Origin of the sequence: Kitasatospora sp. GAS1066B (genome assembly GCF_041262605.1) — a bacterium.
GTDB lineage: Bacteria > Actinomycetota > Actinomycetes > Streptomycetales > Streptomycetaceae > Kitasatospora.
The window spans coordinates 1-55,488 of the sequence record NZ_JBGCCO010000042.1; the positions used below are offsets into that span (position 1 = coordinate 1).

Sequence of the window (55,488 nt, forward strand, 5' to 3'; positions counted from 1 at the left end):
GTTACATTCCGAACCCGGAAGCTAAGCCTCATAGCGCCGATGGTACTGCAGGGGGGACCCTGTGGGAGAGTAGGACGCCGCCGAACAATTCTTCTGAAGAAGCCCCCACTGGGTTCCAGTGGGGGCTTCTTCGCGTTCCGGGGTGGGGCCGGGTAAAGTCGAGCCCGCACAGCTCATCATCAGGACAGGAGGCCCCCGGGTGGAGGTCCAGGAGACGCGCGTCCAGACCGACCGCGTCCTCACCATTCCCAACCTGCTCAGCATGGCGCGGCTGGTCGGGGTCCCGGTCTTCCTCTGGCTTATTCTCTGGCCGAAGTTCGACGGGCCGAACAACGACGGGTGGGCGTTGCTCATCCTGCTGCTCAGCGGGGTCAGCGACTACCTCGACGGGAAGCTGGCCCGCCGGTGGGGTCAGATCAGCCGGCTGGGGCAGATCCTGGATCCGCTGGCCGACCGGCTCTATGTGCTCTCCACCCTGCTCGGGCTGACGTGGCGTGAGATCTTGCCGTGGTGGGTGACCGCGATCTTGCTGGCGCGGGAGCTCTTCATCGCCTCGCTTCTACCGATTCTCAACCGGCACGGCTACGGTCCGCTGCAGGTCAGTTTTCTGGGCAAAGCGGCCACCTTCAATCTGATGTACGCCTTTCCGCTTCTGCTGCTGGGACTCGGCGATGGCTGGATCCACCGCACTGCCGAGGCTGTCAGCTGGGCCTTCATCTGGTGGGGCACCGTCCTGTACTGGTGGGCCGGCATCCTCTACGCCGTGCAGGCCCGGCGGATCGTGAAGGCCGAGGCCGCCGTCGCGGGCTGACAGGGCGTAATCGTGGCGCAGATGACTCGTCTGTCCGCGCGTCGGAACTTTTCTGCCGGGTAGAGGACTCCTGGAACGGTTTGATGGACGTGGAGTCCATTGCCGAGAAGGAGGACGCACCCGCAATGAAAGCCGTTGTGATGGCAGGAGGCGAGGGAACTCGTCTCCGCCCGATGACTTCAAGCATGCCGAAGCCGCTTCTGCCGGTGGCCAACCGCCCGATCATGGAGCACGTGCTGCGGCTGCTCAAGCGGCACGGCCTCACCGATACTGTGGTCACCGTGCAGTTCCTCGCCTCGCTGGTGAAGAACTACTTCGGTGATGGTGAAGAACTCGGTATGAACCTCACCTATGCGAACGAGGAGGTTCCGCTCGGCACCGCCGGCAGCGTCAAGAACGCCGAGGACGCGCTGCGTGACGACTCCTTTCTCGTTATTTCCGGAGATGCGCTCACCGATTTCGACCTGTCCGAGCTGATCGCCTTTCACCGGCGCAAGGGCGCGTTGGTGACGGTCTGTCTGACCCGGGTCCCGGACCCGCTGGAATTCGGTATCACGATCGTCGACGACGACGGCCGGGTGGAGCGGTTCCTGGAGAAGCCCACCTGGGGCCAGGTCTTCTCGGACACGGTGAACACCGGGATCTACGTGATGGAGCCCGAGGTCTTCGACTACGTCGCGGCCGGGCAGTCGGTCGACTGGTCGAGCGATGTGTTCCCGCAACTGCTCAAGGAGGGCAAGCCGGTCTTCGGTTACGTCGCCGAGGGCTACTGGGAGGACGTCGGCACCCACGAGAGCTACCAGAAGGCTCAGGCCGATGTCCTGGAGGGCAAGGTCGAAGTCGAGCTGGACGGCTTCGAGATCTCGCCGGGCGTCTGGGTCGCGGAGGGGGCGGAGGTCGACCCGGAGGCGATCCTGAGGGGTCCGCTCTACATCGGCGACTACGCCAAGGTGGAGGCGGGCGTGGAGCTGCGCGAGCACACGGTGCTCGGCAGCAACGTGGTCGTCAAGCGCGGCGCGTTCCTGCACAAGGCCGTGGTGCACGACAACGTCTACGTGGGGCCGCAGACCAACCTGCGCGGTTGCGTGGTCGGCAAGAACACCGACGTGATGCGCGCGGCCCGGATCGAGGACGGCGCGGTCATCGGTGACGAGTGCCTGATCGGCGAGGAGTCGATCATCGCCGGCGGGGTGCGGGTCTACCCGTTCAAGACGATCGAGGCCGGCGCTTTCGTCAACACCTCGGTGATCTGGGAGTCGCGCGGCCCGGAGCACCTGTTCGGCGCGCGCGGCGTCTCGGGGATCCTCAACGTCGAGATCACCCCGGAGCTGGCTGTGCGGCTGGCGGGGGCGTACGCGACGACGTTGAAGAAGGGCGCCACCGTCACCATCGCGCGTGACCACTCGCGTGGTGCCCGTGCGCTCAAACGGGCGATGATCTCGGCGCTGCAGACCAGCGCCATCGACGTGCGCGACCTGGAGAACGTGCCGCTGCCGGTGGCCCGTCAGCACACCGCGCGGGGCAGCGCGGGCGGCATCTTCCTGCGGACCACACCGGGCGTGCCGGACTCGCTGGACATCCTCTTCTTCGACGAGCGCGGTGCCGACCTCTCCCAGGCGGGCCAGCGCAAGCTGGACCGGGTCTACTCCCGCCAGGAATACCGCCGGGCGTTCCCGGGTGAGATCGGGGATCTGACCTTCCCGTCCAGCGTCTTCGACGCCTACGCGGGCAACCTGCTGCGGGCGATCGACACCACCGGGGTCCGGGAGGCCGGGCTCAAGGTGGTGGTGGACACCGCGCACGGCAGCGCCGGGTTGGTGCTGCCCAGCATCCTGGGCCGGCTCGGGGTGGAGGCACTGACCGTCAGCGGCGGTCTGGACGAGGCCAGGCCCACCGAGGACGTCGAGTCGCGGCGGGCCGGCCTGGCCCGGCTCGGGGCCCTGGTCGCCTCCTCGCGGGCGGCCTTCGGGGTGCGGTTCGACCCGGTCGGCGAGCGGGTCTCCTTCGTGGACGAGCTGGGCCGGGTGATCGAGGACGACCGGGCGTTGCTGGTGCTGCTGGACCTGGTGGCCGCCGAGCGCCGTAGCGGGCAGGTGGCACTGCCGGTGACCACCACCCGGATCGCCGAGCAGGTGGCGGCCTACCACGGCACCCAGGTCATCTGGACCTCCACCTCGCCGGACGACCTGGCCAAGGCGGCCGCCGCCGACGGCACCATCTTCGGCGGGGACGGCCGGGGCGGCTTCGTGGTCCCCGAGTTCAGCGGCGTGATGGACGGGGCGGCGGCCTTCGTCCGGCTGGTCGGCCTGGTGGCCCGCACTCAGCTGACGCTCAGCCAGATCGACGCGCGGATCCCGCAGGCCCACATGCAGCGTCGGGACATCGCCACCCCCTGGGCGGCCAAGGGCATGGTGATGCGCTCGGTGGTGGAGGCGGCCGGCAACCGGCGACTGGACACCACTGACGGCGTCAGGGTGGTAGAGCCGGACGGCCGGTGGACCCTGGTGCTGCCGGACCCGGCGGAGGCGGTGACCCACCTGTGGGCCGAGGGTCCGGACGATGCGGCCACCCAGGCGCTGCTGGACGAGTGGGCGGCCGTGGTGGACAGCGCCGGACGGTGACCAACCGCGCGGCGGGGACGCGCCGTTGAGCGTGCGGCCGCCGGCGGCCGGCCCCGGTTCGGGGGCTGGTCGTCGGCGGCCGCGGCGTCATGGGACGATGTCCCGCATGTCAGCGACGCGGCCACCGGTGCGAGGGAGCGGGCGGTTCGCCCGTCCCGATGCCTCGATGAGGCTGCTGACCACCGTGATGGACCAGAGCCTGGACGAGGGCTACGCCGCTGCCGCGCGGGCCCGCGGCGAGGTCGGCAAGCGTCGCCTGCCGACCACCACCCGGGGGCGGCTGCTGCTCGCCCTCGGGCTGGCGCTGGCGGCCGTGGTGGTGACGGTCAGTGGAGTCACCGCGCACGACGACGAGCCGGCGCTGGCGAGACAGCACGACGCGCTGGTGCAGAAGGTCACCGCTGGGACCGCAGCCGCCGACAAGCTGCAGCAGCAGGTCGAGGCCGCCCGCACCCAGGTCGACCAGGAGCAGCGGCGTGCCCTGAAGGAGAGCGGCGGCGACCTGGCGCTGACCGACCTGGCGGCCGCGGTGGGCACCGGTGCGGTGCACGGTCCCGGCCTCAAACTGGTGCTGGACGACGCGACCGGGACCGACTCCGGCGGCGGGATCGACCCGCGCACGGCGGACGACTTCAGCGGCGGACGCCTGCACGACCACGATCTCCAGCTGATCGTCAACGGGCTCTGGGAGTCCGGGGCCGAGGCGGTGGCGGTGAACGGGCAGCGGCTCACCTCGCTCTCCGCGATCCGGGCGGCCGGCGACGCGATCCTGGTCGACAACCGGCCGCTGGTGCCGCCGTACACGGTGCTGGCGGTCGGGGACGAGAAGCGGTTGCCCGGCGCCTTCCAGGACAGCAGCGGGGGTCAGTACCTGCGGATCCTGGAGGAGAGCTACGGGATCAAGTCGACCGCCACCGCGCAGCGCTCGCTGGACCTGCCGGCCGCGGTGGGCTTCACGCTGCGCCTCGCGACCCCGGACTCCGGGACGCCGAGCGCCGCCGGATCCACCATTGCACCTTCACCCTCCACGACAGGAGCAGCCAAGCAGTGATCGCCGTACTGGGCCTGGTAGCCGGGGTCGTCGTCGGGCTGTTCGTGCAGCCGTCGGTGCCGGCGAGCGTCGTGCCGTACCTGCCGATCGCCGTGGTGGCCGCGCTGGACGCCGTCTTCGGCGGCGTGCGGGCGATGCTCGACGGGATCTTCGACGACAAGGTCTTCGTGGTCTCCTTCCTCTCCAACGTGGTGGTGGCGGCGTTGATCGTCTTCCTCGGGGACCAGCTGGGCGTGGGCTCGCAGCTGTCCACCGGTGTGGTCGTGGTGCTGGGTATCCGGATCTTCTCCAACGCGGCCGCCATCCGGCGCCACGTGTTCCGGGCCTGAGACGGGTGCCTGGCGTGGCGACGGAAGCCGAGGACGAGGCGCGCGAGCCGGACGAGCCGCAGCAGCCCGACGTGCCCGACGTGCCCGACGAGCACGACGAGCACGACGTGCCCGACGAGCACGATGCGCCCGGCGAGGACGATGCGCCGACGGAACAGGAGCAGGAGCAGGCCGCCCCTGAGCCGTCGGCGGAGCCACAGCAGCCCCCGCAACCCCAGCAGCCCACAGCGCCGCTGGACGGCCGTGGACGGCTGCGCAAGGCGGTCTGGCCGCCCCGGCTGTCCCGCGGGCAGCTGGTGGTGGCGCTGCTGCTCTTCGCGCTCGGCCTGGGCCTGGCGATCCAGGTGCGCAGCACGAACGACCACAGCGCGCTCCGTGGCGCCCGCCAGGAGGACCTGGTGCGGATCCTCGACGAGCTGGACAGCCGCCAGCAGCGCCTGCAGCAGGAGAAGAGCCAACTCGACCAGTCGCTGACCCAGTTGGAGAACAGCTCGAACCAGGCAAAGGAGGCCCAGGAGCAGACTCAGCAGAAGGCGCTGGAGCTCGGCGTGCTGGCCGGCACGGTCAAGGCGAGCGGTCCCGGCATCGTGCTGACCGTCGATGACCCCCAAGGGCAGGTCAAGGCCGATATGCTGCTGGACACCCTGCAGGAACTCCGAGCGGCGGGGGCGGAGGCGATTCAGATCAACGATGTCCGAGTGGTGGCGCACACCTACTTCACCGACCTGTCCTCGGGCGGCGTGTCGATCGACGGGACGAAGGTCTCGCAGCCGTACCGCTTCACGGTGATCGGCGACCCGCAGGACCTGACGCCGGCCCTGAACATTCCGGGTGGCATCGTCCGTACCTTGGAGAAGGAGCAGGTGGGCACCAACATCTCGGAGCAGCAGAAGGTCACGGTGGACGCGCTGGTCGGACCCGGATCCGCGCAGTTCGCCAAGCCGGCGGCGCAGTGAGGCGCCGCCCGCCGCCCTGCCAGGGTTCTGCGCTGACGCTCCGTCGGCTCCACCACCCCTCACCTGCGCTTGTGAACGGCCCCCGGTGCAGACCACCGGAACACCGTCGGCCACACTGTTCGTTACCACTCTCGCAGCCCCGGTCCGATGCCGGGCTCGCAGCCTGTCCGAGGTTCTCACCCTGCCCCGCGGGCGGGTCTGTTTCACGCAAGGGGATTCGCCCGTGAGTCTGTTCTCGAAGTTGTTCGGCCGTTCCAACCGCCGTAGCGCCGCCGTGGAGATGCCCACCGCGCGTCACCGGCGCGAGGACGAGGAGCCGGGCCAGGTCCCCGGGATGCGGGGCGCCCCGCAGGACGGCTACCAGCCGGCCGGCGAGCGGCCGCTGTTCCGTGACGCGGGCTACGGCGCGTCGGTTGATTCCTCGGGCGCGCCGCGCATAGGTTTCCCGTCAGCACCCTCAACCTCTGGTGGAGGGTTTGCCCCGGATCCCTACGCCGGGCACGTCCCAGGGGGAGTGCCGCGCCAGGAGGCTGCGAACATGACCGGCCCGATCGTCTGCCCTCGGTGCGGCACCCAGAACCCGGCCACCGCCCGGTTCTGCAACAACTGCGGGAGCCCGCTGCGCGGCGGCGCGCCGGAGATGCCGGCCGAGACCACCTCGACCATCTCGATCTCCGGCCTGGAGTCCTACGACCCCACCGCCACCGGGACCGGCGCCACCCCGGCGCTGTCGGCCGAGGTACTGGCCGCGATCGACGCACTGCCGCCGGGCTCGGCCCTGCTGATCGTGCAGCGCGGTCCGAACTCGGGCAGCCGCTTCCTGCTGGACGCGGACATCACCACGGCCGGTCGGCACCCGCAGGGTGACATCTTCCTCGACGATGTCACCGTCTCGCGCCGGCACGTGGAGTTCCGCCGTCGCCCGGGCGGGTTCACCGTCGCGGACGTCGGCAGCTTGAACGGGACGTACGTCAACCGCGAGCGGATCGACGAGGTCGGTCTGAACAACGGTGACGAGGTGCAGATCGGCAAGTACCGACTGGTCTTCTTCGCCGGACCGCAGCGGTACTGACGACCGCGGCGGAGGACCGCGCCGGGCGGTGCCGGGGCACGGACAGGTGGGGGTTCGCAGCACGACGGCAGCAGGAGAGTGCGCATGACCTCGAATCAGACCGTGACAACCGTGACCAACCAGCGCCGCCACGGCGGCCCGGTGCCCCGGGCCGCCGAGCGGCGCGGGGGCGAGCTGCTGAGCATCGGCGCGGTGCTCGCCTTCCTGCGTGACGACTTCCCCGAAGTCACCATCTCCAAGATCCGCTTCCTGGAGGCGGAGGGGCTGATCGAGCCGCAGCGCACGCCCTCGGGCTACCGCAAGTTCGGTCCGGCCGACGTCGAGCGACTGGCCTACGTGCTGCGGATGCAGCGCGACCACTACCTGCCGCTGCGGGTGATCCGCGAGCACCTGGACGCCATCGAGCGCGGCGAGCAGCCGCCGGCCCTGCCCACCGCGGATGCCCGCCCCGGGCCGCTGGACGAGGCGGACCGGGAGCTGGGCGCCGCGGCCAACCAGGGGCCCACGGTGCGCCTGGGCCGGGCCGAGTTGCTGGCCGCCGCCGGTGCCGAGGAGCGGGACCTGACCGAGTGGGAGTCCTACGGGCTGGTCGTGCCGGGGCCGGACGGCGGCTACGACGCCGACACCCTGCAGATCGCCAGGCTGGTGGCCGAGCTTGGCCGGTTCGGCCTGGAACCCCGCCACCTGCGCCAGGTGAAGGCCGCCGCCGAGCGCGAGATCGCGCTGGTGGATCAGGTGGTCGCCCCGCTGCGCCGGCACCGCAACCCGCAGACCAGGGCGCACGCCGAGGCCACCGCCCGCGAGTTGGCGACCCTCTCCGTGCGGCTGCACGCGACCATGGTCCAGGCCGGCCTGCGTGGCCATTCGTAGCGCCCGGACCGGGCCGCGCTTTCATATCTCACGGAGGGGCCATAGGGTTGCCTTGTGAATGAGCTCGACGTCGTGGGTGTCCGGGTGGAGATGCCCTCCAACCAGCCGATCGTCCTGCTACGCGAAGTGGGGGGTGATCGGTACCTGCCGATTTGGATCGGCCCAGGCGAGGCGACCGCGATCGCCTTCGCCCAGCAGGGCATGACCCCGGTCCGGCCGCTGACGCACGACCTCTTCAAGGATGTGCTGGAGGCGCTGGGCCAGCAGCTCACCGAGGTGCGGATCACCGATCTGCGCGAAGGGGTCTTCTACGCCGAGCTGGTCTTCACCGGCGGCGTCGAGGTGAGCGCGCGTCCCTCCGACGCGATAGCGCTGGCACTGCGTACCGGCACGCCGATCTACGGGGCCGAGGAGGTGCTCGCCGAGGCGGGCATCGCGATCCCGGACGAGCAGGAGGACGAGGTCGAGAAGTTCCGCGAGTTCCTCGACCAGGTGTCGCCCGAGGACTTCGGCGGCAGCGCGCAGTAGCGGCGCCCCGCGATCGGTCCGGTCGAGCCGGATTCGATCGGCGTTTTGCCAAGATCGGCCGTCCTACCCACACTAGGGGCACGCGAAACCACTCGGTGGAGTGATGTTGTTTCGGCGGCCCGGCGTGGCGATCGTTGACGCGTCTTGGACGACTGCCTACCGTCAGGGGTGGTCGCCGGGATGACCCGATCCGGGCGCCCGGCGCACGAGTGGACGGAGGTTGGCATGAGCAGCAGCGGCGATGAGGCGGCCGTGGGAGGCCCGTGCGCCCTCCACCTGCCCCGTGGCAACCGGACGACGATCGGCCGCTCCTGGGAGACCGTCGGCGTGGAGGCGGTCGCCGAACTGCCCCGGGTCGGTCGTTTCCCGGCCGTCCAGCCGGGTCAGCCGGCCGTCGAGCGGATCACGCCGGCTTCGGAGTTGCTGGCCTACCGCGGCCCGACGGCCTGCGCCGCCGCCGGGATCACCTACCGGCAACTCGACTACTGGGCCCGCACCGGCCTGCTGGAGCCGAGCGTGCGGACCACCTGTCCGGCGGGGGCCCAGCGGCTCTACAGCTTCCACGACATCCTGATCCTGAAGATCGTCAAGCGGCTGCTGGACGCCGGGGTCTCGCTGCAGAACATCCGAGTGGCCGTCACCCACCTGCAGTCCGCCCAGCTGGCCGATCTGGCCGGGCTGACCCTGATGAGTGACGGGGCGACGGTCTACGAGTGCACCTCGCCGCAGCAGGTGGTCGACCTGCTGAAGGGCGGTCAGGGGATGTTCGGGATCGCGGTCGGCGCGGTCGCCCAGGAGCTGGAGACCACCCTCTCCCGGCTGCACGCCGAGCGGACCGACACGGGGGAGACCCTGGTCGGCCACGACCCGGGCGACGAGCTGGCGCAGCGGCGCAACCGGGCGGTCTGACGATCCGTCGAGCGGGCCCGGGCGGGGAACCGCCCGGGCCCGTCATGTCGTCCGCCCTGATGATGGATCATGGCGGGCGGAACCGGGGGACGAGGTCATGCGGGTGAGCGGGTTGCGGCGACTGGGCGGGCTGCCGCGCCGAGCGGGTGGACTGCTGCGCGGGCGGCGGCGGCAGCGACGGGCGTTCCAGGGCGTGCTGCTGCTCAGCGTGATCGCGCTGGTGCCGAGCGCCTGGCTGTTCTGCGCGGAGAGCTCGCGGATCCGCAGCCTGGCCGACGTGCCCGGCGAGCCGGTCGCGGTGGTCTTCGGCGCCGCCGAGGTGGACGACGTGCCCTCGCCGTACCTGGCGCACCGGCTGGACGCGGCGCTGGACCTCTACCGGTCGCACAAGGTGCGGGCGATCCTGGTCACCGGCGACAACAGCAGGACCGGCTACAACGAGCCGGGCGCGATGTACGACTACCTGGTGGCGCACGGGGTGCCGGCGGTGCGGGTGGTGCGCGACTACGCGGGGTTCGACACCTGGGACTCCTGTGCGCGGGCCAAGCAGATCTTCGGCGTCGACCACGCGGTGCTGGTCAGCCAGGACTACCACGTACGGCGGGCGCTCGCGCTCTGCGAGGCGGCCGGGATCGACTCCTACGCGGTCGGGGTGCCCGAGCCACGCGACTCCACCTGGTACCACGGCACCGTGCGCGAGATACCCGGGGCCGAGAAGGCTCTGCTGAGCGCGCTCTTCCAGCCGAGTCCGACCCTGCTCGGGCCCAAGGACCAGGGCGTGGCACGAGCGCTGGCGAACGCCGCGCAGGGCCCCAGCTGACCTGGTCCTGTCGGGCCCGGTTCTGTCAGACCCGTGCGCGATGATCGTCGTGTGCGGACCCTGCCGAGCATCCTCCACCTCGACATGGACGCCTTCTTCGCCTCGGTGGAGCAGGCGGCCAAGCCGAGCCTGCGCGGCAAGCCGGTGATCGTGGGCGGGCTCGGCGGCCGCGGCGTCGTCTCCACCGCCTCCTACGAGGCGCGGGTCTTCGGGGTGCGGTCGGCGATGGCCACCGCGGTGGCGCGCCGGCTCTGCCCGAACGGCGCCTACCTGTGGCCGAGGTTCGTCGCCTACCGCGACGTCAGCGAGCAGGTGATGGCGATGATGCGGGAGCTGTCGCCGCTGGTCGAGCAGCTCAGCGTGGACGAGGCCTATGTCGATCTGCTGGCCGGCCCCTACGGCGCCGCGCTGGCGGCGGCGTCGCCGGGCGAGGGCGCGGAGCTGATCGAGGCGATCGCCCAGGACCTGCGGGCCGACATCCAGGCGCGCACCGGCCTGACCGCCTCGATCGGGGCGGCGAGCTCGAAGCTGATGGCCAAGATCGCCTCCGAGCAGGCCAAGCCGGACGGCCTGGTGCTGGTGACCCCGGGGCAGGAGCGGACGGTGCTCGGCCCGATGTCGGTCCGGGCGCTGCCGGGGGTGGGCCCGGCCACCGAGCAGGCGCTGCGCCGGTCCGGGCTGCTGACCGTGGCCGAGGTGGCCGACCAGTCCGAGGAGGAGCTGGTGCGCCTGCTCGGCAAGGCCCACGGGGCCGGGGTGTGGTTCATGGCGCGTGGTCTGGACGAGCGTGCGGTCGTCCCGGACCGGGACACCAAGTCCGTCTCGGTCGAGGACACCTACGAGGTCGACCTGGCCGACCGCGACCAGGTGCTGCACGAGCTGGACGTGCTCGCCGCCCGCTGCGTGCGCCGGCTCCAGGCGGCCGGGCGGTCGGGGCGCACCGTGGTGATCAAGGTGCGCCGGTTCGACTTCAGCACGCTGACCCGCTCCGAGACGCTGCGCGGCCCGACCGACGACGAGCGGGTGATCGCCGCCACCGCCCGGCGGCTGGCCGCCCAGGTCAATCTGACCGGCGGGATCCGGCTGCTCGGGGTCGGCGTCTCCCAACTCGCCGAGTACACCCAGGAGGACCTCTTCGCCCAGGCAGCGGCTGAGGCCGAGGCCGAGGCTGAGGCCGCTGTCGAAGCGGCGGCGGCCGGCGCGGATGCGGCGCCGGCGCCGGGCGATGGGGATCCGCCGGAGCAGCCGTCGTCGCCCCCCACCGCCTCGGCCGACCAGGCGCCCCGCCCGCGCATCTGGCTGCCCGGCCAGGACGTGACGCACCAGGAGTTCGGCCCCGGCTGGGTGCAGGGCAGTGGCGTGGGCCGGGTGACGGTGCGCTTCGAGACGCCGGACTCGGCACCCGGCCGGGTGCGGACCTTCGCCGTGGCCGACCCGGCGCTGACGGCCTCCGACCCGCTGCCGCTGCATCCGCCGGGTGGCCCGTAGCGGCTCGGGTGGTAGCGCGGGCGAAAACGCGGATCGCCCCGCCCGAGAAGTCGGGCGGGGCGATCCGTGCGGCCGACGCCGCCGATCCCTGGTCGGCGTCGGCTGTGGGCGCCTCGTCAGGCGCCGGTCTTGGCGGGCTGCGGCGCGTCGTCCAGCGCCGCGGCCTGGGCCACCGGGGTGGAGCGGTGGGCGGTCCGGATCGCGAACGGGACGACCGCGGCCACCAGGCAGATCACGGCGGTGATCCAGTAGGCGTGCTTGTACGCGTCCAGGGTCGGGATCTGCACCGGCAGCGGGAACGGGAACTTCATGGTGGACCCGGTCAGGGTCGCACCCAGCACGGCGGTGCCGATCGCGCCACCGACGGTGCGCAGCACGGCGTTCATGCCGTTGGCGATGCCGCTCTGCTCGGCCGGCACGGCGCCGTTGATGAAGGCGGGCATCGCCGCGTAGGCCATGCCGACGCCGAGGCCGAAGAGCGCGGCCGCGAAGTAGATGTCGCCCTCGGCGCTGTGGCGCAGCGCCAGGTAGACCATCGCGACGCCGCCGAACAGGCCGCCGAGGACCAGCGGCAGGCGCGGGCCGCGGCGCGCGATCAGCATCGCGCCGAGCGGCGCGGCGACCATCGAGCCGGCCGCGGAGGGCAGCAGCAGCACACCGGCGTGCAGCACGCTGGCGGTGAAGCCGTAGTGCGCGAGCTTCTCGGGGGTCTGGGTGAAGTTGCTGATCACCAGGAAGGAGCCGTACATCCCGAAGCCGATCAGCAGGCCGGAGATGTTGGTGAAGGCGACGGCCGGGCGGGCCATCATCTTCATGTCGACCAGCGGGTGCTTGACCTTGACCTCGATGACGCCCCAGATCAGCGCGACCACGGCGGCGACGGCGAACAGGCCCAGCGTCTTGTTGGAGGTCCAGCCCCAGTCGTTGCCGCGGCTGACCGCGATCAGCAGCGCGGAGAGCCAGCCGGCCAAGGTGATGGCGCCCAGCGGGTCGGCGCCGCCGTTGCGGTCCACCACCGGGTCGTTCGGGACCCGCAGCACCACCAGGGCGACCGCGATCAGGCCGAAGACCAGGCCCATCCAGAAGATCGACTTGTAGTCCCAGTGCTCCAGCAGCAGACCGGTGGCCACCAGGCCCAGGCCGCTGCCGACGCCCATCGAGGCGCTGATCGCCGCGACGCCGCCGGTGACCTTCTCACGCGGCAGCTCGTCCCGGACGATGCTGATCGCCAGCGGCAGCACGCCACCACCCGCGCCCTGCAGCACCCGGGCGATGATCAGCAGGGTGAAGGAGTGGGTGGACACCGCGAGCCCGGAGCCGAGCACCAGGCCGGCCAGCGAGATCAGCAGCACCGGCTTGCGGCCGCGCAGGTCGCCGAACCGGCCGAGCAGCGGGGTCAGCACGGCGGCCGACAGCAGGTTGGCCGTCATCAGCCAGGTGACGTCGGAGGTGGAGACCTTAAACTCCAGCGCCAGCGAGGGCAGGATCGGCACGACCGCGGTCTGGACAACGCTGTAGGCCAGCATCGCCAGAACCAGGGCGGGCAGCACGCGGGCACTGCTCGGTTTCACGGCCGGTGCGGTGGGCTTGGCTGCCTCACTCACGGTGGCTCCTTCAGGAACGGGCTCGAACGGCTTCGCAGCTGCTTCAAGCCAGCGATAGTCAATGAACTGAAGTAACCATGCCCAAAGTGCTTCACTATGTCAAATATCTAGCGCTGAAGCTTTGGTACGCGCGAAGGCCCGGACCCGCCGATGCGGGTCCGGGCCGTGCGGTAGTCGCCTGCTCAGCCGGTCTGCCGACCGGTTGCCTCCGCGGACATCTGCGGGTGGGCGGGCCCGCCTGCGGCGTGGTTCGCGCCCGGCGCGGCGGCGGTGCTGTCGTGGATCTCCACCTGCTCGCGGCGCAGCTCCTCGTGGATCACCTTCTCCTCGGTGTACCGCTCCACCACCATCCGCACCCGCTCCAGTGGCGCCAGGTACTTGCGCACCGCAGGGCGCTCCTCGCGCAGCGTCACCTCTTCCACCGCCTCGGCGATCTCCTGCGCGGTGAGCGTGGACCGCTCCGCGTCGCTGACCGGCACCCGCTCCACGCGGACCCGCTCGCGCACCACCTGTACCCGCCGCTCGACCGGCTCGGTCACCACGTACTTGCGCAGCCGGGCGGTGCCCAGCACATGCCACTCGTTGGTGATCTCCAGCCGCTCCTCGCGCAGCGTCAGCTCGATCGGTCCGGGCGGCGGCGAGCTCTCCGGGGTGTGCGCCGCGCCGTGCTTCGCTGCCGCGTGCACCGGGTCCGGGGTGGGGGGCGGGGTAGGAGCGGGCTGCGGCTCGGTGGGCTTGTCCAGGCCGATGGTGGCCGGTGCTGGGGCCGAAGGCTGGCCGGCCAGCTGGGTGGCGGGCGCGGGGCCCGCGGGGGTGGGGCGGGTGGCGGTGGCCGCCGCGGCCGCCATCGGGGCGCCGGCGCCGACGCCGAAGTCCAGGTCCGCCGAGCCGCGCGAGCGGTCGGTCGCGGTATTGGTGCGCTCGGTGGGGCGACCGCCGGCCGGCGAGTCCATCCCGTAGTAGCGGTAGAGCTGCAACTCCTGGGCGGGGGACAGGTGCTGCCCGACGCCGAAGTCGGGGGACTCCTTGATCAGCGACTTGTCGTAGGGCACGCGCAGTTCCTCGCCGGAGAACTCGCTCGTGGTCAGCGGGACGAAGGCGTCCCGCCCGAAGATTCCGGTCCGCACGGCGGCCCACTCAGGTTCACCCGTCGCGTCGTCGAGGTAGACCTCGTCCACCGTGCCGATCTTGTCGCCGTTGCGGTCGACGGCCTTGTGCCCGATCAGGTCTCGGGGATCGATGTCGGTCTGCACGCTTTCCTCCAGCTCGTCACTGCCTGCGATTCACACCAAAAGGCACGAAGGGGACGCCAGCGAGCCGAGCGCGGCCGTCCGTGCGCGTACTGCGCCATCTGGGGGAGTGGATTCGCTCACCTGAGCGGCTGTTTCGCAGGTCGGCGCTGGTACCCTGGGCGCGACCGCCGAACCCGCTCGGGAGAGTCCTCACCCTTGGAAGCGCAGGGGAGTGAGGCGCCGAAGGAGCAAACCCTCCCCGGAATCTCTCAGGCATCCGTACCGTGTGGGATAGGTCACTCTGGAAAGCAGGGCAGGGCCGCCGGCAGGGAGCCGGCGGGGGCCACCCTCACCGACGGTGCAAGCCGACGGGGCGTCAGCTCCGCGCGGGCGAAGCTCTCAGGTCCCGATGACAGAGGGGGAGGCCTGTCGGGCTCGCCCGTCCAGGCTCATCCGCTCCCCACGGCGGCGAGTCCTGCGGCGTGCGTGCCCCCGCCGGTCCGTGACCAGGAGGCCTCGACCACCATGACTGCCCAGCCGACCACCGGTCGTCCCCGCAGCGCTGCCACCCTCGCCGAGCTCGAAGCGGCCAGCCCCTTCGAGTCGCGGCACATCGGCCCCGACGCCGCCGCCCAGGAGAAGATGCTGGCGCAGGTCGGCTACGGGTCGCTCGACGAGCTCTCTGCCGCCGCCGTCCCGGAGGCGATCCGCAGCATCACCGGCCTGGACCTGCCGGCCGGCCGTACCGAGGCCCAGGTGCTCGCCGAGCTGCGCGAGCTGGCCGGCCGCAACCAGGTGCTCACCCCGATGATCGGGCTGGGCTACTACGGCACCTTCACCCCGCCGGTGATCCTGCGCAACGTCATGGAGAACCCGGCCTGGTACACCGCCTACACCCCGTACCAGCCGGAGATCTCGCAGGGCCGGCTGGAGGCGCTGCTCAACTTCCAGACCCTGGTCTCGGACCTGACCGGGCTGCCCACCTCCGGCTCCTCGCTGCTCGACGAGGGCACTGCCGCCGCCGAGGCGATGGCGCTGGCCCGCCGGGTGACCAAGGTCAAGGGCGGCGTCTTCCTGGTCGACGCCGACACGCTGCCCCAGACCATCGCGGTGATAGAGACCCGGGCCCTGCCCACCGGCGTCGAGGTGGTGGTCGCCGACCTGTCCGAGGGCATCCCGGCCGAGATCGCCGAGGGCGGCGTCTTCGGTGTGCTGCTGCAGTACCCCGGTGCCTCCGGCGCGGTGCGCGACCTGGCCGCCGTGATCGAGCAGGCGCACGAGCTCGGCGCGATCGTCGCGGTCGCCGCCGACCTGCTGGCGCTCACCCTGCTGAAGTCGCCCGGCGTGCTGGGCGCCGACATCGCCTGCGGTACCTCGCAGCGCTTCGGCGTGCCGATGGGCTTCGGCGGCCCGCACGCCGGTTACCTCTCGGTGCGCGCCGAGTACGCCCGCTCGCTGCCCGGCCGCCTGGTCGGCGTGTCGGTGGACGCCGACGGGCACCGCGCCTACCGCCTGGCCCTGCAGACCCGCGAGCAGCACATCCGTCGCGAGAAGGCCACCAGCAACATCTGCACCGCCCAGGTGCTGCTCGCCGTGATGGCCTCGATGTACGCCGTGTACCACGGGCCGGACGGTCTGGCCGACATCGCCCGCCGCACCCACCGCTACGCCGCCGCGCTGGCCGCGGGTCTGCGCGCCGGTGGCGTGGAGTTGGCCCACGAGGCCTTCTTCGACACCGTCACCGCCAAGGTCCCGGGCCGGGCCGCCGCCGTGCTGGCCGCCGCCCGCGAGGCCGGCGTCAACCTCTACCAGGTGGACGCCGACACCGTCTCGATCTCCTGCGACGAGACCACCACCCGTGAGCACCTGGCCGTGGTCTGGGCCGCCTTCGGCGTCGCGGGTGTCGACGCGGACGCGGTCGCCGAGACCCTGCCGGCCGGCCTGCTGCGCGAGGACGAGTACCTCACCCACCCGGTCTTCCACAGCCACCGCTCGGAGACCGCGATGCTGCGCTACCTGCGCCGCCTCTCGGACCGGGACTACGCGCTGGACCGTGGCATGATCCCGCTCGGCTCCTGCACCATGAAGCTCAACGCCACCACCGAGATGGAGGCGGTCACCTGGCCGGAGTTCGGCCAGCTGCACCCCTTCGCCCCGATCGAGCAGGCCCAGGGCTACCTGACCCTGATCCGCCAGCTGGAGCAGCAGCTGGTCGAGGTCACCGGCTACGACGCGGTCTCGATCCAGCCGAACGCCGGTTCGCAGGGCGAGCTGGCCGGTCTGCTGGCGGTGCGCGCCTACCACCACGCGAACGGCGACGCCCAGCGCGAGGTCTGCCTGATCCCGGCCTCGGCGCACGGCACCAACGCCGCCTCCGCCGTGATGGCCGGCATGCGGGTGGTCGTGGTCAAGACGCTGACCGACGGCGACGTGGACGTGGAGGACCTGAAGGCCAAGATCGAGCAGCACCGCGAGCAGCTCGCCGTGCTGATGGTCACCTACCCGTCCACCCACGGCGTCTTCGAGACCCAGATCACCGACATCTGCGCCCTGGTGCACGAGGCCGGCGGCCAGGTCTACGTGGACGGTGCCAACCTGAACGCGCTGGTGGGCCTGGCCAAGCCGGGCAAGTTCGGCGCGGACGTCTCGCACCTGAACCTGCACAAGACCTTCTGCATCCCGCACGGCGGCGGCGGCCCGGGCGTCGGCCCGGTGGCGGTGCGCGCGCACCTGGCGCCGTACCTGCCCAACCACCCGCTGCAGTCGGAGGCCGGTCCGGCCACCGGTGTCGGCCCGATCTCGGCCGCCCCGTGGGGCTCGGCGGCGATCCTGCCGATCTCCTGGGCGTACGTGCGCCTGATGGGCGGCGAGGGCCTCAAGCGCGCGACCCAGGTCGCCGTGCTGAACGCCAACTACATCGCCAAGCGGCTGGCCCCGCACTTCCCGGTGCTCTACACCGGCCCCGGCGGCCTGGTCGCGCACGAGTGCATCATCGACCTGCGCCCGCTCACCAAGGAGACGGGGGTGACCGTGGACGACATCGCCAAGCGCCTGATCGACTACGGCTTCCACGCCCCGACCATGTCCTTCCCGGTGGCCGGCACGCTGATGATCGAGCCGACCGAGTCCGAGGACCTGCACGAGATCGACCGGTTCTGCGCCGCGATGATCGAGATCCGGGCGGAGATCGAGAAGGTCGGCTCGGGTGACTGGGCCGCCGAGGACAACCCGCTGCGCAACGCTCCGCACACCGCCGCCACGCTGGCCGGCGACTGGGCGCACGGCTACTCGCGCACCGAGGCGGTCTTCCCGGCGGGCGTGAACCCGGCCGACAAGTACTGGCCGCCGGTGCGCCGGATCGACGGCGCCTACGGCGACCGTCACCTGGTCTGCTCCTGCCCGCCGCTGGACGAGTACGACGCCTGATCCCAGGGCGGACGACGAAGTCCCCTGCGGCGGTCGCCGCAGGGGACTTCGTCTGATCGGGCCGGCCGTCCCGGGATCAGGCGGCGATCAGCAGCGCCCGGTGCGGCGCGATCACCCGGCCGTCCGGCAGCAGTTCGCCGGTGTCCTCGAAGAGCAGGACCCCGTTGCAGAGCAGGCTCCAGCCCTGCTCGGGGTGTCGGGCGACCGGGACGGCGGCCTCCCGGTCGGCGGATTCGGCCGACGGACACTCAGGTCGGTGCTGGCACATCCTGGTACCTCGCTTCACTCACGATCCACGCCCCCCGCAGCGGTACCGGCCCGAGTCCTCGCGGACCCGGCGGCTCCGGAACACCGTTGACGGTGGTCGGATCCTGTCCGGCCGGCCCAGGTGTGAACCGGCGCGTCTGTGGGTAGGACAGGTGGTCCTTCCACGCTGGTTCCCAGTGTCGGCATCCCGGGCCCGTCCCGCAGCTGTTTGGTGACATGCGCCACAACTACGGGCCAGAGATCACCCATTCAGATGGCTCCCCGGGATTTGGGCGCACAAACGGGCCACCCGGCTCTGGTTCGGCCGGGTGGCTACGAGATAGTCCGTCAGGATGGGGCTGGTAGCCCGGGTCGGTGGCCTGAGGGGCGGGCTAGAACGCGGGCACCGCCGCGAGCGGAGCGCCCGTCGTTGCCACCGCTCTGGCGGCGGTGGCCGTCGCGGGCCGGGCGAGCAGGGCGAGGAGTTCTCCGGCCGGATAGGCGCGGTGGGCGGTGACCCCGAGTGGTGCCGGGGCCAGTGGGATCAGCAGATCGTCGTCCGGAGTGGCGTCGATGCCGTGCAGCCAGAGCGCCGTGGCGTAGTGCCCCGGCATCGACAGCAGCCGGGCCTGGTGGCTGGTGCGCTGAGCCTGTACCAGCTGCCAGGCCTGGGCCAGCGCCTGCACCGTGGAGTCCAGGTAGGGACCGGCCGCGAAGTGCGCGAAGCTGTGGCCTTCTGCCGACTTCACCACCTCGGCCGCCGCGACCACCGCCCCGCCGTGCTCGATCAGGAACCGCCAACCCGTGCGCGGCGCGGCGACCAGCGCCCGTGCCGTCGTCGTCCCGGGCGGCAGTTGGTGCACCGCCAATGGATGGGAGGGCGACAGCGTGGCGGTGGGGCTGCGCAGCGCGGCGGCCCCTGGCTGGCGCAGGGCGGCGGGCGAACTCAGTGCGGCCAGTACGGCCCGCAGGGCGCTGGGCGGGGGCTGGGGCGTTTGCAAGGTCATGGCAGGTCGCCTCTCCGTGCGAGATCGGCGTGCGAAAGCGGCATACCGGCATGGCGCGAGATGGCCGGGTCCGGTTGGGCGTGATCGCGGGGCTTGGCGCGCGGGTGGACTGCGCCGCACGCGAGGGTGTCGCCCGAGCCCGGGAAAGCGAACCGGGGCCGGGGCGACAAGCGGGGCGCAGCCTACTCGAACAAGTGCGCAGGGTGACCTTCTTATCACCTTCCGTCCTGCCCGGCAAGTTGACCTAGCGGTGAGAAATCGTCAGTTCCCTTGTGCCGCAAGGCAATGCGTCGCGTCGGGTATCGATCTTCCGGCTGGGCATGATGCAGTGCACGGTGGCACCGGCCTAAGGGGGCATCCATGGGGGAGAAGGTCATCGCGACTCGCGCGGACCTGGCTGACCGGCAGCAGTACCGGCTCAAACTGCAGGCCTGTCAGGAGGCACTGGACCGAATGCTCGTGGAGGGCCGGTTCGACAAGCCCAGGGCGGTGCTCGGCCTGGAGATCGAGCTCAACCTGGCCGACGAACAGGGTCTGCCGCTGATGCGCAACGAGCAGGTGCTGGCGGCGATCGGCTCCGCCGACTTCCAGACCGAGCTGGGCCAGTTCAACATCGAGGTCAACATCGCCCCGCACCGGTTGAGCGGCCACGTCTTCGAGGAACTGCGCGAGGAGATCGACACCGGTCTGCGGTACGCCGACCGGCGGGCCGCCGAGGCGGATGCCCGGATCATCATGGTCGGCGTGCTGCCGACGCTGGGCCTGGAGCACACCGGCCTGGAGTCGATGTCGCACAACAACCGCTACACCCTGCTCAGCGACCAGATCATGGCGGCCCGCGGCGAGGACATCGCGCTCGACATCGAGGGCGTGGAGCACCTGGTGCTCGAATCGGTGACCATGGTGGCCGAGGCGGCGGCGACCTCGCTGCAGCTGCACCTCCAGGTCACTCCGGACCGGTTCGCCTCGGTCTGGAACGCCGCCCAGGCGATCGCTGCCGTCCAGGTGGCGCTGGGCGCCAACTCGCCCTTCCTGTTCGGCCGCGAGCTGTGGCGGGAGACCCGCCCGGTGCTCTTCCAGCAGGCCTGTGACACCCGTTCGGCGGAGCTTAAGGCCCAGGGCGTGCGCCCCATCACCTGGTTCGGCGAGCGCTGGGTGGACTCCGTGCTGGACCTGTTCGCGGAGAACCTGCGGTACTTCCCGGCGCTGCTGCCGATCTGCGACGACGAGGACCCGGCCAAGGTGCTGGCCTCCGGCGGCATCCCCAAGCTCGCCGAGATGCGGCTGCACAACGGCACCGTCTACCGGTGGAACCGCCCGGTCTACGACGTGGCCGACGGCGTCCCGCACCTGCGGGTGGAGAACCGCTGCCTGCCGGCCGGCCCGACGGTCGCCGACACGCTGGCCAACGCCGCGTTCTACTACGGCCTGGTCCGGGTGCTCGCCGAGCAGGGCCGGCCGATCTGGACCAGGCTGCCGTTCGACCGCGCCGACCAGAACTTCCAGACCGCCGCCCGCTACGGCATCGACAGCGCCATCCACTGGCCCCGGCAGGGCCGCGGCGCCCGCGGCGCGCTCGCCGAGGTACCGGTGGTCGACCTGGTGCTCGGTGAGTTGCTGCCGCTGGCCCACCAGGGCCTGGACGCCTGGGGCGTGCAGCCGGCCGACCGGGACCGCTACCTGGGCATCATCGAGCAGCGCTGCCTGCGCCGGACCAACGGCGCGTCCTGGCAGGCCGCCACCGTGCACCAGCTCCGCGAGCGGTACGGCATGGACCGCGCCACCGCGCTGGCCACCATGACCCGGCGCTACATGGAGCTGATGCGGGCCGGCGAGCCGGTGCACACCTGGCCGGTGGGCTGACCTCCGAGGTCACGGCCCGGCTCATCCTGGTATGACAGGATGATCGGCCATGACGATCGCACCGCCCGCACACCCCGAGAACACCCTGCCGCCCGGCTCGCCCGGGCGGCGGCTGCTCGGCTTCGAGCTGCTGATCGTCCTGGGTCTCTCGCTCGGCGCGAGCGGCGTCTACGCGGCGATCAGCTTCGTCGACTCGCTCACCCGGCACGCCGCGCTCAGCCAGCAGGTCGCCCCGCTGAACTCCTCGGCCGCTCCGGGTCGCCCCTGGCTCGACCTGGCCTACCAGCTCTACTACATCGGCCGCGGCCTGATGCCGGTGGCGCTGGTCGGCTACCTGCTGATCCGCGAAGGGGCCAGCCTGCGGGTGCTCGGCTTCGATCTGCGCCACAAGCTCGCCGACCTGGGGCGCGGCGCGGCGGTGGCGGCCGTGATCGGCGGCAGCGGGCTGGCCCTCTACCTGGGCTCGCGGGCCGCCGGGTTCAACCTCACGGTGGTGCCCTCCGGCCTGCCCGACGTCTGGTGGCGGATCCCGGTGCTGATCGGCTCCGCCTGCCAGAACGCCGTGCTGGAGGAGGTGGTGGTGCTCGGCTACCTGATCCGCCGCCTGGAACAGCGCGGTTGGAGCTGGCCGGCGATCGTGCTGGCCAGCTCGGTGCTGCGCGGCTCCTACCACCTCTACCAGGGGGTGGGCGGTTTCATCGGGAACATGGTGATGGGTGCCGTCTTCTGCCTGCTCTACCGGCGTTGGGGCCGGGTGATGCCGATGGCCGTGGCGCACGCGCTGATCGACACCACCGCCTTCGTCGGCTACGCGCTGCTGGCGGGGCACGTCAGCTGGCTGCCGACGGGCTGAGCGTCGCGGCCGGATCGAACGTCGCCGAGGGGCGGCGCGGCGCTGACGGGTCGAGCCCTGCCGACGAGTTGGCCACCGCCGAGGGGCTGAGCGCGCCGTCCAGCACGGTGACCGCGTGGCCGGCCAGCAGCACTCGCGTCCAGCCGTCGGCCGGGGGCGTCCCCAGCCCGCTCTCGCCGCGCGGGCCGCGCAGCTCGCAGTGGACCAACCCGCCGCGGGCCGAGGCCTGGTAGCCGGTCAGCACGGTGCGCCCGAGCCGCTCGGCCCAGAACGGGGCCAGCACCGTGTGCGCGTTGCCGGTCACCGGGTCCTCGGGCACCCCGGCGGCCGGGGCGAAGTAGCGCGAGACGAAGTCGTAGCCGTCGGACGGGTCTTCGGCGAGCGCGGTGACCACCACGCCGCGGGCCTGCTGGCGGGTGATGCCCGCCAGGTCCGGGGCCAGGCCGCGCACGGCGTGCTCGCTGCGCAACTCGGCGAGCAGGATGTCCAGGCCGCCGGTGGTGCGGCAGCCGAGCACCGGGCTGCCGAGCGCCTCGGCCAGGCCGTCCGGGACCTCGGCGGCCTGCGGTCGGGCTGCGGGGAAGTCCAGGCTGATCATTCCGTCGGCGCGGGGAGTGGCGGTCAGCAGGCCGCTCAGCGAGCTGAACCGGACCGGGCCCTGGCCGGCCAGGCCCTGGGTGCGCAGCGCGTGGGTGGCGGCCAGCGTGCCGTGGCCGCAGAGCGGGACCTCGGTCATCGGGGTGAACCAGCGCAGCGCCCAGTCGGCTTCGCCGCCGTCGGTCAGCGGGCGGACGAAGGCGGTCTCGGAGAGGTTGAGCTCGCGGGCCACCTGGCGCATCCACCGCTCCGCGGGCCACGCGTCCGTCTCCAGCAGGCAGACCCCGGCCGGGTTGCCGGCGAAGGGTCGGTCGGTAAAGGCGTCGATGATCGAGATGCGCATGCCCTGAGCCTAGGGGCAGTCAGTGTGCGCTCGACAGGGCCAATTCGGCAGGTCTGGCCCGGCCGGTTTGGGCACGATGGTGGGGAGCGGCCTGCCTGGCCGCTCCCCACCACCGCGTCGCGGGCCGCTACGCGGGGCTGCCGCTGGCCTCGCGGACCTCCGCGTACGGGGCGAGCCTGCGGAGCGACTCGATGTTCTTCAGCAGCGATTCCTTGGTCTCGTGCGCATCGCCGACCACGATGACCGAGCCGTTGCTGGCCTTGAGCCGGAACCGGTGCATGCCGCTCTCGTCGGTGTACAGCTCGAACTTCCCTGCCATGGAGTTTTCACCTTTCGTACTTGGTCGCACCCCCTCCTGACGCACCGTAGGCGGGGCCCGGGCGAGCCGCACGCCGGGTGCCGTCGTCCGGGTGCGCGCCTGCGGGCTCAGCCGAGCAGCCGGATCAGCGCGCTGTCGAAGAGGTCGAGCGCGCGTGGCAGCGGGCCCTGGTCGTGGTGGTGCAGGGCGGACCAGAACAGGTCGCCCGGGTGCGCATGCTTGGACGCGTACACCCGGTACGCGTACCAGCGGCCGTCCACGCCGGCCAGTTCGACCAGCCAGCAGCATTCCGCCGACTGGTCTGACGATCCGTCAAACATGAAGAGCTGCATCGGCCGTGGCAACGGATCTCCCTCCCGGGGTGGCGGACCTCACGGGGTGAGACCGCCGTCGGGGGCGGAAGGTTGTACCGCACGGCCGGGGTTCAGTCGCCGGTGGCCGGTCGGGCGAGCAGCCAGCGCTCCATCATGAGGTGGATCTCGGCGAGGATCGCCGGGTCACCCTCGGGCCGGTCGCGGAAGGCGGAGTTGAGCAGGCGCCCGGCGCTCGCCACCGCGAGGTCGGCGCGCAGCGCGAAGGCGGGGGTGTCCGGGTAGCCGTAGCGGTCCACCAGGACGGTGCGGATGGCGCCGGCCAGCCGGCGATCGGTGTTCTCGTCGTACTCGCGCAGTGCGGGCAGTGCGGGGCCGGTGAACCAGAGCCGGTGGAAGCCCGGCTGCTCGCGGCGGAACCGGGCGTGCGCGTCGAGCAGTTGGGCGGCCAGCTCGCTCGCGGTGGCGGGCAGCGGGCCGCTCAGGATCTGCTCGGTGAGAGCCGTGAACTCGTCCAGCCAGCGCACCGTCAGGGTGCTGACGATCGCGTGCTTGTCCGGGAAGAACCGGTACAGCACGCCGATCGAGACCTCGGCCTCGGCGGCGATCAGCTTGGTTCCGACCTCGTCGTAGTCGTGCTGCTCCAGCAGCCGGGCCGTGGCCGCCAGGATCCGGGCCACCTTCTCCCGGCTGCGCTGCTGCTGCGGCTCGCGCAGCACGCCGGCGGGCAGCGGTGGGACGCTCGCGGTCATCGCACTCCTTGACAGGGCCTCAAAGCTGAACCAGAGTCTAGTTCATGTTTTCCACTGGGGGAGCGGCCGCCGGGCCGCTGGGACCGCGCTTCCGACTGCTCTGGACCTCGGTCACGGTTTCCGCGCTCGGTGACGGCATGCGCTTCGTCGCGCTGCCGCTGCTGGCCGCCCGGATCTCCGGAGATCCGCGTGACCTGGCGCTGGTGGCCGTCGCCGAACAACTGCCCTGGCTGCTGCTCAGCCTGCCGGCCGGGGCGCTGGCCGACCGGGTGGACCGGCGGCGCCTGCTCTGGACGGTGGACGCCTGCCGCGCGGTGCTGGCCGCCGGCTTCGCGATCACGGTGGCGCTCGGGGTCGCGCGGATTCCGCTGATCGCGCTGGTCGGCTTCCTGCTCGGCTGCGGTCAGACCCTCTACAACGCGGGTTGGGCCGGAGTGGTCCCGGCCGTGGTCCGACCGGCCGACCGGCCCCGGGCCAACGGCCGGCTGCAGGCGGGCGCGCTGGTGACGGACTCGCTGCTCGGCGCCCCGTTGGGCACCGTCTGCTTCGGACTCGCCGCGCTGGCGCCGTTCGCGGTGGACGCGCTCTCCTTCGCACTGGCGGCCGTGCTGGTCTTCCTGCTGCCCGGCAGCCTGCGGGTCCGGCGCCCCGAGCCGTTGACGGACCGTCAGGCGGCGCGTGGCCTGCTCGCCGAGGCGGCCGAGGGCGCGCGGTGGCTGGCCCGGCACCGGCTGCTGCGGGCGCTCTGCCTGGCGGCGGCGACGGCCAACCTGGTCTTCGGTGGCGTGCTGGCGGTCCTGGTGCTCTACGCGCGCGAGGTCCTGCGGCTGGGCGCGGTCGGCTACGGACTGCTGGTCGCCGCCTTCGCGGTCGGCGGGGTGCTGGGCTCGCTGGCCGCGCCCCGGCTCGGCCGGCTGCTCGGTACCCGCTGGACGCTGCTGGTCACCATGCTCGGCTCCGGCCTGGCGCTCACCGTCGCGGGGCTGACCGGCAGTTGGCTGCCGGCCGGGTGCGCCACGGTCGGCTACGGAGCGCTGAGCATGGCCTGGGGCGTGCTGGCGGTCTCGCTCCGCCAGGACCTGGTGCCGGAGCAACTGCTCGGCCGAGTCAGCATGGCCTACCAGATGGTGGCCAACGGCGGCTTGGCCGTCGGTGCGGCGCTGGCCGGCGTGCTGGCCCACGCCTACGGGCTGCGGGCCCCGTTCCTGGCGGGCGCGGCGCTGACCGTGCTGGCCGCGCCGCCGCTGTACCACGTGCTGAGTTCTCGTCAGGCCGCGGCCTGCGCGCCGGAGGGGACGGCCTCCGCGGCGCCGCCCACCGTGGGCGGCAGCGCCGACGCCCGGGCCAGCCGCCGTACCTCGGGCACCGCCAGCACCAGCAGCGACAGCAGTGTCATGCCGCCCGCGCAGGCCCAGAGCGCTCCGTTCAGGCCGAGCCCGCCGGCCAGCGGGGCAGCCGCCGCGGTGCCCACCGGTGCCAGCGCCACCGAGCCGCACCAGTCGTAGGCGGCCACCCGGGAGAAGCTCGCCGCCGGGATCTCCTGCTGCAGCGCGATCATCCAGCAGACTCCGTAGACCGTCCCGCCGACCCCCGAGGCGAACATCGCGCACCCGATCGTGGTCAGCGACGCGCCGGCCGCAAGCGTCGCGGCCGGCGCCGCGAACAGCAGGATCCCGAAGGTGCCGGCCAGCAGCAGCCGGCGGGGCTGCCAACGGACCATCAGCAGCCCGCCGGCCACCAGCCCGGCGCCCATCGCCGCGTTGACCAGCCCCCACGGCCGCGGCCCGCCGAGCCGCTGGTCGGCCACGATCGGGCCGAGCACCGATTCGGCCGCGATCAGGCAGGCGTTCACCACGCCGTACTGCACCACCACCGCCCAGAGCCAGCGCCGGGAGGTGAACTCCCGCCAGCCCTCGCGCAGATCGGCCAGCATGCCGGGTGCGGCCTCCCGGCTGGCTTCGGGGTCGCCCGCGCGCTGCTCCGGGGGTCCGGCGGGTGCCGGGTCGCGCAGCAGGACCCGCAGCGCGCCGGCCGCGGCCAGCGTGGCGGCGTCCAGCGCCAGCACCCAGCCGGGGCCGACCACCGCGACCAGGGCGCCGCCCAGCGCCGCGCCGGCGATCAGTGAGGAGTTCAGCGCGGTGCGGAAGAGCGCGAAGGCCCGCGGGGCCTGCTCCTGCTCGACCGACTCCATGATCATGCCCTCGGCCGCCGGGGCGTAGAAGGCCTGTCCGATCCCGTTCGCCGCCGCCAGCAGCACCACCTGCCAGAGCCGGGCCGAACCGGTCAACACCAGGGCGGCCAGCAGCGCTTGGGAGAGCGCGTTGCCGAGGTTGGCCGCGACCATCACCCGGTGCCGGGGCAGCCGGTCGGCCAACGCGCCGCCGATCAGCAGGAAGAGCACGATGGCGGCCAGCCGTGCGCCGGTGACGTAGCCGATCTCGGCGGCCCCGCCGCCCATCCGCAGCAGCGCGAAGGCGGTGGCGATCGGGGCGCCGGCGTTGCCGAGGCCGCCGACCACGGTGGCGCCGGTCTGGATCAGGTAGTCGCGCCCGGCCCAGGACAGCGGGCGGGCGCGGTGCTTGCGCGGGGTCGGCGTGCTGTGAGTGCTCGGGGGTTCGAGGTGGTTCGGCGTGCGGCCGACGGTGGTGGTGGCTCGGTTCGGCATTCGCCCGACTATGACGGTGGCATGGATGCCTGTCCACGTTACGGACAGGTATGGACAGGTATGGGGAGTTACCCTGCACAAACCGATCGGAAACTGGTAGAAGCTGATCGAAAATCAACTTGGATGCTCCGAATGCCCATGACAGCATCCCGTCGTGGTCAAGGGGTTCACCTGCGAGCGGCTCAGCCCAGGTGCCCGCGCAGGAAGCTGAGGGTGCGGCGCCAGGCGATCTGGGCCTGCAGCGGGTCGTAGGTGCCGTTCAGGTTCTCGTCGTTCATGAACGCGTGCCCGGCGGGATAGAAGTGGATCTCGGGTCGGCGGTCGGTGGCCTCGCCGATCCGGATCGCCGCCTCGTCCACCGTGGCCGTGGGCAGCCCGTGGTCGCGCTCGGCGAAGTGGCCCAGCACGTGGGCGGTCAACCCCCGGTAGTCGTAGTCGGGTTCGCGCGGCAGCCCGTAGAACGGGACCACGGCCGCCACCTTGTCGCCCTCCTGCGCGGCCAGCCGGAGCGCGAAGCCGCCGCCCATGCAGAAGCCGACCACCGCGACCGCGTCCCCGAGCAGCGCCGGGTGGCCGAGCAGGAAGTCGACGGCGCCGCGCAGGTCGCGCACCGCCCGCCCGGCCGGCAGCTCCTGCAGCAGCCTGGCGGCCTCCTCGCGGTCGTGCGTGGTGGCGCCGCCGTACAGGTCGGGGGCCAGCGTCACGAAGCCCTCGGCGGCGAACCGGTCGACCATCGAGGTCATGTGCGTGGTCAGACCCCACCACTCCTGCACCACCACCAGCCCTGGCCCGCGTCCCTCGGGCGGCAGCGCGAGGTAGCCGTGCGCCTGGCCTCCGTTGCTCGGGAAGGTGGTGTTCTGCGCCCCGGAGGGGGGTTCGGCCATCGGGCATCTCCTGGTGAGCCGCGGACCGGGCCACGGCGGCCCGCGGGGACGATGCTATTCGGGCCGGGAGCCGAGCGGGAGTCAGTTCCTGGACGTCATCGGCGTGTCGCGTGGCCGCTCCGTCAGCTCAGGCGGCGGCTCCGTAACCCCGGAATGCATCTGGCATGCCCATGGTCATTCAGATGTGCTGGATCTCCGTGCCGCCACCCGGCTGGAATCCCCGCAGGTACCCGGGCAACTCGCGCTCGGTGCCCGGGTGCGGCTGCGGCGTGCCGTAGACGGTCGACACCGGCACCACGCCGGACCAGTACGGCAGGTCCGCGTCCTCCGGGTCGTCCGACGCGCCGTCGTTGCGCGACTTGGCCGAGACCTCGTCGAGTACCAGTCGGATCACCGCCGTCTTGGCCAGCTCCTTCGGACTGGCCGCGCGGACGTCCGCCGAGCGCCCCGGGATCGCCTGGTCGACCAGCGCGTCGAGCGCCACCGCCAGCTCGGCCGGGTCGGTGACCTGCTCGGCGACGCCGTGCGCGACGACCGAGCGGAAGTTGACGGAGTGGTTGAAGGCCGACTTGGTCAGCACCAGGCCGTCCACCTGGGTGACCGTCACGCAGACCGGCAGGCCGGCAGCGCCGCCGGCCGCCCGCAGCGGGCGGCTGCCGGTGGAGCCGTGCAGGTAGAGCCGGTCGTCGACCCGGGCGAAGATCGTCGGCAGCACCACCGGCGCGCCGTCCGCCACGAAGCCCAGGTGGCAGACCCAGGCGGTGTCGAGGACCGCGTGGATCTCGGCCCGCTCCCAGCTCGCCCGCTCCTTGTAGCGGGTGGGCGTGGTGCGCGGGGTGCGGGCGTACCGTTCCTGCTGCTCGGTGCGAGGCTCCGACATGACAACCCCCTATGTACTAGTGCATAATGATGTTTGTGCTAGGAGACTATCGGATTCAGGGCCGCCGCGCCACGGACATCGCCGCCGACGTCGAACGCGCGGTCGGCGCGGGAGAGCTGCAGCCCGGTCAAGCGCTGCCCCCGCTACGCGAGTTGGCCGAGGAGCTGGGGGTCAACCCGAACACCGTGGCCGCCGCCTACCGCCTGCTGCGCGACCGTGGGGTGATCGAGACCGCCGGGCGCCGGGGCAGCCGCATCCGCCCGCGTCCGGTCACCACCTACCGTGACCAGGTCCGGCTCGACGTCCCGCCGGGCGCCCGCAACCTGGCGTCCGGCAATCCCGACCCGCGCCTGCTGCCGCCGCTCGCCCCCGCCCTCGCGGTGGCCGCCGCCGCCGCCGACCAGGACCCCGTGCTCTACGGCCGTCCCGCCACCGACCCCGAACTGATCGAGCTCGCCGCTGCCGGCTTCCGGGCTGACGGGGCGCCCGAGGGCGCGTTCGCGGTCACCAACGGTGCGTTGGACGCGATCGACCGGGTGCTGGCCACCCAGCTGCGGCCCGGTGACGCGGTCGCCGTCGAGGACCCGGGGTGGCGCAGCCTGCTCGACCTGCTGCCCGCCCACGGGCTGCGCACCCTGCCGGTCGCGCTGGACGACCAGGGGCCGCGCCCCGAGGCGCTGGCCGGCGCGCTGGCGGCCGGCGCCCGGGCGCTGGTCGTCACCAGCCGGGCGCAGAACCCGACCGGCGCCGCGATCACCGCCGGCCGGGCCGCCGAGCTGCGCGCCGTGCTGGCCGGGCACCCGGACGTGCTGCTACTGGAGGACGACCACGGGCACGGCATCACCGCGCTGCCGTTCGTCACCCTGGCCTGCGCCGCCGACCGCCGTCCCGTGGTCTCCCGCTGGGTGGTGATCCGCTCGGCTGCCAAGGCCTTCGGGCCCGACCTGCGGCTGGCCGTGCTGACGGGAGATCAGGCCACCATCGACCGGCTGCGCGGCCGCCAGCGCCTGGACACCGGCTGGGTCAGCCATCTGCTGCAGCGCGCCACCGCCGAGCTCTGGCGCACCCACGGCGCTCGCCCCGCCGGCGTCGCCGAGGCCTACGCCGCTCGCCGCGAGGCGCTGTTGGCGGCGCTGGCCGCGCACGGCATCGTCGGCCAGGGCGTGAGCGGGGTGAACGTCTGGGTCCCGGTGTCGGAGGAGACCGGCACCGTGGTCGGCCTGCTGCAGCGCGGCTGGGTGGTCGCCCCGGGGACGGCGTTCCGGGTGCAGTCCCCGCCCGGGGTGCGGATCAGCGTGGCCGAACTGGACCCGGCCGAGGCGCCGCGGCTGGCCGCCGACCTGGCGACCGTGCTGGCGGGGTCGACGGCGGGGGCGCGGCAGATCTGAGCCGGGGCGGGTGACGAGTCGACAGTAGTTAACGCAGCGGTAACAAGGCAGGAAAAGGTACTGCAGCTACCTAGCGGTAACCGGCGCGCGCATGCCACATTCATCGCGCCACCGGCCGGCGGCTCTCCCTCACCCAGAGCGGTTCCCCACCCCACGCCGGGGAGCCGCTGACCGCAGGAGTTCCGTCGTGCCCGAAACCTGGAACAGCCCTACGCGCGTCCCCGCGGCCAAGCGGCTGCTCGCCGCCGCACTCGCCCTCCCGCTCTGCGCCACCGCCCTGCTGGCGGTCGCCGCCGCCCCCGCTCGGGCCGCCTCGGGCCCCACCGCGAGCGTCAGCCTGGGGGACAGCTACATCTCCGGCGAGGCCGGCCGCTGGATGGGCAACAGCGACACCAGCAGCGGCGACCGCGCCGGCACCGACCTGGCCTGGAACGGCAGCGGCTACGACCCCAGCCTGGTCTACGGCTCGACCTACGCCAGCGGCTGCGACCGCTCGAACTCGGCCGAGGTCACCGGCGCCACCGGCATCGCGCAGACCAGCATCAACCTGGCCTGCTCCGGCGCCACCACCGCCGACGTCTTCCGCGCGGTGGACGGCGGCCAGAGCTACAAGGGCGAGGCCCCGCAGGCCGACCAGCTCGCCACCGTCGCGGCGCAGAACAGGGTCCAGCTGATCACCCTCTCGATCGGCGGCAACGACCTGGCCTTCGGCAGCGTCATCCAGACCTGCGCCGAGGACTGGCTGATCTACGACTCGTACTGCCACGACACCGAACAGGCCGCCGTGGACGCGAAGATGGCCACCGCGATGGCGAACGTCGGCAAGTCGATCGACGAGATCCGGGCGGCGATGGCCGGTGACGGCTACAGCCCGAGCAGCTACCGGATCGTGCTCCAGTCCTACCCGTCGCCGATCCCGCGCAGCTCGGAGAACCGGTACCCCGAGACGGGCTGGACGCGCGAGTCCGCGGGCGGCTGCCCGTTCTGGAACGCCGACTCCGACTGGGCCCGCGACTCGCTGGTCCCGGAGATCTCCGACAACCTGGCGGCCGTCGCGGCAAGCCACGGCGTGCAGTTCCTCGACCTGCGCGACTTCCTGCAGGGCCGCGAGGTCTGCTCGACCGCCACGCAGCTCGCCACCCCGGGCGCGGGCCCGTCCGCGACCACCAGCGAGTGGGCCCGCTTCCTGGACGCCGGGCTCAGCACCCAGGGCACCACCCAGGAGTCGATGCACCCGAACTACTACGCCCAGCTCGGCCTCAGCCGCTGCCTGTCCCTGCTCTGGGCGCAGCAGAGCGGCGACTTCGCGTGCCGCAACACGCCCGGCGAGGACGCCTCCGGGATGTACCTGACGGCTTCCTGACCGCCGCCGGAAGCACGATCACGCCGCCGATCCCCGGTCGGGGATCGGCGGCGTGACCTGCTCGAACGCGCGATGCTCAGTGCTTGGCGTGCAGCGAGCTGGTGTGCTCGCGGATCTGCTCCTTGGTCAGGTACGCGTCGGTGTACTCGAAGTCCCGCAGCTTGGCGGGCCGCTGGGAGAGGAACCCGATCCGGACGAAGTCGTCGCCCGCGGTCGCGTTCAGCAGCCAGCTGGCGCCGACCCGCAGCTTGGCCACGTTGGTCCGCAGCGCCATCAGGTGGTAGCCGCGCGCCACCAGCTGGGCCGGCACGCCGGTCATCTCCACGCCGAGCGGCTTGGAGACCGCGTCCTTGCCGCCCAGGTCGACCACCAGGCCCAAGTCCTTGTGGTAGTACGGCTCCAGCGGCTGGTTGCGCAGCGCGGCGACCAGGTTGTCCGCCACCTTGCGGCCCTGGCGGGCCGAGTGCTGCGCGGTGGGCGGGCAGACCGCGCCGTCGCCCTTGGCCAGGTCGGGCACCGCCGCCGCGTCGCCGAGCGCGAAGATGCCGTCGAACTGCGGCACCCGCATCTCGGCGGTCACCGCGATCCGCCCGCGCACCGTCTCCGCGTCCAGCGTGCCGATCAGCGGGCTGGCCGCAACGCCCGCGGTCCAGATCAGCGTGCGCGAGGGGATCACCCGTCCGTCGGTGAAGGTCACGGTGGTGTCGCCGACCTCGGCCACCGAGACGCCGAGCGAGACCTCGACACCGCGGTCGCGCAGCACCTTCAGCGCCCGGGTGCCGAGGTGCTCGCCGAGTTCGGGCATCAGCTTGGGCGCGATGTCGATCAGATGCCACTTGATCAGCCGCGGGTCGAGCCGCGGGTAGCGGTCCAGCGCGGCGGTGGTCAGCCGCTGCAGGCAGGCCGCCGTCTCGGTGCCCGCGTAGCCGCCGCCGACCACCACGAACTGCAGCCGGGACTCGCGCTCGGCCTGGTCCAGCGTGGCCGAGGCGAGATCGAGCTGGGCGATCACGTGGTCGCGGATGTACGCGGCCTCGGCCAGCGTCTTCATCCCGCGCGCGTGGTCGGTCAGGCCGGGGATGTCGAAGGTGCGGGTGATGCTGCCGGGGGCCAGCACCAGGTAGTCGTACGGCTCGGTGACCACCTCCTCGGTGATCTTGCGGACGATGCAGACCTTGGCCCGCGGATCGATCCCGATCGCACCGCCCGGGATGATGTCGGTGCGGTGCAGCGAGCGGCGCAGCGAGACCGCCACCGACTGCGGGGTGAGCACCCCGGCGGCGACGTGCGGCAGCAGCGGTAGGTACAGCTGATAACTGAACGGGGCGACCAGGGTGATCTGCGCCTCCGTCGCGGCGAGCTTGCGCTCCAGCCGACGGGCGCACTCCAGTCCGGCGAAACCGCCGCCCACCACCAGGATCCGAGGACGTTCCATCGCTGTCTTCCTTCGCAGTCGGCGGGGCCCATGTGACGGCACGCCACGTCCCGGCCACCCTCGCATGGCCCCTGGGGGCGCGCCACCGCAGCACGGGCGGATGGGTAGGGTTGGCGCGTGCTTCGTGAGGTGACGGCGATCCGCTACGTGACGCCACTGCGAGAAGGCGGCTCGATGCCGGGCCTGGTGGAGGCCGACGACCACCGGCTGTACGCGCTCAAGTGGAGTGGCGCGGCGCAGGGGCCCAAGGCGCTGGTGGCCGAGGTGCTGGCGGGGCGGATCGCCCAGGCGCTGGGGTTGGCGGTGCCCGAGCTGGTGCGGATCGACCTCGATCCGGTGCTGGCCCGCAGCGAGCCGGAGCAGCAGATCCAGGAGCAGATGCGCGCCAGCGGCGGGGTCAACGTGGGCCTGGCGTTCCTGAGCGGGGCGTTCAACTTCGACCCGCTCTGCTTCCAGGTGGACCCCGAGCAGGCCGCCCGGGTGCTCTGGTTCGACGCGCTGATCGGCAACGTCGACCGGTCCTGGCGCAATCCCAACCTGCTGGTGGCCGATGGACGGCTGCACCTGATCGACCACGGCGCGAGCCTGATCTTCCACCACCACTGGGCCGGGGCGGCCGGCTGGACCAGGCGCCCGTACGACGCGGGCGACCACGCGCTGCGCCGCTTCGCCGGCGACCTGGCGGCGGCCGACGCGGAGCTGGCCCCGAGGGTGACCGCCGAGCTGCTGACCGCGGCGGCGGACGCGATCCCCGAGGAGTTCCTGCTCGACGAGCCCGGTTTCGAGCACCCCGCCGCCGTCCGGGCCGCCTACGTCGCGCAGTTGCTGGCGCGGCTGGCCGGGCCGCGCGACTGGCTGCCCGCCCGTTCTGCGGAGGCGACCCGATGACCGAGCGCCATGACATGACCGAGCGCCACGACTACGAGTACGCGGTGATCCGGGCGGTGCCCCGGGTCGAGCGCGGTGAGTGCGTCAACCTCGGGGTGCTGCTGTACTGCCGCTGGCGCGAGGAGCTGGTGGTGCGCACGCTGCTGCCCGAGGCGAAGCTGCTGGCGCTGGACCCGGCGGTCGACCTCGACGCGGTGGCGCGGGCGCTGCGCGGGATCGAAGGCATCTGCGCCGGCGGCCCGGCCGCGGGCCCTGCGGCCGGTGACAGTCCCGGGCAGCGGTTCCGCTGGCTGACGGCGCCGCGCAGTGCCGTGGTCCAGCCCGGGCCGGTGCACACCGGGCTGACCGCCGACCCGGCGGCGGAGCTGGCGCGGCTCTTCGCGCAGCTGGTGGCCTGAGCGGCGGTCGCTCCCGGCCCGGTTGTTTGCCGAACTCAACACTGGACTGGATAAAAGTTTTATGCGTCCTGTGATCTCATGGATGCCATGACCACCCTCGCACCCCCCGTCAGCACCCCCGCTCTGATGGAGGCGGTGGCGGCCGTGAGCGCCGCCTACTTCCTCGACTTCGCCGCCGCCGCCGGCCGGCACGGGCTCAGCTCCTCCCAGGCCAAGGCGCTCGGCGTGGTGCTGGAGCCGGTGCCGATGCGGGCGCTGGCCGGTCGGCTCGGCTGCGACGCCTCCAACGTGACCGGCATCGTCGACCGCCTGGAGGGGCTGGGTCTGGCCCGTCGGGAGGCGGCCGCGAGCGACCGTCGGGTGAAGATCGTCACCATCACCGACCAGGGGCACGAGGTGCTGCTGAAGATCCGCGCGGACATGACCAGGGCGCACCGGGCGCTGGACTCGCTCAGCGAGGAGCAGCGTGCCGGTCTGCTGACGATGTGCCGGCAGCTGCTGCCGCTGCTGGGCAACTGACCCTCGGGGTCCGCCGGCCGCCCTCGGCGTCCAACCGCCGGACCGGCGGCTGGACGCCGAGGGCGGCCGTCTGATTGCGTGTGCCCGGTCGCAATCGATCGTTCGGGGGCATGGCGGTGACACACGGGTGGGAAGGCGTGCTGCTGCTGGGCGTGGTGGTGCTGGCCGGTGCCTCGGTGCAGCGGATGGCGGGGATCGGCTTCGCGCTGGTCGCCGCGCCCGCGCTGGTGCTGCTGCTGGGCGCGGGCCCCGGGGTGGTGCTGGCCAACTGTGCGGCCGGGGCGATCAGCGCGATCGGGCTGGCGACCAGCTGGCGCCAGGTCCGCCCCGGCGCGATGGTGCCGCTGGTGGCGGCCGCCGCCCTGAGCGTGCCGGCCGGCGCCTGGGTGGCGGCCCGGCTGCCCGAGCCGCAGCTGCTGGCCGGGATGGGCCTGCTGGTCAGCGTCGCGGTGCTGCTGGTGATCTGCGGCACCCGGGTGGCCGCGCTGCGCGGACTGCGCGGGGCGCTGGCGGCGGGGGCGGCCAGCGGCTTCATGAACGCCTCGGCCGGGGTGGGTGGCCCGGCCCTGTCGCTGTACGCGGTGAACGAGGGCTGGACGGTGCGCGAGTTCGTGCCGAACGCCCAGTTCTACGGCCTGCTGGTGAACCTCCTGTCGGTGCTGGTCAAGGGGACGCCCAGGCTCAGCCGCCCGTCCTGGCTGGCGGTGGCCGTGGCGCTCGGCCTCGGCGCGCTGATCGGGCGCGAGCTGGCCGGACGGGTGCCCGAACACCGGGCCCGCACCCTGGTGTTGCTGCTCGCGCTGGCGGGCGGGCTGACCACGCTGGGCAAGGGCCTGCTGGAGTTGTAGGGCCGGTCCTACCAGCGGCGCTGGGGCCGTCGACACTGGGCTGACCTCGACTGTTAACCTTGCGAAGCGTGAGCGCCAAGCCCCAGATCCCCAATGTCCTGGCCGCCCGGTACGCCTCGGCGACCCTGGCCCAGCTGTGGTCCCCCGAGCACAAGGTGGTCCTCGAACGCCACCTGTGGCTCGCCGTCCTCAAGGCCCAGCAGGATCTGGGCATCGAGGTGCCCGAGAGTGCGGTCGCCGACTACGAGCGGGTGATCGACCAGGTCGACCTCGCCTCCATCGCCCGCCGTGAGCGGGTCACCCGGCACGACGTGAAGGCCCGGATCGAGGAGTTCAGCGAGCTCGCGGGCCACGAGCAGATCCACAAGGGGATGACCTCCCGGGATCTGACCGAGAACGTCGAGCAGCTGCAGATCCGCCAGTCGCTGGAGCACGTCCGGGACCGCACCGTCGCCGTGCTGGTGCGCCTGGGCCGGCTCGCCGCCGAGCACGCCGAGCTGGTGATGGCCGGTCGCTCGCACAACGTCGCCGCGCAGGCCACCACGCTCGGCAAGCGGTTCGCCAGCATCGCCGACGAGCTGCTGGTCGCCTTCGCCCGGCTCGAGGAGCTGATCGCCCGCTACCCGCTGCGCGGGATCAAGGGCCCGGTCGGCACCGCTCAGGACATGCTCGACCTGCTGGGTGGCGACGACCGGAAGCTCGCCGACCTGGAGCGCCGGGTGGCCGGCCACCTGGGCTTCGAGAACGTCTTCACCTCGGTCGGCCAGGTCTACCCGCGCTCGCTGGACTTCGAGGTGCTCACCGCCCTGGTCCAGCTGTCCGCCGCGCCGTCCAGCCTGGCCAAGACGATCCGCCTGATGGCCGGTCACGAGCTGGTGACCGAGGGCTTCAAGGAGGGTCAGGTCGGATCCTCCGCGATGCCGCACAAGATGAACACCCGCTCCTGCGAGCGGGTCAACGGCCTCGCGGTGATCCTGCGCGGCTACGCCTCGATGACCGCCGAGCTGGCCGGCGACCAGTGGAACGAGGGCGACGTCTCCTGCTCGGTGGTCCGCCGGGTCGCCCTGCCGGACGCGTTCTTCGCCTTCGACGGCCTGCTGGAGACCTTCCTGACGGTGCTCGACGAGTTCGGCGCCTTCCCGGCCGTGATCGAGGCCGAACTGGACCGCTACCTGCCGTTCCTGGCCACCACCAAGGTCCTGATGGGCGCGGTGCGCGCCGGCGTCGGCCGTGAGGTCGGGCACGAGATCATCAAGGAGCACGCAGTGGCCTCCGCGCTCGCGATGCGCGGCGGCGCGCGCGAGAACGAGCTGCTCGACCGGCTGGCCGCCGACGACCGGATGCCGCTGGACCGGGCCGCGCTGGACGCGCTGCTGGCCGACCGGCTCTCCTTCACCGGCGCGGCCGGGGCCCAGGTGGCCGAGGTGGTCCGCCGGGTCGAGGCGGTTGCCGCCGCCTACCCGGAGGCCGCCAAGTACGCGCCGGGCGCCATCCTCTGACGCTCAGTCAGGAGCTGGTGGATCCGGGGCGCGAGTGCCCAGGATCCACCGGCGGCGCGGTGGTGCCGCAGTACCAGGTGCTGTCCGGCTCGGCTGCCGGCGCCGGCGGGCGCCCCGGCACGGTGACCAGCGCCAGCAGGCCGGAGCCCGCGAGCACTCCCGCGCAGATCAGCACGGCGGTGCGGAAGGCCGAGTCCACCGCGCTCGGCACCTGGTACTCCTCGCCGCTCAGGCCGGTCAGCAGCGGCAGCGCCGCGACCGCCAGCAGGCCGGCGGCGCGCGCGGCGGCGTTGTTCACCCCGCTGGCGATGCCGGCCCGGTGCACGTCCACCGCCGCCAGCACGGTCGCGGTCAGCGGCGCCACCAGCGCCGTCAGGCCGACTCCGAAGACTACGGCCGCGGGCAGCACGTCCGTCCAGTACGAGGCGTGCGGGCCGATCCGCAGCATCAGCAGCACGCCGCCCGCGGCGATCAGCGGCCCGGCGGTCAGCTGCAGCCGCGGGCCGATCCGGGTGGCGAGCCGGCCCGAACGGGCGGACAGCAGCAGCATCAGCACGGTGACGGGTGCGAAGGCCACCCCGGCGACCAGCGGGTCGAAGCCGGCCACGGTCTGCAACTGCACCTGGAGGAAGAAGAACACCCCGCCCAGCGCGCCGTAGACGCCGAGCGTCACCAGATTGATCACGGTGAACAGGCGCGAGTCGAAGAGTTCCAGCGGCATCATCGGCTGCGGGCTGCGCCGCTCGACGGCCACGAAGGCGGCGCCCAGCAGCAGGCCCGCGACGGCCGACACCCAGACCGCCGCCGTCACCTTGTTGCCCGCCGCCGTCAGCGCGTAGGTGACCCCGCCGAGCGCGAGCGCCGCCAGCACCGCGCCGGGAACGTCGAAGCGCCCGGTGGCCTGCTCGTCGCGGCTCTCCGGCACATGGCGCAGGGTCAGCACCGCGACCAGCACCGCGACCGGCAGGTTGATCACGAAGATCCACCGCCAGCCCGGGCCGCTGACCAGCCAGCCGCCGAGGAACGGTCCCACCGCCGTGGCCACCCCGCCCAGGCCCGACCAGGCGCCGACCGCCGCCGAGCGGTCGTCCGGATGGAAGGAGGCCTGGAGCAGCGCGAGCGAGCCGGGCGTCAGCAGCGCGCCGCCGACGCCCTGCAACGCGCGGGCGGCGATCAGCAGCCCGACGGTGGGCGCGATCGCGCACAGCCCGGAGGCGGCGGCGAACCAGCAGACGCCGATCACGAAGACCCGGCGCCGCCCGTAGCGGTCGCCGAGCGAGCCACCGAGCAGGATCAGCCCGGCCAGCGTGAGCAGGTAGGCGTTCACCGTCCACTGCAACGCGGACAGCGAGGCGCCGAGATCCCGCCCGATGCTCGGCAGCGCCACGTTCACCACCGTGCCGTCGAGCATCGCCATGCCAGAACCGAGCGCGGCGGCCAGCACCACCCAGCGTCCCTGGCGGCTCTTCAACCGCAGTTGACTCTCCATAACCCCTGATCCTGCGCGACCGGCACGGCGCGCCGCTACCCCGCCGCGCCGGAGTGGCCGAACCCGGGTGGCGGCGGTCAGCGGCCCGGGTGAGGGTGGCAGCAGCCGCTCAGTCCCACGTCGAGTCAGGTGATCCGCCATGACGCTGCCCTCCGCCCGCGGAGCCGGCGATCGCTCCAGCCACTGCTTCGAGCCGACCCGCGCGCCGGCCCGGCGCGAGCTGTCCGTGGCCGCGGCAAGGGAGTGAGCGCGATGGTGGACAGGAGGCGGATCGTGGTCGGCGTGGACGGCTCGCCGGCGGCCGCGGCGGCGCTGCGCTGGGCGATCGAGCAGGCGCGGGTGACCGGCGCGGACGTGGTGGAGGCCGTGATCGCCTGGGAGTTGCCCGGCTACTACGCGCTGGCCGGTGGTGCGACGCCGCCGGAAGGGATCGACCCGGAGCACCTGGCGGCCCAGGTGCTCAGCGAGGCGGTCGAGCGGGTGACCGGGGGCAAGGCAGCCGTGCCGGTCCTGCAGGTGGTGCTGCCCGGTCTGCCGTCGGCCACGCTGCTCGCCCAAGCCCGGGCCGCTGAGCTGGTGGTGGTGGGGAGCCGGGGGCTGGGTGGCTTCGCTGGTGTGCTGCTCGGCTCGGTCAGCCGGCATGTGCTCGAGCACGCCCCGTGCCCGGCCGTGGTGGTCCGGCCCGCCCGGAGCGATCGGGGCACCGGCGAACACCCCGTCAGCGGCGGATGACCGACCGCCCGCAGCCGCACGTCGACCCGCTGGAGGCGATGGCCGCCACCGGCGTCGGCTGTTTCGAGTGGGATCCGGCCACCGGCCGCTTCACCCTGGACGCCCCCGGCCTGGCCGTCTTCGACCTGCGGCCGGACGAGTACGACGGGATGGCGGCCGGGCTCTCCCGGCGGCTCCCGGTGGAGGAGGTGATCCGGCTCTTCAAGCTGGTGGAGGACATCCGGGCCGGTCGCAGCGACTCGTACAGCAGCTACTTCCGGATCCGCCGCCGGGACGGCTCGATGCGCTGGACCCACACCCAGGGCCAGGTGATCCGCGATCCGGAGCACGCGGGCACCCGGGTGGTCGGTGTGGTGCGCGACGCGACCCAGGAGCTCTCCTACTCGGCGCTGCGGCTGATGGCCGAGGACGACCGCCAGCGCCAGGAGACCGAGCTGGGCGAGGTGGCCCGGGCGCTGGGCGAGGCGCTCAGCGTGGACGACGTGGTGGCCGTGCTGACGGGGGATCAGAGCATGCGCCGGCTCGGCGCGCAGGGCGTCACGCTGGGCGTGGTCGACCAGGGAAGGGTCAAGCTGGTCGGCGCGGTCGGGCGGGTGAACGTCCGGGTCCGCGCGATGCACCAGGCCCGGCTGACCGAGCCCCGACCGCTGAACGACGTGGTCCGCTCCGGCGAGCCCGCCTTCTTCACCTCGCGCGAGCTCTTCGCCAGCCGGTACCCGGACCTGGCCGACCAGTTGACCGACAGCCTGGCGACCGCCGCCGCGTTCCTGCCGCTGACCGCCCAGGGCCGTCCGATCGGCGCGCTCGCCCTGGTCTACGAGGGCAAGCGCAGCTTCAGCAGCGAGGACCGCACCTTGCTGACCACCCTGGCCAGTGCCATCGCCCAGTCGCTGCAGCGCGCGATGCTGGTCGACCAGTCCCGGGAGATCGCCGCCGGGCTGCAGAACGCGATGCTGCCGCGCCACCTGCCGACGATCACCGGCGGCGCGCTCACCGTGCGCTACCGCACCGCGCGCGAGGGCGTCTGGATCGGCGGGGACTGGTACGACGCGGTACCGCTGGCCGACGCGGTGGTCGGGGTGGCCATCGGCGACGTGCAGGGCCACGACACCGAGGCCGCCGCGATCATGGGGCAGCTGCGGATCGCGATGACCGCCTACGCCGCCGAGGGGCACAGCAGCGCCGAGGTGCTGGCCCGCGCCTCGGCCTTCCTCGCCGAGCTGCACGCCGACCGTTTCGCCACCTGCCTCTACCTCCAGGTCTCGCTCGCCACCGGCCAGGTCAGGGCGGCCAACGCGGGCCACCTGCCGCCGCTGGTCCGACACGCCGACGGCACGGTGGGCCGGGTCGAGGTGGCCACCGGCCTGCCGCTCGGCCTGCCCGCCGACTGGCTGCCGGACGGCTACCCGCACACCGACTTCCATCTCGCGCCCGGCGACACCTTGCTGCTGTACACCGACGGCCTGGTGGAACGGCCGGGGGAGGACCTGGAGTTGGGTCTGGCCCGGCTGGCGGCGGTGCTGGCGGCCGGCCCCGGGCAGCTGCCCGCACTGGCCGATCACGTGCGCGACCGGCTCGGCGTGCGGCTGGAGGCGGAGGACGACGCGGCGTTGCTGCTGCTGCACCGCGACGGCCGCGAGGCCGGCTGACCCCGTTGGACGGCCCCGCCGGCCGCCCCTGCCGGCCGACCGCCGCCGGGTGGCGGATCCGGCCGCGTAGTGGATCCGTCAAGGAACGGCGCCGCGACGTACGGCAAGCGTCAAGGGCCGGTGTCGGCGCAGGTCATGAGGGGTCCAATGGAGGTCGGAGCCGGTTCCCGGGCGCGTCGAAAGCGGTCGGCGCGGGCGGGCGGCCCGCGGAGAGGAAGCGGTCGCCATGGCCGAGGGAGCACGGGTCATCGTCGGGGTCAGCGGCTCGGTGAGTTCGCTGGCGGCGGTCCACCGCGCGGTGCGCGAGGCCCAGCGGCGGGGCGCGGAACTGGTGCCGGTGGCCGCCTGGCTGCCCGCCGACGAGCCGCTGCGCCCGCTCTCCGAGTTGGCGCACGCGGCCCGGCGCCGGCTGGACGTGATGTTCGAGCAGGCGTTCGGCGGCTACCCCGCCGGGCTGCTGCTCAGCCCGCTGGTGGTGCGCGCGGAGGCCGGACCCGCCCTGGTGGCGGCCGCCGACCGGCCCGGTGACCTGCTGGTGGTCGGTGCGGGCCGCCCGGGCCGGGTGTCCCGGCTGCGGCACGGCTCGGTGGCGCGGTACTGCCGGGCCCACGCCCGCTGCGAGGTGCTGGAGGTGCCGGCCGCCGACCTGCTGGCCGACCTGGAGCACGCGGTGCACGGCTGGGCCGGGCCCGCGGTCCGGCAGCCGAGCTGACCCCCCATGAGCGCGCCGGGTGGCTGACGGATCCTCAGCCACCCGGCGCTTTTCACCGGATCGCGCAATCAGTTCGGAATGCGCGGCCCGGCGGAATTCACTCGCCGGCGGTGAAGCCGCTCTCCGAGCCACCCTGGCCCTGGAGGTTCTCGGCGACCATGCCGTGGCCGGCCACCACGGTGTTGTTGTGGCTGTGCATGTCGGCGTGGTAGCCGGCGAAGCTGTGCGCGCTGGCGGTGGTGGCGGTGCCGACGACCGTGAGGCCGGCCACGGCAAAGCCGATCAGGGCGGTGCGAATTCGCATGCGTATTCCCCTTATCCGGCGGGCCGAGGATTTCGACCCGTGCTGACGACGAGAATGCACCACCTGATGATGCGACGGTTAACTGCATACGGACTTCTTCACCCTGTTGGCGGCGATGGACCCGCCGACCGGGTTGGTCAGCCCACCGGTCCGTCGCGAAGCCGACCCGGCTTGGCGAGAAGAAGGACGACAGGGGCCATCTAGGTCAGATCCTGTCCCAGTTCTCCGGCATCCTGGACCCCGTGACCACCGACACCCCCGCCCGCCTGCTGAACCTGCTCTCGCTGCTGCAGACCCCGCGCGAGTGGCCCGGCAGTGAACTGGCCGAGCGGTTGAGCGTGACCCCGCGCACCATCCGCCGCGACGTCGAACGGCTGCGGGACCTGGGCTACCCCGTCCAGGCCAGCCGCGGCGCGAGTGGCGGCTACCGGCTGGCGGCGGGCAAGGCGATGCCCCCGCTGCTGCTGGACGACGAGGAGGCGGTGGCCATCGCGGTCGGCCTGCGCACGGCGGCCGGCAGCGCGGTCAGCGGGATCGAGGAGGCCTCGGTGCGGGCGCTGGCCAAGCTCGCCCAGGTGCTGCCGGCCCGGCTGCGGCACCGGGTGAGCACCCTGGGTGCGGCCACGGTGCCGCTGCCGGGGGCGGGCCAGGGCGTCGATCCGGAACTGCTGGCGGTGCTGGCCGGTGCGGTGGCGGGGCCGGAGCGGCTGCGGTTCGCCTATCGGGCCGCGGACGGCGCGGAGAGCCGGCGCCTGGTCGAGCCGCACCGGCTGGTGGCGACCGGGCGGCGCTGGTACCTGGTGGCCTACGACAACGACCGCGAGGACTGGCGGATCTTCCGGGTCGACCGGATGGAAGCGCCCCTGCCGACCGGCGTCCGGGTGCCGCCGCGTGAGCTGCCGGCGCCGGACGCGGCCGCGTACGTGGCGACGAAGCTGCGGCTGCGCGGGGAGGTCCACCGCGCGGTGGTGCTGCTCCGGCTGCCGCTGGCGCAGGCGGTCCGGAGCCTCGGCGGGGCACCGGTGGAGCTGACGGAGGTGGACGAGGAGAGCTGCCGGATGCGGACGACCGCCGACAGCCTGGAGTGGATCGGCTTCCGGCTGCTGGCACTGGGGTGCGAGTTCCGGGTCGAGGAACCGGCCGAACTCGTGGACCACCTGCGACGGCTGGGCGAGCGGATCAGCCGGGCCACCGAGACCGGGGCCGGGCGGGAGTGACCACCTTGGAGCGACCGCGCCGAATCGCCCGTCCGGCCCGGGCGCGCTGCCCTGGTGGGGTGTGACGCGGGCGCTAAAGTCGCCGGGCATGTCACGTCTCTGAAGGAGCGTCAGGTGAAGATCGACCGCGTGGTCACCGGTGGCCCGTGCTGGGTCGAACTGGGGACGGCGGACCCGGCCGCCGGCCAGGTGTTCTACGGCGAACTCTTCGGCTGGCGCGCCGAGACCGACCCGCGTCCCGAGGCCGGCGGCTACACCATGCTGCTGCGCGAGGACGCCCCGGTGGCCGCGCTGACGCCGCTCTACGCGCCCGGCCAGTCGAGCGCCTGGGCCGTCTCGTTCGCCGTCACCGACGCGGACGCCACCGCCACGGCCGTCACCGAGGCGGGCGGGCGGGTGGTGCTCGGGCCGCTGGATGTCTTCGACGCCGGCCGGTTCGCGGTGGTCGCCGACCCGGCCGGGGCGGTCTTCGCGCTCTGGCAGCCGCGCGCGTTCGGCGGCGCCGCCGTCTTCAACCAGCCCGGTTCCCTCGGCTGGGTCGAGCTGCTGACCCGGGACGTGCCCAGGGCCACCCGCTTCTACCCCGAGGTCCTCGACTGGAGCGTGACGGCGGGCGAGTGGTACACCCAATGGGGGATCGACGGCGCCGACTTCGGCGGCATGATGCGGATGGACGAGCACTTCCCGGCCTCGGTGCCGGCGCACTGGCGGCCGTACTTCGCGGTGACCAGCGTGGACGACACGGTGCGGGAGGCCGGCCGGCTCGGTGCCGAGACGCTGATGGCGCCGATGGACCTGGCCGGTGGCCGCCGGATCGCGGTCCTGCGCGATCCGCAGGGCGCGAGCTTCGGCGTCTACCCGGCCGGTACCGAGGGGTGACGAGGTCGCTCGCCGACCTTGCTGCAAACGCCACTATCTGAGTTATCGTCGGATTGTCAGTGCGGCACGGAAGGGGAGGGATGACCGTGCGGCGCAACCCTGGACCCCACCCCGACCCACCTCCGCGCGGGCCTCGGCGCCGGCCGCTGCGCGCGCTCGGCCGCCAGCTGAGCCAGGCGTTCGGCGGCGATCTCGGCCCGCTCGGGCGGCCGCTGGACCGGGCCCGCAGCCGGGGCCGGCTGCTGGCGGCGCTCGGCCTGATCCTGGCGCTGCTGCTCGGCTCGCTGCTGTCCGTCCGCGGGGTGGCGAGCGCGCCCCGGCAGGCCGCCGCCCGGGCCGCGCACCTGCACCAGCTCCCCGCCGAGGTGCTCGGCCCGCCCCGTCCTGACGCCACCGCACCCGCCTACCGCTTCGACGGCGGCGACCGGGTGACGGTGCGTTGGAACTACCCGCCCGGGCACACCGGGACCGCCCGGATCGACTTGCCCCGGTCGGCTCTGGCGGGCGACACGCTCCCGGTGTGGGTGACCGACGACGGCCGCCTCGGCGGCTCGCCCCCGAGCGCGGTGGGCCTGGCCGTGCTGGCGGCCGGGATCGGCACCGGGGTCTGGCTGCTGCTGAGCGCGACCGTCCTCACCGGCCACGTGCTGCGCCGCCGCGCGTTGGAGCGCCGCGCGCTGCGTGACTGGGCCGCCGGGTGGGCGAGCGTCGAGCCGCACTGGTCGGGCCGGTTGCACGGGCGGCCGGGCAACACCGCGCCCTGAGGTGGCCGTGCGCTCGGCGACCTGGCCGAACGCTCAGCCCAGTGGCGGCAGTTCGGTGCGGGCGTGGCGGCCCAGCCGGTCCAGCGCGTCGACCATGCCGGCCGCCTCGGCCTCGGAGAGGGCGCCGCGCAGCAGGCGGCGCGCCTCACGGGTGTGCGCGGCGGCGGCCGTGAGCAGGGTCTGCTCGCCGTGGTCGGTCATGGCGACCAGCTGCACCCGCCGGTCGGTGGGTGACGGGGTACGGGTGACCAGGCCGGCCTCGATCATCCGGTCGATCAGCCGGGTCGCGCCGCCGCTGGTGAGCACCAGGCCGCCGGAGAGCCGGCTCATCGGGGTCCCGTCCGGCTCGGCGGCCAGGATCAGCAGCACCTCGAACATCGAGTGGCTGATCCCCGCCTCGTGCTGGATCGCGCCGCCCAGCAGCCGCTCGATCAGCGCGGAGGTGTTGAGCAGCACGCCGATCGCCTGGATCCCGGGGTCGGCGGCCACCTGCGCGGCGCGGTGAAGTGGTTGATCGGGATCCGGCACGGTGGGGTCTCCATTCAGGGGCGGACGGACGGACGGACGCCGACGCCGCCGGTCCAGTCGGGACCGGCGGCCGACGCGCCGTCAGTAGCCGCAGGCGAACCGCTCGCCCAGGTGCTGGGGCTGCTCGATCTCGTCGATCACGGCCACCGCGTAGTCCTCGACCGAGATCCTGCTGGTGCCGTCCGCGGCGGCGACCAGCTGCTCCTGCGCGGTGCGGTAGTCACCGGTGCGCTCGCCGGGCTCGATCGTCGCCGCCGGGCTGAGGCTGGTCCAGCTGACGTCGCTGACGGTGCGGTAGTAGTCGAGCGCGTCGCCGTGCGCGTGCATGATCTGCAGCAGCCACTCGGGCAGGCCCGGCGCGTCCCAGACCAGGCTGCCGTCCGGGGTGCGCAGCGAGCCGGCGCCACCGACCGAGATCAGCCGTGGCGCCTGGTCGCCGAGCGCGCGCAGGCCCTCGACCAGGGAGCGGGCGGCGGGCTCGATGGTGGCCAGGTGGCCCGGGCCGTCCCCGCCGCCGACCGCGCTGACCAGCACGTCCCGTCCGGCGGCCGCCGAGCGGACCGAGGCGGGGTCGAGCACGTCGCCCTTGGTCACGGTGAGCGACGGGTGGCTCTCGGTGATCTTGGCGGGGTCGCGGACCACGGCGGTGACCTGGTGGCCGCGGTGCAGCGCCTCGCGCACGATGGCGCTGCCGATGGTGCCGTTGGCGCCGAAGACTGCGATCTGGGACATCAGGGTTCTCCTCGGAGATACGGGTCCGGCGGCTGCCCGGACTGTCATCTGACTCAACAGTATCTGACTCAGCAGATATTTCCGGAGCCTCGGGATTCTTCCGGAAGCTCAGGCTTCTTTCGGCAGCAGCGCCCGCACCGCCTCGACGGTGTCCGCCTCGGCGGCCGACTTGTCGCTCCGGTAGCGCAGGACTCGGGCGAAGCGCAGGGTGACCCCGTCCGGGTAGCGCGGGGAGCGCTGCACCCCGTCGAATGCGATCTCCACCACCAGGTCGGGCCGCACCCGCACGCCCCAGGCGGGCCGCTCCACCGCGAGCCGCTCCAACTGCTCGGTCTGCCAGGCGAGCAGCACGTCGGTCAGGCCCTTGAAGGTCTTGCCGAGCATCGCGAACGAGCCGTCCGGCCGTCGCGCGCCCAGGTGCAGGTTCGACAGTCGCCCGGCCCGGCGCCCGTGGCCCCACTCGGCGGCCAGTACCACCAGGTCAAGGGTGTGCACCGGCTTCACCTTCAGCCAGGCGCTGCCACGGCGCCCGGCCGTGTAGGGGGCGTCGAGCGCCTTGACCACCACGCCCTCCTGGCCGCGGGCCAGCGCGGCCTCGGTGAACGCGGTGGCCGCCTGCCGCGCGGCCGGGTCGGCGGGGTCGGCCACCACCAGCCGGCGCACCCGAAGCGGCGCCGGCACCAACCGGTCCAGCTCGGCATGCCGGTCCTCGGTGGGCAGTTCCAGCAGCTCCCGGCCGTCCAGCGTGAGCAGGTCGAAGAAGGCGGGGGAGAGCGGCAGCGACTCGGTGGCGCCGGGGACGTCCAGCCGCGAGCCGACCCGCCCTGCGATCTCCTGGAACGGGCGCGGCCGACCGGTGGTCGGGTCCACCGCGATCACCTCACCGTCCAGCACCGCCCGCTCGGCGGGCAGCGCCAGCGCGGCGGCCACCACCTCGGGCAGCCGGTCGGTGATCTCCTCCAGGGTCCGGGTGAAGATCCGCACCGTGCCGCCGTCCCGGTGCACCTGGATCCGGATCCCGTCCAGCTTCTCCTCCACCGCGCACGGGCCGAGCCGGTCCAGCGCCTCCTCGACGCTCTTGGCGGTGTGCGCGAGCATCGGCAGCACCGGGCGGCCGACGGTCAGCCGGAACCGCGCCAGCGCGTCCGGGCCCTCGGCCAGCAGTGCCCTCGCCACCGCGCCCAGCGTGCCGCCGAGCATCACCGCCCGGCGCACCTGCTCGGCGGGCGCCTCGCTCGCGGCTGCCAGCGCGTCCACCGCGAGCGCGTCCAGGGCGCCTTGGCGCACCTCGCCGCCGATCAGCCGGATCAGGAACTCCTGCTCGGGTTCGGTGGCCGCGCCCAGCAGCGTGACCAGTAGCCGGCGCCGCTCGGCCTGCGCACCGGTGCCGCGCACGGCGGCCAGCCCGGTCAGTGCCGCGTCGACCTGATGGACCGTCAGGCTTGCCGTCGGGGCGGCCGGGACGGGCTCGGCGAGCACGCTCCAGCCCACCCCGAGCCGGCCCTGCGGCAGCCGTCCGGCGAGGTAGGTGATCACCATCGGCGCCTCGGCCGGCTCGGTGGCCCGGAACAGCTCGGCGAGCAGGGCGGTCTTGCGCGAGCGGGCCGAGGTGGCGGCGACCTCGCGCGAGGTCCGGGCGAGGTCGGCCAGCAGCATGGCCTCATGCTCGCTCGGTGCGGGGGCTCGGGCGCCGGTGACACGCCGTGGCAGGGGGGTCCCGGGTCGCGGTGGCCGTACTCGGCCGGCGAGCGCCGCAGCTGTTAATATATGCGTCAGCTAGTATATATATCCAGACAGGGGTGGAATGATGGGCCAGTCGCTGCCACGCGGATTCGTCTCGTACACGGCCAACATGGGCCTGAAGGACACTGCCGACGACTTCGCCGTCGTCCTCTCCGAGACGCCCGCGGTCTCGGCCGCCGTCTTCACCCGCTCCCGGTTCGCCGGCCCCAGCGTGCTGCTCAGCCGGGGTGACGCGGCCCGCCAGGACGCCCGGGGCATGGTGGTGATCTCCCGCAACGCGAACGTGGCCACCGGGAAGGCCGGCGCCGCGCACGCGGCGGAGGCCCGGCGGCTGGTCGCCCAGGCGGTGGGGGTGGCGCCCGAGCAGCTGGTGATCGGCTCGACCGGGGTGATCGGGCGGCCCTACCCGATGGAGTCGATCCGGGCGGGCATCGCCCGGATCCCCGAGCCGCTGCCGCCGGCCGACTTCCAGGCCGCCGCTGCGGCCATCATGACCACGGACACCCGCGCCAAGTCCGTCCACCTGCGCTGCGGCGACGCGGTGTTGGCCGGGATCGCCAAGGGCGTCGGGATGATCGAGCCGAACATGGCCACCCTGCTCACCTTCTTCTTCACCGACGCCGACCTGCCGGCCGCCGAACTGGACGCGGTCTTCCGGCGGGTGATGGACCGGACCTTCAACGCGCTGAGCATCGACACCGACACCTCCACCAGCGACACCGCCGCGATCTTCGCCAACGGCCAGGCCGGGCCGGTCGATCCCGCCGCCTTCGAGGAGGTGCTGTACCAGGCGGCGCTCGCCCTGGTGCGGGACATCGCCTCCGACGGGGAGGGGGCGAGCAAGCTCCTCGAGGTCCGGGTGACCGGCGCCCGGGACGCGGCCCAGGCGAAGCGGGTCGGCAAGTCGGTGGTCAACTCCCCGCTGGTGAAGACCTCCGTGCACGGTGCCGATCCCAACTGGGGCCGGGTGGCGATGGCGATCGGCAAACTCGACGAGGACGCCGACCTCGACCCGGCGAGAACGACCATCCGCTACGGCGCGTTGGAGATGTTCCCGGACGAGCCGGACGAGGAGCGGCTGGCCGCGGCCGCGGCGTACCTGACCGGGGCGGAGGTCGTCATCGGCGTGGACCTGGGTCTCGGTGACGGTGAATTCACGGTCTACGGATGTGACTTGACGCCGGAGTACGTCGAACTGAACTCCGGCTACACGACCTGACCGGCCGCTCTCCGGGCCGCTCCCGCTCGCAGGCCCGCAGGGAGCAGACTGGAGGCATGTGCCGAAGCATCAAGACTCTCCGCCCGCCCGTCCAGCTCGAGGTCACCGAGGAGGACATCCACGCCGCCGCCCTGCAGTACGTCCGCAAGGTCTCCGGCTTCCGGGCCCCGGCCGCGCACAACCGTGCGGTGTTCGACCAGGCGGTCGCGGCCATCGCGGCGGCCACCACCACGCTGCTGGCCGGCCTCGAGGTGCGGGGCGCGGCGGGCCGGCAGCCCCAGGAGTAGCGAAACGCCCGTGGTACCGGCCGGGCCGGTCCCACGGGCGTGACGTTGTCTCCGGACGTCAGCGGTGCGCGTTGCGGCGGCGGGTGAAGACCACCGCGCCGACGCCGGCGGCGAGCAGCACGGCGCCGCCCACGCCGAAGGTGACCAGCTGGCCACCGTTGGTGCCGGTGAAGGCCAGGTTGGTGGGCGTGGCGGAGACCGGCTTGACCGACGGCGTGCCGACCGGCTCACCGGTGGCAGGAGCCGAGGGCACCGAAGGGCTCGCCACCGTGATGGGGGCGGCCGAGGTGCTCGGCTTGACCGTGCCGCTGACCGGGGCGGACGGCTTGGTGACCGGCGGCTTCGGGGCGGACGGGGTCGAGCCGCCGCTGGGCGTGCCGTTCGCCGGCGGCGGGGTGGTGGGACCGGTCGGGGCGGGGGCCGAGTCCGACGGGCTCGGGGAGGGCGGCGGGGTGGGCGGCGGAGTGCCCTGGCAGGCGGTGCCGCCGTTCCACGCGGTGATCAGGTTGTCGGGGAAGACGCCGTTCGGGTACTTGGGCAGCGGGCCGCTGACCCCGTCGTACTTGGTGGCGCCGTTGTAGAGGTCGATCTGTCCGAAGCAGGGCGGCAGGCTGCTGCTGATGTCCAGCGTCGCCTGCCGGTGGTCCTGGCTCAGTGTGGTGGTCGCCCAGCCGAGGAAGGTCTGGGTGCCCGAGGTGCCCCAGGTGGGGCCCTGGGTGCTGTACGAGGCCAGCGAGACCTGGTACGAGCAGCCCTTGCTGACGTCGCCGTCCAGCCGGACCTGGATGGTGCCGTGCGGCGCGGACATCCGGCCGCCGGTCTGCCAGTGGGCGCCGTTGTCGACCGAGTACTCGATCGCGGCGTCACCGCAGCTCTCGTGGGCCTGGGCGGGCCCTGCGGTGACGAGCGGGGCGGCCGCGGCTATGCCGAGGGCCGCCAGTGCCGGAAGAATCCGGCGCAGAGGGTGGTGCACGAAGCTTGCTCCCTGAACGTAGGTGCGCAGAGTGTGGCGCGCACGAACCCGGCCGGTCCTGGGACCCGCCGGAGTCGTTGCGTCTGAGAGCGGGACGATATCCGACGGTCGGCCCCGTCTCGCGACCGGGGCGGGCGGTGCGGTTGACGGTTCGTCGGCGCGGAACTGACCTGGTGTCAGCCGGGCATTCAGCGGACGTTCAGCAAGCGTTCAGCGATCCGACAGTCTCAGTCGGCGAGCTCCGGATCGACGGCCGGAAAGGGCGTGGCCAGCCGACCGACCAGGCCGAGCAGCCGGGTCTGCGGGGCGGCGTCCGGCGCGGTGGGCACCGGTGCGGCGAAGCGCTCGCTGGCCGCCAGTCGATCGGTGTACGGGGCGACCTCGCGCAGCGCGAACTCCACCAGCTCGGGTGCGAGATGGGTGTCCTGACCGGTGGCCCGGGCCAGGTCCCAGGTGTGCACCGCCAGGTCGACGGTGAGCTGCGCGCAGTAGGCCAGCGCCGGGCGGTCGCCGTAGGAGAGGTGCACGGTCAGCATCAGTGCGTGCGGCACGCCGAACGCGGCGCGGGCGCCGGCAGCCGCCCGGGCCCAGCCGGCGGCCGGGTCGGCGCCCAGCACGTCCCCGGCGAACCGGTCGCCGACCTCCGCCAGGGTGGCGCCGAGCAGCAGCTCGGGCGCCCAGAGCTGCTCCGCGGTGAGGTGGTTGACCAGCTCGCGGACCGGCCACGCGGCACACGGGGTCGGCGCCGGCCACTGGTTGGGCGCCACCCCCTGCACCCGGCGGCCGAAGGAGGCAAGCGCTTCGCGGTACAGGCGCAGCACCTCGCGCTGCCGCTGCTCGGTGCGCTCGCGGCTCATCGGGGCCTCCTGTGACCGGCGTCGGGTGTCACTGCGGGGTGGCCTCGATCCGGGCGGCGCTCTCCCGGGCGCGGGCGCCGGAGCGGGTACGGCCGGCGGTGACCAGGCGGTTCGGGAAACGGCGCAGGTACTCCGCCTCCAGCGCGGCCGAGCGCTCGGTGTGATGCCGCAGGGCGTCGTCGGACCCGTACATGAAGGTCTCGTGCCGGGTCCGGTGGAGCTGTTCCAGCTCGTGCAGCAGGCGCTCGTCCTGCAGGTCGCGGGCCGCGATGCCGTCGGCAACGCCGTCCGTGGTGGCGGTCGGTCGCATGGCGGGTGCCTCCTCGGTGGTCGACCTCGCGGGTCGTGACCCCCCTGTCTACCCCGGTGCCCCCTGCGGAGCGCCGGAAACCGGACCGGGCCGGTGGCGCGGCGCGGTCTCGCGCACCGCGAGCAGCCGGGTGCCGATCTCCTGCAGGTCCTTGCGGCGCAGCGTGGCCCGCAGCCGCGGGAACCACTCGCGCTCCTCCTGGCTCATCTGCTGGGCGGCGGCCGACAGCAGCGCGTCCACCAGGCCGGCGAAGCTCTGGTCGGTGGCGGGCCGGGCGGCCACCTCCTCGCAGAGGCGGTCGATCGCGGTGTGGTCCCGGTAGTCGCGCAGCGCCTCGTGGGCCGGATCCCGCAGCAGCGCGCTGACCAGCGGATACAGCACCTCGTCCACCAGGTAGGCGTGGACCGTGAGGTCGTGCACGATCTGCTGCGCCAGCTCGCCACGCGCCGCGACCTCGCCGGGGTCGAGGGCGCGATAGTCCCTGAAGAGCTGTTGCAGCTCCTTGTGCTCCTGCTTCAGCAGCACGATCGCGTCAGTGGACATCCGCTCTCACCTTCTCGGCCTCGCGTGTCCCCTGAAACGATGGTGCCAAATCGAACGGTCCGCCGGGCGGCCTGGCCGATCGGGTACGGCCGATCGGGGGACGACGGCCGGGCTCACCCGGCGGACCGCATGGTCACGGCAGCGGGATCCGGCCGCGCAGGATCTCGTGCCACAGCTGGCGCAGCCGGGTCGACGGGCTGCCCGGCCCCAGCGACGGGGTCCGCCCGGTGGCGAGCACGGCCGCCTCGGCGACCCGCTCGCGGCTGCGCCGCCACTGCTCGAATCTTCGGGCCAGCACGGGATCCTCGGCCATCAGCCTGGCCTCGATCCGTCGGCTCTCCCGAGCCTCCTGCCGTGAGAGGACCATGATCCTCACCTGCTGTCCTTTCGGCCCTTCCACCGTGGGACGCACCGTCGGGCCTCAGCGCTCCGGCTCCCCGCCGTCGGCCAGCAGCTGCGCCAGGTCGTAGCCGACCGGCTCCTCCAGCTGGCCGTAGTCACAGCTTTCGGGGGACCGGTCGGGCCGCCACCGCTGGAAGCGGGTGGTGTGCCGGAACCGGGTCCCTTCCATGTGATCGTACGCGACCTCGCACACCAGTTCAGGGCGGAGCGCGACCCACCGCGCGTCCTTGCCGCCGCTCCACCGGCTGGGCGCGCCGGGCATCCGGCTCGCCTCGTGCGCGCTCTCCTCGGTCCAGGCCGCCCACGGGTGCTCGGCCGGGTCGGCCAGCCGCAGCGGGGCCAGCTCCCCGGCCAGCTCCCGCCGGCGGGCGGCGGTGAACGAGGCGCAGACGCCTACGTGCTGCAGCCGGCCGGCCGTGTCGTACAGGCCGAGCAGCAGCGAGCCGACGCCCTGGCCGTCCTTGTGCTCGCGGTAGCCGGCCACCACGCAGTCCGCGGTCCGGCCGTGCTTGATCTTGAACATCGCGCGGACGCCCGGACGGTAGGGCTGGTCCAGGGGCTTGGCCACGATCCCGTCCAGGCCCGCGCCCTCGAACCTGGTGAACCAGGTCCGGGCCAGCTCCCGATCGGTGGTGGCGGGCGCCAGGTGGACCCAGGGGCCGGCCCCGGCCAGCGCCCGGACCAGCGCGGCGCGGCGCTCGGCGAGCGGTTCGGCCATCAGCGAGCGGTCGCCCAGCGCGAGCAGGTCGAAGGCGATGAGGCTGGCCGGGTTCTCGACCGCGAGCTTGCGCACCCGGGAGGCCGCCGGGTGGATCCGCTCCTGCAACTCCTCGAAGTGCAGCCGCCCGTCGTGCGCGATGACGATCTCGCCGTCCAGCACGCAACGCGGCGGCAGTTCGGTGCGGCAGGCGTCGAGCAGCTCAGGGAAGTAGCGGGCCAGCGACTTGCCGGTGCGGCTGGCCAGCTCCACCTCGTCGCCGTCGCGGAAGACGATCGCCCGGAATCCGTCCCACTTGGCCTCGTAGTGCAGGCCGGCCGGGATCTCGTCCACCGCCTTGGCCAGCATCGGCTCGACGGGGGGCAGCACGGGAAGGTCCATGGCACTGATGGTGCGTCACCCGCGCGCGGCCCGCAGCGCGTGGATCTAGCGTGGAACACATGGGCGAAGCCGTTGAGCTGCAGGTCGGGGAGCGGACGGTCAGGCTGTCCAACCCCGGCAAGGTGTACTACCCCGGCCCCGGCTACACCAAGCTGGACGTCGCGCACTACTACCAGGCGGTCGCCGAGGCGGCGCTGCGCGGGCTGCGCGACCGGCCGACCACCCTGCAGCGGTTCCCGGACGGGATCGAGGGCGAGTTCTTCTACCAGAAGCGGGCCCCGAAGAACACGCCCGACTGGCTGCCGACCGCCCGGATCGCCTTCCCCAGCGGGCGGTTCGCCGACGAGATCTGCCCGAGCGAACCGGCCGCCGTGCTCTGGGCGGCGAACCTGGGCTGCCTCACCTTCCACCCGTGGCCGGTGCGCCGCGGCGACACCGACCGGCCCGACGAGCTGCGCCTGGACCTCGACCCGCAGCCGGGCACCGACTTCTCCGATGCGGTGCGTGCCGCCCACCAGCTGCGCGAGGTGCTCGCGGAGTACGGGCTGACCGGCTGGCCCAAGACCTCCGGCGGGCGCGGCCTGCACGTCTACGTGCCGATCCGCGCCGACTGGCACTTCGCCGAGGTGCGGCGTTGCGCCATCGCGCTCGGCCGGGAGCTGGAGCGGCGGATGCCGGAGCGGGTCACCACGCACTGGTGGAAGGAGGAGCGGGGCGTGAAGGTCTTCGTGGACTACAACCAGATGGCCCGCGACCGCACCATCGCCTCCGCCTACTCGCTGCGGGCCCGCCCCGAGGCCACCGTCTCCACCCCGCTGCGCTGGCCGGAGCTGGACGCCGCCGCGCCCGGCGACTTCACGCTGCGCACCGTGCCGGCCCGGCTGGCCGAGCTGGGCGATCCGTTCGCCGAGATGGCCGGGCAGGCCTTCGGGATCGAGGCGGTGCTGGAGCTGGCGGACCGGCAGGAGCGCGACGAGGGGCTGGGTGAACTGCCCTACCCGCCGGACCACCCGAAGATGCCGGGGGAGCCGCGCCGGGTGCAGCCGAGCCGGGCCCGCAAGGAGTAACGCCCTAACCCTGCGCCGCCGGGTGCCGCTCCTCGGCCGGCGCCGGCACGGTGCCGCGCGCCGGGCGACGGCGCCGGGAGCGCAGCGCGTGGAGTGCGGCGGCGACGGTGACGGCCAGGGCCGTCCACGGCACCACATCACCGATCCGGTCGTACCAGGTGCGGGCGCCGGGTGCGGGCAGTGCGAGCCGGACGGTGAGCACGCCGCGCTGTCCGGTGCCGTAGCGGGCCAGCTCGCGGCCCTGGGCGTCGAAGGCCACCGACACGCCGGTCAGGGCGGCCTGCACCACCGGGCGTCCGGTCTCGGCGGCCCGCAGGGCGGCCAGTGAGGCGTGCTGCTCGGGGGCCCAGCTGTGCTGGAAGGTGGAGGTCGCGGACTGGTAGACGAGCAGCTGCGCGCCTTGCAGGACGGCGGTCCTGGACAGGTCGGGGAAGGCCGACTCGAAGCAGATCAGCACCCCGGTCGGCAGCGGTTGCCCGGTGCGGTCGACCGGCTCGAAGAGGTGGAAGCTGTGGCCCGGGGTGCGGTTCTCGGCGGCCGCCTTGCTGATCCCGGTCAGCCAGCCGAGCGCCGAGCGGAACGGGATGTACTCGCCGAACGGGACCAGGCGCATCTTGGCGTACCGGGCCTGGATGCCGCCCTGGTCGATCAGCACCGCGTCCTTGGAGATGTTCCCGTCGGCCTTCCGGGCGTCCTCGTTGACCAGCAGCTCGCTGCCGGTGGTCGCGGCGAGCGCGCGCAGCCGGGTGAGCGCGGCGGTGTCCCTGGCCAGGTCGGTGGTGACACTGCTCTCGCCCCAGACCACCAGGTCCGGACGGTCCGTCAGGGCGGTGGTGAGCGCGGCCGAGGCGTCCAGCCGGGAGGCCCCGTCGGGGGTGAGGCCCGGCTGCACCAGGGCCAGGGTGGCGGAGCGCACCGGACGCGGGGCGGCGGTGAGCGCGAAGGCGGCGGGGCCGGCGAGCAGCAGGGCGACGGCGGTCAGCGCGCCGAGCGCCCGGACGGCGCCGCGCGCGGCGAGCAGCGCGATCAGCACGGCGGTGTTGACCGCGACCAGCACGGCGCTGAGCAGCCAGACGCCGCCGATCGAGGCCAGCGCCAGCACCGCGGGGTGCTGCCACTGGGTGGCGCCGAGCAGCGCCCACGGGCCGCCGAGGGCTTGCCAGGAGCGGGCGAACTCGGCGACCACCCAGACCGACGGCAGCACGAC

At 73.1% G+C, this 55,488-nt stretch carries 54 protein-coding genes, 1 rRNA gene, 1 pseudogene and 1 riboswitch (1 of these 57 only partly in view); of the genes and pseudogenes, 32 read left to right on the forward strand and 24 right to left on the reverse strand.

What is annotated here, in order from left to right; translation table 11 throughout:
- The 12 genes from rrf to ABH937_RS33480 form a co-directional block, all read left to right on the forward strand.
- A 5S ribosomal RNA gene (gene rrf, locus ABH937_RS33425) occupies nt 1-86 on the forward strand; the annotation flags it as partial.
- 113 nt (nt 87-199) lie between these two features.
- Nucleotides 200-811 carry a CDP-diacylglycerol--glycerol-3-phosphate 3-phosphatidyltransferase gene (pgsA, locus tag ABH937_RS33430; protein WP_370220415.1) on the forward strand — a complete coding sequence of 204 codons (612 nt, stop codon included), beginning with the start codon at nt 200-202 and terminating at the stop codon, nt 809-811.
- A gap of 125 nt (nt 812-936) precedes the next feature.
- Nucleotides 937-3,432: a sugar phosphate nucleotidyltransferase gene (locus tag ABH937_RS33435; RefSeq protein WP_280693240.1), complete on the forward strand. Its 2,496-nt coding sequence runs from the start codon at nt 937-939 to the stop codon at nt 3,430-3,432.
- A 166-nt stretch (nt 3,433-3,598) separates the two neighbouring features.
- On the forward strand, nt 3,599-4,483 hold the full coding sequence (locus tag ABH937_RS33440; RefSeq protein WP_348533699.1) for a DUF881 domain-containing protein: 885 nt from the start codon (nt 3,599-3,601) through the stop codon (nt 4,481-4,483).
- Nucleotides 4,480-4,812 carry a small basic family protein gene (locus ABH937_RS33445; protein WP_370220416.1) on the forward strand — a complete coding sequence of 111 codons (333 nt, stop codon included), beginning with the start codon at nt 4,480-4,482 and terminating at the stop codon, nt 4,810-4,812. Before ABH937_RS33440 ends, ABH937_RS33445 begins: the two co-directional genes overlap by 4 nt.
- 80 nt (nt 4,813-4,892) lie before the next feature.
- Complete coding sequence (locus ABH937_RS33450; protein WP_370220447.1) at nt 4,893-5,768, forward strand: DUF881 domain-containing protein; 876 nt, start codon at nt 4,893-4,895, stop codon at nt 5,766-5,768.
- 538 nt (nt 5,769-6,306) lie between these two features.
- On the forward strand, nt 6,307-6,840 hold the full coding sequence (locus ABH937_RS33455) for an FHA domain-containing protein (RefSeq protein ID WP_370146660.1): 534 nt from the start codon (nt 6,307-6,309) through the stop codon (nt 6,838-6,840).
- Between the two features lie 84 nt (nt 6,841-6,924).
- Complete coding sequence (locus tag ABH937_RS33460) at nt 6,925-7,710, forward strand: MerR family transcriptional regulator (RefSeq protein ID WP_370146659.1); 786 nt, start codon at nt 6,925-6,927, stop codon at nt 7,708-7,710.
- A gap of 54 nt (nt 7,711-7,764) precedes the next feature.
- Nucleotides 7,765-8,238 (forward strand): bifunctional nuclease family protein, encoded by a 474-nt coding sequence (locus ABH937_RS33465; RefSeq protein ID WP_184934015.1) that lies wholly within the window; start codon nt 7,765-7,767, stop codon nt 8,236-8,238.
- A 225-nt stretch (nt 8,239-8,463) separates the two neighbouring features.
- Nucleotides 8,464-9,147 carry a MerR family transcriptional regulator gene (locus ABH937_RS33470; protein WP_280693125.1) on the forward strand — a complete coding sequence of 228 codons (684 nt, stop codon included), beginning with the start codon at nt 8,464-8,466 and terminating at the stop codon, nt 9,145-9,147.
- Between the two features lie 97 nt (nt 9,148-9,244).
- Complete coding sequence (locus ABH937_RS33475; protein ID WP_280693126.1) at nt 9,245-9,967, forward strand: vancomycin high temperature exclusion protein; 723 nt, start codon at nt 9,245-9,247, stop codon at nt 9,965-9,967.
- A 51-nt stretch (nt 9,968-10,018) separates the two neighbouring features.
- Nucleotides 10,019-11,455, forward strand: a complete 1,437-nt coding sequence (locus tag ABH937_RS33480; RefSeq protein WP_370220417.1) for a DNA polymerase IV — start codon at nt 10,019-10,021, stop codon at nt 11,453-11,455.
- Between the two features lie 116 nt (nt 11,456-11,571).
- Here ABH937_RS33480 and ABH937_RS33485 read toward each other — a convergent pair whose 3' ends face one another.
- Nucleotides 11,572-13,059 (reverse strand): MFS transporter, encoded by a 1,488-nt coding sequence (locus ABH937_RS33485; RefSeq protein ID WP_280693128.1) that lies wholly within the window; start codon nt 13,057-13,059, stop codon nt 11,572-11,574.
- A 182-nt stretch (nt 13,060-13,241) separates the two neighbouring features.
- Nucleotides 13,242-14,312, reverse strand: coding sequence for a PRC and DUF2382 domain-containing protein (locus ABH937_RS33490; protein ID WP_280693129.1), 1,071 nt, complete (start codon nt 14,310-14,312; stop codon nt 13,242-13,244).
- A gap of 168 nt (nt 14,313-14,480) precedes the next feature.
- Nucleotides 14,481-14,586: riboswitch (glycine riboswitch) on the forward strand.
- Between the two features lie 230 nt (nt 14,587-14,816).
- Here ABH937_RS33490 and gcvP point away from each other — a divergent pair.
- Nucleotides 14,817-17,717, forward strand: a complete 2,901-nt coding sequence (gcvP, locus tag ABH937_RS33495) for an aminomethyl-transferring glycine dehydrogenase (protein WP_370220418.1) — start codon at nt 14,817-14,819, stop codon at nt 17,715-17,717.
- Nucleotides 17,718-17,793: 76 nt separating this feature from the next.
- Here the strand turns inward: gcvP and ABH937_RS33500 are convergent, their stop codons facing one another.
- Both ABH937_RS33500 and ABH937_RS33505 read right to left on the reverse strand, forming a co-directional pair.
- Nucleotides 17,794-17,985 (reverse strand): DUF5999 family protein, encoded by a 192-nt coding sequence (locus ABH937_RS33500; protein WP_280693131.1) that lies wholly within the window; start codon nt 17,983-17,985, stop codon nt 17,794-17,796.
- Between the two features lie 370 nt (nt 17,986-18,355).
- A complete protein-coding gene (locus ABH937_RS33505) occupies nt 18,356-18,970 on the reverse strand; it encodes a hypothetical protein (RefSeq protein ID WP_370220419.1) in 615 nt (204 codons plus the stop codon).
- Between the two features lie 360 nt (nt 18,971-19,330).
- Here ABH937_RS33505 and ABH937_RS33510 point away from each other — a divergent pair, with 360 nt between their 5' ends.
- Complete coding sequence (locus tag ABH937_RS33510; protein ID WP_370220420.1) at nt 19,331-20,833, forward strand: glutamate-cysteine ligase family protein; 1,503 nt, start codon at nt 19,331-19,333, stop codon at nt 20,831-20,833.
- Between the two features lie 49 nt (nt 20,834-20,882).
- Nucleotides 20,883-21,686, forward strand: a complete 804-nt coding sequence (locus ABH937_RS33515; RefSeq protein WP_280693134.1) for a type II CAAX endopeptidase family protein — start codon at nt 20,883-20,885, stop codon at nt 21,684-21,686.
- Here the strand turns inward: ABH937_RS33515 and ABH937_RS33520 are convergent.
- From ABH937_RS33520 to ABH937_RS33535, 4 genes are all read right to left on the reverse strand, one after another.
- Complete coding sequence (locus ABH937_RS33520) at nt 21,664-22,626, reverse strand: PhzF family phenazine biosynthesis protein (protein ID WP_370220421.1); 963 nt, start codon at nt 22,624-22,626, stop codon at nt 21,664-21,666. The genes ABH937_RS33515 and ABH937_RS33520 overlap by 23 nt on opposite strands.
- A 127-nt stretch (nt 22,627-22,753) precedes the next feature.
- Nucleotides 22,754-22,945: a DUF1508 domain-containing protein gene (locus ABH937_RS33525; RefSeq protein ID WP_280693136.1), complete on the reverse strand. Its 192-nt coding sequence runs from the start codon at nt 22,943-22,945 to the stop codon at nt 22,754-22,756.
- 107 nt (nt 22,946-23,052) lie between these two features.
- Nucleotides 23,053-23,289, reverse strand: coding sequence for a hypothetical protein (locus ABH937_RS33530; protein WP_370220422.1), 237 nt, complete (start codon nt 23,287-23,289; stop codon nt 23,053-23,055).
- A gap of 80 nt (nt 23,290-23,369) precedes the next feature.
- Entirely contained in the window at nt 23,370-24,008 is a 639-nt protein-coding gene (locus tag ABH937_RS33535; RefSeq protein WP_370220423.1) for a TetR/AcrR family transcriptional regulator, read from the reverse strand.
- Between the two features lie 44 nt (nt 24,009-24,052).
- Between ABH937_RS33535 and ABH937_RS33540 the strand changes: the two are divergent.
- Nucleotides 24,053-25,228 (forward strand): annotated as a pseudogene (locus tag ABH937_RS33540) (MFS transporter); the annotation flags it as partial.
- Nucleotides 25,229-25,275: 47 nt separating this feature from the next.
- On the opposite strand, the gene ABH937_RS33545 reads toward ABH937_RS33540, so the two are convergent.
- The 3 genes from ABH937_RS33545 to ABH937_RS33555 all read right to left on the reverse strand — a co-directional run bounded on the left by ABH937_RS33545 (nt 25,276) and on the right by ABH937_RS33555 (nt 28,437).
- On the reverse strand, nt 25,276-26,673 hold the full coding sequence (locus ABH937_RS33545; RefSeq protein WP_370220424.1) for an MFS transporter: 1,398 nt from the start codon (nt 26,671-26,673) through the stop codon (nt 25,276-25,278).
- Nucleotides 26,674-26,855: 182 nt separating this feature from the next.
- A complete protein-coding gene (locus tag ABH937_RS33550; protein WP_280693139.1) occupies nt 26,856-27,557 on the reverse strand; it encodes a dienelactone hydrolase family protein in 702 nt (233 codons plus the stop codon).
- A 178-nt stretch (nt 27,558-27,735) separates the two neighbouring features.
- The gene (locus ABH937_RS33555; protein ID WP_280693140.1) at nt 27,736-28,437 is read right to left on the reverse strand and encodes a pyridoxamine 5'-phosphate oxidase family protein; all 702 of its coding nucleotides are present in this window, start codon (nt 28,435-28,437) and stop codon (nt 27,736-27,738) included.
- 35 nt (nt 28,438-28,472) lie between these two features.
- Here ABH937_RS33555 and ABH937_RS33560 point away from each other — a divergent pair, with 35 nt between their 5' ends.
- On the forward strand, nt 28,473-29,825 hold the full coding sequence (locus tag ABH937_RS33560) for an aminotransferase class I/II-fold pyridoxal phosphate-dependent enzyme (protein ID WP_370220425.1): 1,353 nt from the start codon (nt 28,473-28,475) through the stop codon (nt 29,823-29,825).
- 187 nt (nt 29,826-30,012) lie between these two features.
- Complete coding sequence (locus tag ABH937_RS33565) at nt 30,013-31,188, forward strand: GDSL-type esterase/lipase family protein (protein ID WP_370220426.1); 1,176 nt, start codon at nt 30,013-30,015, stop codon at nt 31,186-31,188.
- Between the two features lie 76 nt (nt 31,189-31,264).
- Here ABH937_RS33565 and ABH937_RS33570 read toward each other — a convergent pair whose 3' ends face one another.
- A complete protein-coding gene (locus ABH937_RS33570) occupies nt 31,265-32,623 on the reverse strand; it encodes an NAD(P)/FAD-dependent oxidoreductase (protein ID WP_280693143.1) in 1,359 nt (452 codons plus the stop codon).
- Nucleotides 32,624-32,740: 117 nt separating this feature from the next.
- Here ABH937_RS33570 and ABH937_RS33575 point away from each other — a divergent pair, with 117 nt between their 5' ends.
- From ABH937_RS33575 to purB, 5 genes are all read left to right on the forward strand, one after another.
- Complete coding sequence (locus ABH937_RS33575) at nt 32,741-33,511, forward strand: HipA family kinase (RefSeq protein WP_370220427.1); 771 nt, start codon at nt 32,741-32,743, stop codon at nt 33,509-33,511.
- A gap of 14 nt (nt 33,512-33,525) precedes the next feature.
- Complete coding sequence (locus tag ABH937_RS33580; protein ID WP_280693245.1) at nt 33,526-33,909, forward strand: DUF3037 domain-containing protein; 384 nt, start codon at nt 33,526-33,528, stop codon at nt 33,907-33,909.
- Between the two features lie 87 nt (nt 33,910-33,996).
- Nucleotides 33,997-34,428: a MarR family winged helix-turn-helix transcriptional regulator gene (locus ABH937_RS33585; protein ID WP_280693145.1), complete on the forward strand. Its 432-nt coding sequence runs from the start codon at nt 33,997-33,999 to the stop codon at nt 34,426-34,428.
- A 110-nt stretch (nt 34,429-34,538) separates the two neighbouring features.
- On the forward strand, nt 34,539-35,276 hold the full coding sequence (locus tag ABH937_RS33590; RefSeq protein WP_370220428.1) for a TSUP family transporter: 738 nt from the start codon (nt 34,539-34,541) through the stop codon (nt 35,274-35,276).
- A gap of 59 nt (nt 35,277-35,335) precedes the next feature.
- Nucleotides 35,336-36,775 carry an adenylosuccinate lyase gene (gene purB, locus ABH937_RS33595; RefSeq protein WP_280693147.1) on the forward strand — a complete coding sequence of 480 codons (1,440 nt, stop codon included), beginning with the start codon at nt 35,336-35,338 and terminating at the stop codon, nt 36,773-36,775.
- A gap of 7 nt (nt 36,776-36,782) precedes the next feature.
- Here the strand turns inward: purB and ABH937_RS33600 are convergent, their stop codons facing one another.
- Complete coding sequence (locus tag ABH937_RS33600; RefSeq protein WP_280693148.1) at nt 36,783-38,264, reverse strand: MFS transporter; 1,482 nt, start codon at nt 38,262-38,264, stop codon at nt 36,783-36,785.
- Nucleotides 38,265-38,516: 252 nt separating this feature from the next.
- On the opposite strand from ABH937_RS33600, the gene ABH937_RS33605 reads away from it, so the two are divergent.
- The 3 genes from ABH937_RS33605 to ABH937_RS33615 all read left to right on the forward strand — a co-directional run bounded on the left by ABH937_RS33605 (nt 38,517) and on the right by ABH937_RS33615 (nt 41,357).
- Complete coding sequence (locus ABH937_RS33605) at nt 38,517-38,996, forward strand: universal stress protein (RefSeq protein WP_370220430.1); 480 nt, start codon at nt 38,517-38,519, stop codon at nt 38,994-38,996.
- On the forward strand, nt 38,993-40,645 hold the full coding sequence (locus tag ABH937_RS33610; protein WP_280693150.1) for a SpoIIE family protein phosphatase: 1,653 nt from the start codon (nt 38,993-38,995) through the stop codon (nt 40,643-40,645). The genes ABH937_RS33605 and ABH937_RS33610 overlap by 4 nt, the downstream gene beginning before the upstream one ends.
- Before the next feature lie 226 nt (nt 40,646-40,871).
- Nucleotides 40,872-41,357 (forward strand): universal stress protein, encoded by a 486-nt coding sequence (locus ABH937_RS33615; RefSeq protein ID WP_280693151.1) that lies wholly within the window; start codon nt 40,872-40,874, stop codon nt 41,355-41,357.
- Nucleotides 41,358-41,454: 97 nt separating this feature from the next.
- Here ABH937_RS33615 and ABH937_RS33620 read toward each other — a convergent pair whose 3' ends face one another.
- Nucleotides 41,455-41,661, reverse strand: a complete 207-nt coding sequence (locus ABH937_RS33620) for a hypothetical protein (protein WP_280693152.1) — start codon at nt 41,659-41,661, stop codon at nt 41,455-41,457.
- 242 nt (nt 41,662-41,903) lie between these two features.
- Here ABH937_RS33620 and ABH937_RS33625 point away from each other — a divergent pair, with 242 nt between their 5' ends.
- From ABH937_RS33625 to ABH937_RS33635, 3 genes are all read left to right on the forward strand, one after another.
- Complete coding sequence (locus tag ABH937_RS33625; protein ID WP_280693153.1) at nt 41,904-42,878, forward strand: YafY family protein; 975 nt, start codon at nt 41,904-41,906, stop codon at nt 42,876-42,878.
- A 114-nt stretch (nt 42,879-42,992) separates the two neighbouring features.
- Entirely contained in the window at nt 42,993-43,757 is a 765-nt protein-coding gene (locus tag ABH937_RS33630; RefSeq protein WP_370220431.1) for a VOC family protein, read from the forward strand.
- A gap of 86 nt (nt 43,758-43,843) precedes the next feature.
- A complete protein-coding gene (locus ABH937_RS33635) occupies nt 43,844-44,521 on the forward strand; it encodes a hypothetical protein (protein WP_280693155.1) in 678 nt (225 codons plus the stop codon).
- Nucleotides 44,522-44,554: 33 nt separating this feature from the next.
- On the opposite strand, the gene ABH937_RS33640 is transcribed toward ABH937_RS33635, so the two are convergent.
- The 3 genes from ABH937_RS33640 to ABH937_RS33650 form a co-directional block, all read right to left on the reverse strand.
- Nucleotides 44,555-45,049, reverse strand: a complete 495-nt coding sequence (locus ABH937_RS33640; protein ID WP_280693156.1) for a MarR family winged helix-turn-helix transcriptional regulator — start codon at nt 45,047-45,049, stop codon at nt 44,555-44,557.
- Nucleotides 45,050-45,130: 81 nt separating this feature from the next.
- On the reverse strand, nt 45,131-45,781 hold the full coding sequence (locus tag ABH937_RS33645; RefSeq protein ID WP_370220432.1) for an NAD(P)-dependent oxidoreductase: 651 nt from the start codon (nt 45,779-45,781) through the stop codon (nt 45,131-45,133).
- A gap of 108 nt (nt 45,782-45,889) precedes the next feature.
- Complete coding sequence (locus ABH937_RS33650) at nt 45,890-47,437, reverse strand: ATP-dependent DNA ligase (RefSeq protein ID WP_370220433.1); 1,548 nt, start codon at nt 47,435-47,437, stop codon at nt 45,890-45,892.
- A gap of 151 nt (nt 47,438-47,588) precedes the next feature.
- Here ABH937_RS33650 and argJ point away from each other — a divergent pair, with 151 nt between their 5' ends.
- A complete protein-coding gene (gene argJ, locus ABH937_RS33655; protein WP_370220448.1) occupies nt 47,589-48,743 on the forward strand; it encodes a bifunctional glutamate N-acetyltransferase/amino-acid acetyltransferase ArgJ in 1,155 nt (384 codons plus the stop codon).
- 56 nt (nt 48,744-48,799) lie between these two features.
- The gene (locus ABH937_RS33660; protein ID WP_280693160.1) at nt 48,800-49,030 is read left to right on the forward strand and encodes a DUF2277 family protein; all 231 of its coding nucleotides are present in this window, start codon (nt 48,800-48,802) and stop codon (nt 49,028-49,030) included.
- A 58-nt stretch (nt 49,031-49,088) separates the two neighbouring features.
- On the opposite strand, the gene ABH937_RS33665 is transcribed toward ABH937_RS33660, so the two are convergent.
- The 6 genes from ABH937_RS33665 to ABH937_RS33690 form a co-directional block, all read right to left on the reverse strand.
- Complete coding sequence (locus tag ABH937_RS33665) at nt 49,089-50,003, reverse strand: hypothetical protein (protein WP_370220434.1); 915 nt, start codon at nt 50,001-50,003, stop codon at nt 49,089-49,091.
- Between the two features lie 227 nt (nt 50,004-50,230).
- Nucleotides 50,231-50,860, reverse strand: a complete 630-nt coding sequence (locus ABH937_RS33670; RefSeq protein ID WP_370220435.1) for a TIGR03086 family metal-binding protein — start codon at nt 50,858-50,860, stop codon at nt 50,231-50,233.
- Nucleotides 50,861-50,888: 28 nt separating this feature from the next.
- A complete protein-coding gene (locus tag ABH937_RS33675) occupies nt 50,889-51,170 on the reverse strand; it encodes a DUF6158 family protein (RefSeq protein ID WP_280693163.1) in 282 nt (93 codons plus the stop codon).
- A gap of 48 nt (nt 51,171-51,218) precedes the next feature.
- Nucleotides 51,219-51,713 carry a hemerythrin domain-containing protein gene (locus tag ABH937_RS33680; protein ID WP_370220436.1) on the reverse strand — a complete coding sequence of 165 codons (495 nt, stop codon included), beginning with the start codon at nt 51,711-51,713 and terminating at the stop codon, nt 51,219-51,221.
- Between the two features lie 133 nt (nt 51,714-51,846).
- Nucleotides 51,847-52,080 (reverse strand): DUF3040 domain-containing protein, encoded by a 234-nt coding sequence (locus ABH937_RS33685; RefSeq protein WP_280693246.1) that lies wholly within the window; start codon nt 52,078-52,080, stop codon nt 51,847-51,849.
- Nucleotides 52,081-52,134: 54 nt separating this feature from the next.
- Nucleotides 52,135-53,214 (reverse strand): ATP-dependent DNA ligase, encoded by a 1,080-nt coding sequence (locus tag ABH937_RS33690; protein WP_370220437.1) that lies wholly within the window; start codon nt 53,212-53,214, stop codon nt 52,135-52,137.
- Nucleotides 53,215-53,273: 59 nt separating this feature from the next.
- Between ABH937_RS33690 and ligD the strand changes: the two genes are divergently transcribed.
- Nucleotides 53,274-54,281: a non-homologous end-joining DNA ligase gene (gene ligD, locus ABH937_RS33695; RefSeq protein ID WP_370220438.1), complete on the forward strand. Its 1,008-nt coding sequence runs from the start codon at nt 53,274-53,276 to the stop codon at nt 54,279-54,281.
- 4 nt (nt 54,282-54,285) lie between these two features.
- On the opposite strand, the gene lnt is transcribed toward ligD, so the two are convergent.
- Nucleotides 54,286-55,488, reverse strand: partial view of an apolipoprotein N-acyltransferase gene (gene lnt / locus ABH937_RS33700; RefSeq protein WP_280693167.1) — the 3' portion only. 351 nt of this gene lie beyond the right edge of the window; the window shows 1,203 of its 1,554 coding nt (coding positions 352-1,554); its start codon lies off the right edge, out of view — the gene reads right to left on this strand; the stop codon is at nt 54,286-54,288.

Coding starts and splice junctions, on each gene's coding strand:
- ABH937_RS33435 (WP_280693240.1), top strand. CDS start 937: ATGAAAGCCGTTGTGATGGCAGGAGGCGAGGGAACTCGTCTCCGCCCG.
- ABH937_RS33440 (WP_348533699.1), top strand. CDS start 3,599: ATGAGGCTGCTGACCACCGTGATGGACCAGAGCCTGGACGAGGGCTAC.
- ABH937_RS33455 (WP_370146660.1), top strand. CDS start 6,307: ATGACCGGCCCGATCGTCTGCCCTCGGTGCGGCACCCAGAACCCGGCC.
- ABH937_RS33460 (WP_370146659.1), top strand. CDS start 6,925: ATGACCTCGAATCAGACCGTGACAACCGTGACCAACCAGCGCCGCCAC.
- ABH937_RS33470 (WP_280693125.1), top strand. CDS start 8,464: ATGAGCAGCAGCGGCGATGAGGCGGCCGTGGGAGGCCCGTGCGCCCTC.
- ABH937_RS33475 (WP_280693126.1), top strand. CDS start 9,245: ATGCGGGTGAGCGGGTTGCGGCGACTGGGCGGGCTGCCGCGCCGAGCG.
- gcvP (WP_370220418.1), top strand. CDS start 14,817: ATGACTGCCCAGCCGACCACCGGTCGTCCCCGCAGCGCTGCCACCCTC.
- ABH937_RS33500 (WP_280693131.1), bottom strand. CDS start 17,985: ATGTGCCAGCACCGACCTGAGTGTCCGTCGGCCGAATCCGCCGACCGG.
- ABH937_RS33505 (WP_370220419.1), bottom strand. CDS start 18,970: ATGACCTTGCAAACGCCCCAGCCCCCGCCCAGCGCCCTGCGGGCCGTA.
- ABH937_RS33510 (WP_370220420.1), top strand. CDS start 19,331: ATGGGGGAGAAGGTCATCGCGACTCGCGCGGACCTGGCTGACCGGCAG.
- ABH937_RS33515 (WP_280693134.1), top strand. CDS start 20,883: ATGACGATCGCACCGCCCGCACACCCCGAGAACACCCTGCCGCCCGGC.
- ABH937_RS33520 (WP_370220421.1), bottom strand. CDS start 22,626: ATGCGCATCTCGATCATCGACGCCTTTACCGACCGACCCTTCGCCGGC.
- ABH937_RS33525 (WP_280693136.1), bottom strand. CDS start 22,945: ATGGCAGGGAAGTTCGAGCTGTACACCGACGAGAGCGGCATGCACCGG.
- ABH937_RS33535 (WP_370220423.1), bottom strand. CDS start 24,008: ATGACCGCGAGCGTCCCACCGCTGCCCGCCGGCGTGCTGCGCGAGCCG.
- ABH937_RS33545 (WP_370220424.1), bottom strand. CDS start 26,673: ATGCCGAACCGAGCCACCACCACCGTCGGCCGCACGCCGAACCACCTC.
- ABH937_RS33550 (WP_280693139.1), bottom strand. CDS start 27,557: ATGGCCGAACCCCCCTCCGGGGCGCAGAACACCACCTTCCCGAGCAAC.
- ABH937_RS33555 (WP_280693140.1), bottom strand. CDS start 28,437: ATGTCGGAGCCTCGCACCGAGCAGCAGGAACGGTACGCCCGCACCCCG.
- ABH937_RS33570 (WP_280693143.1), bottom strand. CDS start 32,623: ATGGAACGTCCTCGGATCCTGGTGGTGGGCGGCGGTTTCGCCGGACTG.
- ABH937_RS33580 (WP_280693245.1), top strand. CDS start 33,526: ATGACCGAGCGCCACGACTACGAGTACGCGGTGATCCGGGCGGTGCCC.
- ABH937_RS33585 (WP_280693145.1), top strand. CDS start 33,997: ATGACCACCCTCGCACCCCCCGTCAGCACCCCCGCTCTGATGGAGGCG.
- ABH937_RS33590 (WP_370220428.1), top strand. CDS start 34,539: ATGGCGGTGACACACGGGTGGGAAGGCGTGCTGCTGCTGGGCGTGGTG.
- ABH937_RS33600 (WP_280693148.1), bottom strand. CDS start 38,264: ATGGAGAGTCAACTGCGGTTGAAGAGCCGCCAGGGACGCTGGGTGGTG.
- ABH937_RS33605 (WP_370220430.1), top strand. CDS start 38,517: ATGGTGGACAGGAGGCGGATCGTGGTCGGCGTGGACGGCTCGCCGGCG.
- ABH937_RS33610 (WP_280693150.1), top strand. CDS start 38,993: ATGACCGACCGCCCGCAGCCGCACGTCGACCCGCTGGAGGCGATGGCC.
- ABH937_RS33615 (WP_280693151.1), top strand. CDS start 40,872: ATGGCCGAGGGAGCACGGGTCATCGTCGGGGTCAGCGGCTCGGTGAGT.
- ABH937_RS33620 (WP_280693152.1), bottom strand. CDS start 41,661: ATGCGAATTCGCACCGCCCTGATCGGCTTTGCCGTGGCCGGCCTCACG.
- ABH937_RS33645 (WP_370220432.1), bottom strand. CDS start 45,781: ATGTCCCAGATCGCAGTCTTCGGCGCCAACGGCACCATCGGCAGCGCC.
- ABH937_RS33650 (WP_370220433.1), bottom strand. CDS start 47,437: ATGCTGCTGGCCGACCTCGCCCGGACCTCGCGCGAGGTCGCCGCCACC.
- argJ (WP_370220448.1), top strand. CDS start 47,589: ATGGGCCAGTCGCTGCCACGCGGATTCGTCTCGTACACGGCCAACATG.
- ABH937_RS33660 (WP_280693160.1), top strand. CDS start 48,800: ATGTGCCGAAGCATCAAGACTCTCCGCCCGCCCGTCCAGCTCGAGGTC.
- ABH937_RS33670 (WP_370220435.1), bottom strand. CDS start 50,860: ATGAGCCGCGAGCGCACCGAGCAGCGGCAGCGCGAGGTGCTGCGCCTG.
- ABH937_RS33675 (WP_280693163.1), bottom strand. CDS start 51,170: ATGCGACCGACCGCCACCACGGACGGCGTTGCCGACGGCATCGCGGCC.
- ABH937_RS33680 (WP_370220436.1), bottom strand. CDS start 51,713: ATGTCCACTGACGCGATCGTGCTGCTGAAGCAGGAGCACAAGGAGCTG.
- ABH937_RS33685 (WP_280693246.1), bottom strand. CDS start 52,080: ATGGTCCTCTCACGGCAGGAGGCTCGGGAGAGCCGACGGATCGAGGCC.
- ABH937_RS33690 (WP_370220437.1), bottom strand. CDS start 53,214: ATGGACCTTCCCGTGCTGCCCCCCGTCGAGCCGATGCTGGCCAAGGCG.
- ligD (WP_370220438.1), top strand. CDS start 53,274: ATGGGCGAAGCCGTTGAGCTGCAGGTCGGGGAGCGGACGGTCAGGCTG.